The sequence below is a fragment of the Bacillus sp. FSL M7-0003 genome (assembly GCF_038628485.1).
GTDB lineage: Bacteria > Bacillota > Bacilli > Bacillales > Bacillaceae > Bacillus > Bacillus safensis.
The window spans coordinates 3,279,107-3,336,314 of the sequence record NZ_CP152024.1 but is presented as its reverse complement, the minus strand read 5'-3'; the positions used below and the strand labels follow the sequence as shown (position 1 = coordinate 3,336,314).

The window sequence follows — 57,208 nt, the reverse complement described above, 5'->3', positions numbered from 1 at the left end:
AAGTGGTTGCTTTCCCGACAGAGACCGTTTACGGACTCGGGGCAAATGCGAAAGAGACAGAAGCCGTTATGAAAATTTATGAAGCGAAAGGGCGTCCCAGTGATAATCCGTTGATTGTTCACATTGCGGAGGTTCAGCAGCTTCACGAATTTGCACAAATAGAAAGCGAAAAAGCGAAGGCGCTGATGGATGCCTTTTGGCCGGGCGCCTTAACCATCGTTCTTCCGTGTAAGCCAGGCACTTTATCAAAGCAGGTTACAGCAGGTTTATCCACAGTAGGTGTGAGAATGCCTGACCATCCCATTGCGCTTGAGCTCATCCGAGCAGCGGGTCTGCCAATTGCTGCACCAAGTGCCAATCTTTCGGGAAAACCTTCACCAACACAAGCAGACCATGTAGCGAGTGATCTCGAAGGGAGAATCGCTGGGATTGTGGATGGCGGTTCAACTGGTATTGGCGTTGAGTCAACGGTTGTATCCTGTATCGGTGAGACTCCAGTGATTTTAAGACCAGGCGGAATTACAAAAGAAGCATTAGAAGAGGTCGTGGGGACGGTGAGTGTGGACCCAGGGCTGACAAAAAAGGACGAAGCGCCTGTATCGCCGGGAATGAAATACACACATTATGCACCTGAAGCCAAGATGTATATCTTTCATGGAAGTGATGAAGACATGCAGCGTCACATACAGAAATACAAAGCTGAAGGGCTAAAAGTCGGAGTGCTGACAACAGAAGAAAAGAAATCGCTGTTTGCGGCAGATGTTGTGTACAGCTGTGGATATAGAGAAAAACCTGAAACGGTTGCTGCAAACCTCTATCGTGTACTGAGACAATTTGATGAAACGGATGTAGACTTGATTATATCAGAAGCCTTTTCAGAGCAGGGAGTTGGTTCTGCCATTATGAACCGTCTGCAAAAAGCCGCAGGAGGGCGTACACTCCCTTCGTTCCAATAGTTCTAACCTTTCTTGGACAAACATAGGTTAAAGGAGAATGTGTGTCCAAGGGGGATTTACATGAACGAACTAGCTGGCGAATTGCTGACACTCAGCATCATGGCTTTTGCACTTGGTATGGATGCTTTTTCGGTTGGACTTGGTATGGGGATGATTCAGCTGAGGTTCCGCCAGATCATTTATATTGGACTTGTCATTGGGATATTTCATATGTTTATGCCGCTTTTTGGCATGCTGACAGGTCAGCTCTTATCTGGATGGCTCGGTCTTCTTGCCACCTATATCGGCGGGGCGCTGCTTTTGGTGCTGGGACTGCAAATGATCGTTGCTTCTATCCGCAAAGAGGATAAGCCCTTTATCGCACCTGTTGGGGCTGGTCTCGTTCTTTTTGCGACAAGTGTAAGCCTAGACAGCTTCTCCGTTGGTTTAAGTCTCGGGATTTACGGTTCCCAGGTGTGGATGACTATTTTATTGTTTGGTTTTTTTAGTATGCTCCTCACATGGCTCGGATTATTACTCGGTAAACAGGTTCGGTCATGGGTTGGTTCATATAGCGGCGCGCTTGGCGGAATCATTTTACTAGCCTTTGGAATCAAATTATTATTTCCGCTCTAGCCAGTCTCCTTACATAACATGTAGAATGAAATGCTATATAATAGAAGAAAAGGAGGGCGAAAGATGAAAATCTTATTTGTTTGTACGGGAAATACATGCAGAAGTCCAATGGCTCAAGCCCTTTTTGCTTCCATTGCAGATGAAAAAGGTTTAGAGGTCACTGTAAAATCAGCGGGCATTTTTGCCTCCGATGAAGGGAAGGCTTCTCCTCAAGCGATCGAAGCATTATTTGAGAAAAGCATTCCACTGAATCACTCATCATCAAAATTGACAGAGGATCTTCTGCGCGAAGCTCATTACGTCTTCACGATGACGATGCAGCATAAACAGTTGATTGCAGAGCAATATGCGCATGCAAAAGGCAAGGTCTTCACTTTAAAGGAATTTGCGACAGGAACAGAAGGCGATGTATCCGATCCGTTTGGAGGAAGTCTTTCTGTTTATCAGGAAACTCGAGATGAACTAGAAGCCTTGCTGTATCAGCTCGCTGAGAAGCTGAAAAAAGATCATCATAATAGATAACTTGTAAAACCGTTGCCTCAACGGTTTTTCTGCTATTGTTTGCAAATCACTAGGCAGAGGTTAAAATATAACTGTGAATAAAGAATGAATGTAAGACATAACAGAACAACTCACCCTTAGGAGGAATTGCCCGATGAAAGTAGCCATTGCATCCGATCACGGCGGAACGAATATTCGTGAAGAAATCAAACAACTGATGGATGAATTGAAGATTGAATACATTGATATGGGTTGTGAATGCGGATCAGGTTCTGTAGACTACCCAGATTATGCTTTCCCTGTAGCCAATATGGTGGCAAACGGAGAAGTCGACCGCGGCATTTTAATTTGTGGGACAGGCATCGGCATGAGCATCTCAGCAAATAAAGTAAAAGGAATTCGCTGTGCATTGGCTCATGATACATTTAGTGCGAAAGCAACGAGAGAACATAATGATACGAACGTTCTTGCAATGGGAGAGCGAGTGATTGGACCAGGATTAGCACGTGAGATTGCGCACATTTGGCTGACGACAGAGTTTACAGCAGGACGCCATGCTGTGCGGATTGGCAAAATTGCTGATTACGAAGAAAAGCACCTATAAGGAGCGCTTAACATGAACATTGGTCAAGATTGGCTTGAAATGTTAAAAGAGTTTCATCAAACAGTTGAATTGCGTGCCGGGCAAATCTTAGTCATTGGCTGCAGTACGTCAGAAGTGGCTGGTGAGCATATTGGTACTGCAGGAAGTGAGCAAATTGCCGCCTCTATCTATCAAGAATTGGATCAGTTAAGACGAGAGACCGGCATTGAGCTCGCCTTTCAATGCTGTGAACATCTAAATCGTGCCCTTGTTGTTGAAGAAGAAGTGGCTTTCCGTTTTAACCTGGAGATCGTAGCTGCAGTACCTGTCCGTAAAGCGGGTGGTTCGATGGCGGCTCATGCGTATCAGCAAATGGAACATCCTGTATTGGTTGAATGCATTGAGGCACATGCTGGAATTGATATCGGCGATACGTTAATTGGGATGCACTTAAAGAGAGTCGCTGTACCTGTCCGCCTCAGTCGTCATCGATTAGGACATGCACATGTGACTTTTGCGAAAACGCGTCCGAAGCTGATTGGCGGAGAACGAGCCGTTTATACAAGATCATAGCTTCGATATATTTCTAATATAATGTTGAATGATGAAGACGCTTTACTACTTGAACATTCGGGTTTTCATAAAAAAGAAGTCGATTTTCCAAAAAAAACTTTTACATTTTACTCAAAAACCGTGTACAATGAGATGGTGAAAACATCGAATGGAAATAGATTGGAGAGGATTTCGCTGATGAAACATTTACCTGAGCAAGACGCACAAGTATTCAAAGCAATTCAACTAGAGCGGAAACGCCAGCAGGACAAAATCGAATTAATTGCATCAGAAAACTTCGTAAGCGAAGCAGTCATGGAAGCACAGGGCTCTGTATTAACAAACAAATACGCTGAGGGTTATCCTGGTAAACGCTACTATGGCGGCTGTGAACATGTAGACGTTGTGGAAGATATCGCACGTGACCGCGCAAAAGAAATTTTTGGCGCTGAGTATGTGAACGTACAGCCTCACTCAGGTGCTCAAGCGAACATGGCCGTATACTTTACAATTCTTGAGCATGGCGATACAGTACTGGGCATGAACTTATCACATGGCGGGCATTTAACACATGGAAGCCCTGTAAACTTTAGTGGTGTACAGTACAACTTTGTAGAATATGGTGTAGATAAAGAAACTCAGCATATCGACTATCAAGATGTACTTGAAAAAGCACGTGAACATAAGCCGAAACTCATCGTTGCGGGTGCAAGTGCATACCCACGCCAAATTGATTTCAAAAAGTTCCGTGAGATTGCTGATGAAGTCGGTGCTTACTTTATGGTCGACATGGCTCACATTGCTGGTCTTGTTGCAGCAGGTCTTCATCCAAATCCAGTTCCTTACGCAGATTTTGTGACAACAACAACTCACAAAACATTACGCGGACCTCGCGGCGGAATGATCCTATGCCGTGAAGAGTTTGGTAAAAAGATCGACAAATCGATCTTCCCTGGTATTCAAGGTGGACCACTGATGCATGTCATCTCTGCAAAAGCTGTTTCTTTCGGTGAAGTATTGAACGGAGATTTCAAAACATATGCACAAAACGTCATTGATAATGCAAAACAACTAGCTGAAACACTTTTATCTGAAGATATTCAGCTTGTATCTGGCGGAACAGATAACCATCTTGTTCTCATCGACTTGCGTTCTCTTGGCATCACAGGAAAAATTGCAGAAAACGTTCTTGATGAAATCGGTATTACAGTGAACAAAAATGCAATTCCTTATGATCCAGAGAAACCATTTGTCACAAGCGGTGTACGTGTAGGTACAGCAGCAGTAACAAGCCGCGGTTTTGATCAAGAAGCGATGAAAGAAGTCGGTTCCATTATTGCACTTGCGCTAAAACATCATGAAGATGAAGCGAAATTAGAAGAGTCGAAAAAGCGTGTATCTGATCTTACGGCCCGTTTCCCTCTATATAACGAATTAGATTATTAAAAAACAGACCCATTTGCCTATTTTTGGCATGTGGGTTTTTTTTGTAGGATTTGCGAATCATATTGAAAGATGATGTCTTTTTATGTAGAATTGTAGGAAGTGTGCAAAGTTCACCGGAAGATGACAGAAAAGGAGTTGTAGCAAGCAATGGCAAAGGTTTATGTATTTGATCACCCGCTTATTCAGCACAAACTTACATATATTCGTGACGTTCATACAGGAACTAAAGAATTTAGAGAGCTAGTGGATGAAGTCGCAACATTAATGGCATTTGAAATCACAAGAGACTTACCGCTTGAAGAGGTAGATGTAGAAACACCTGTACAAGTAGCGAAATCAAACGTGATCTCAGGGAAGAAACTCGGGGTTGTGCCAATTTTAAGAGCAGGTCTTGGAATGGTAGACGGGATTTTGAAACTCATTCCAGCTGCTAAAGTGGGACATGTCGGTTTATACCGCGATCCGAAAACATTAAAGCCTGTTGAATATTATGTGAAGCTTCCATCAGATGTGGAAGAACGTGAATTTATCGTAGTAGACCCAATGCTTGCAACTGGCGGTTCAGCAGTCGAAGCGTTAAACAGCTTGAAAAAACGTGGTGCGAAAAACATTCGCTTTATGTGTCTGATTGCTGCCCCTGAAGGTGTAGAAGAAATGCAAAAGCATCATCCAGATGTTGATATCTACATTGCAGCATTAGATGAGAAACTAAACGAAAAAGGTTACATCATCCCAGGTCTTGGTGATGCTGGTGACCGTATGTACGGAACGAAATAAGAAAGTCTTAATAAAAGCCCACATGCAAACGTGCATGTGGGCTTTTTGAAATATATGACAAACGGTTGATACCGTTCTTAGAAAAATCAATGTATACTGAACATTGGCTGTTTTTTTCAATGAATGTCACATCTCTCCTAAAGTTTGATGAAATTGTGAACATTTTGTGTGCTCTATCACTATAGAAAAGTTTTTTAACTTTCAACCGATTGACACATCATAGACGCTATTGTATGCTAAACGAGGGTATTATGGTAAGGTTTTCATAGCCTATAGCACTCTACTAATCCTCATTGTGAACCCTTTAATAATCAGGGTTTGTATCAACGAATGAAGCAGCATCCCATAGATCTAAAGATTTCAAGTCTGATTGTGCAATTAGACCGATGGGTGATTGATTTTTTTCGAATAGGACGGCTTATCATCAGCGTCTTCTACGCAGTTTTCATCACCATTTATCACCTTTTTTACAATACTTTTCATCGGGAGTCAGATGAATGAACGATCCAAACGCGATTTTCCGCAGACAGAGTAAATACATGTTCTATCTATTGGCAATTTTTGTGTTTGGCTATGCCATGCCTGGTTTTAAACCACTGTTTCTTGGTTTCATTATCGGCACAATTTTTGCTTTCTTTAATTTATTCCTACTTATACGGAGAATGCACGCTTTTGATCGAGCGGTTAAAAAAGGAAAATCCATTCGTTCAATGGGAAGTACAGCCAGGTGGGCCAACGCGATTCTCGCAGTAGCGATTGCTTGGCGTTACCCTAATGAAGTTCATCTGGCAGGTGTTGTTATAGGATTAATGACAATATATCCTGTCATTATGATAGATTCCTTCATTCAACTTAAACGTTCTACTATGGAAGAGAGGTGAATACTCTTTGGGTCACAGTTCAAAAACTACAGAATTTTTAGGGTTAACGTTCAACTTATCCAATGTTCTCATGATTACGATTGCTAGTATCATCGTTCTTCTCATAGCGGTGCTGACTACTCGTGTTCTGTCTATTCGTCCGACTAAGGCGCAGAACTTCATGGAATGGATCGTTGATTTTGTTCGAAATATCATAGGTAGTTCGATGGACATGAAAACAGGAGCCCCATTTCTAGCGCTTGGCGTTACATTACTCATGTACATATTTGTTTCAAACATGCTTGGACTGCCATTCTCGATTACGGTCGATCACAACTTGTGGTGGAAATCACCAACTGCTGATCCTGCAATCACAATGACACTAGCAATTATGGTCATGGGACTTACACACTTCTACGGTGTCAAGGCAAAAGGAGTCAAGGAATATACGAAAGACTACTTTAGACCAATTCCACTTTTAGTACCATTGAAACTTATTGAAGAATTTGCAAACACGCTAACACTTGGTTTGCGTCTTTACGGAAATATTTTCGCTGGAGAGATTCTTCTTGGGTTACTTGCAGGACTTGCGACCAATTTCTACACGCAAAATATTGCGCTTGGTATCGTTGGTACATTAGGTGCCATCGTGCCGATGATTGTATGGCAGGCATTCAGTTTGTTTGTCGGAACAATCCAGGCATTTATCTTCACCATGCTGACAATGGTGTACATTTCCCATAAAGTCAGCGACGAACACTAAAAAATTGAGAGTCCAAAAAGGACGTTATTTTAAAGGAGGAGCTTTTTAATGAATTTAATAGCAGCAGCAATTGCAATCGGTTTAGGAGCACTAGGAGCAGGTATTGGTAACGGTCTAATCGTATCTAAAACAGTTGAAGGAATCGCTCGTCAGCCAGAAGCTGGTAGAGAACTAAGAACACTTATGTTCATCGGGGTCGCTTTAGTTGAGGCACTTCCAATTATCGCTGTCGTTATCGCATTCTTGGCATTCTTTGGTTAATATGTGAGAAGCGTTCTAATATGAATTTTAATGGCGAAGATCAGATTAGTTCGAAACTTCGCCATTCCTTTATGTTTTGTTTCTTAACATATTATTTAAAGAAGGGAGTTGCCGTACTAAATGTCTCAGTTACCAGTGGTTTTAGGAGCAGGGGGCTTAAGTTTCAACGCCGGTGATATGTTATTCCAGCTTATCGCTATGCTCATCTTGCTTGCACTTTTAAAGAAATTTGCGCTTAAACCTTTATTAGGTATTATGAAGCAGCGTGAAGATTATATAGGAAATGAAATTTCAAGTGCTGAACAAAAGCACGTTCAAGCTGAAAAGCTTCTTGAAGAACAACGTGTCTTATTGAAAGAAGCACGCGAAGAATCACATACACTCATCGAAAATGCGAAAAAGATTGGTGAGAAACAAAAAGAAGAGATCATTCAAGCAGCACGTCAAGAATCAGAACGCTTGAAAGAGTCTGCTAGAACTGAAATCGTGAAAGAAAAAGAACAAGCTGTGGCTGCACTGCGCGAGCAGGTTGCATCACTATCTGTGCTGATTGCATCTAAAGTGATTGAAAAAGAACTTGATGAGCAGGCACAAGAGAAATTGATTCAAGAGTACCTTAAAGAGGCAGGCGAAAGCCGATGAGCGTAACTATTGTCTCTAAGCGTTACGCTTCTGCTCTTTTTGACATCGTTCTTGCTTCTTCGGCAGTAGACGAAACTGAAAAAGAGCTGAATGAGATCAAAAAAGTTCTAAAGGCTGATCAAGAACTCAATGACTTCCTTGTTCATCCAAAGATTACAGCAGACAAAAAGAAACAGTTGATTGCTGAAGCTTTCAAAGGTGTTTCTACTTATGTATTGCACACAATGTATTTACTGATTGACCGCGGACGCACGAATATTTTCTCTGAAATGACGTCTGAGTTTGTGAAACTTGCAAACCGTACGAAACAAATAGACGATGCGGTCGTGTATTCAGTGAAACCGCTGAGCGGTGCTGAAATTCAATCTTTATCTGAAGTATTTGCCAAAAAAGCCGGAGTCACATCACTGCGTGTTGAAAATGTGATTGACAAGGATCTAATAGGCGGAGTGAAAATCCGTATCGGAAACCGCATTTATGACGGCAGTGTCAGCGGAAAGCTTTCCCGCATTGAACGTCAGCTTGCAGGCGAAAATCGTTAGAAGGGGTGAAACCTTAGTGAGTATCAAAGCTGAAGAGATTAGCGCGCTGATAAAGCAGCAAATCCAAAACTATCAATCAGAAATTGAAGTAAAAGATGTCGGTACAGTCATTCAAGTAGGGGACGGTATCGCGCGTGTACATGGCCTTGACAACATTATGGCAGGAGAGCTGGTTGAGTTCTCTAACGGTGTAATGGGTATGGCTCAAAACCTTGAGGAGTCTAACGTAGGTATCGTTATTTTAGGACCTTACAAAGATATCCGCGAAGGTGACGATGTAAAACGTACAGGTCGTATCATGGAGGTTCCAGTAGGTGAAGAGTTAATCGGTCGTATTGTGAACCCGCTTGGTCAGCCTGTTGATGGACTAGGTCCAATCTTAACAAGCAAAACACGTCCAATCGAAAGTGAAGCACCTGGCGTTATGGATCGTAAATCTGTACATGAGCCGCTTCAAACAGGAATTAAAGCAATTGATGCCTTGATTCCAATCGGCCGCGGACAGCGTGAATTGATCATTGGTGACCGTCAAACAGGTAAAACATCTGTTGCAATCGATACGATTCTAAACCAAAAAGATCAAGACATGATCTGTATTTATGTAGCTATCGGACAAAAAGAATCTACGGTTCGTGGTGTTGTTGAAACACTTCGTAAGCATGGTGCGCTTGACTACACAATCGTTGTCACAGCTTCTGCATCACAGCCGGCTCCACTTCTTTACCTTGCTCCTTATGCAGGTGTAACGATGGGTGAGGAATTCATGTATAACGGCAAGCACGTACTTGTTGTCTATGATGACCTTTCTAAACAAGCGGCAGCTTACCGTGAGCTTTCATTATTGCTTCGTCGTCCTCCAGGTCGTGAGGCATTCCCTGGTGATGTTTTCTATCTTCACTCTCGTTTATTAGAACGTGCAGCGAAGCTTAGTGACGAAAAGGGTGGCGGTTCTATCACAGCATTGCCTTTCGTAGAAACGCAGGCTGGCGATATCTCTGCATATATCCCAACAAACGTTATTTCCATCACAGATGGACAGATTTTCTTACAATCTGACCTCTTCTTCTCAGGCGTACGTCCAGCGGTAAACGCAGGATTGTCTGTATCCCGTGTAGGTGGTTCTGCACAAATCAAAGCGATGAAAAAGGTAGCAGGTACACTTCGTCTGGATCTTGCTTCTTATCGTGAGCTTGAAGCATTCGCTCAGTTTGGATCTGATCTAGACCAAGCCACTCAAGCGAAATTAAACCGTGGTGCAAGAACAGTTGAAGTCTTAAAACAAGACTTGAACAAACCGCTTAAAGTTGAAAAACAAGTAGCGATTCTTTACGCACTAACAAGAGGATACTTAGACGATGTAGCCATTGCTGATGTTAAACGTTTTGAAGCTGAGTTATTCTTGTACATTGAAGAAAACCATAAAGGCTTGTTTGACACAATCTCTCAAACAGGAAATATGCCTGCTGATGAAGAGTGGAAGACAGCAATCGAAGGCTTTAAACGTACGTTTGCACCAAGCAACTAATTAGTAATCTTTCCGAGAGAAAAAGATTCTCTTTTTCTCTCTTTTCACGTAAATGAACACGGATTCCTGAAAAAAGGTGGTGAAATCTTTGGCCTCATTACGCGATATAAAGTCAAGGATCACGTCAACGAAAAAATCGAGTCAGATCACAAAAGCGATGCAAATGGTATCAGCTGCGAAACTGAATCGTGCTGAAAACAATGCGAAGTCTTTTGTTCCTTACATGGAGAAAATCCAGGAAGTGGTTGCTGCAATCGCAACTGGAACAAGTGCTAAGCACCCAATGCTTCTTTCAAGACCTGTCAAGAAAACAGGGTATCTCGTCATTACATCTGATCGAGGGCTTGCAGGACCTTTTAACAGCTCGATTTTGCGTGCCGCTTACCAAACCATTCAATCTCGTCATCAATCCGCTGATGAATATGCGGTGATTGTCATTGGTAAAATCGGACGCGACTTCTTCAAAAAGCGTGGTATTCCAGTTATTTCTGAAGTAACAGGGCTTGGAGACGAAGTAGCGTTTGCTGATATTAAAGAATTAGCAAGCAGTACAGTTCAAATGTTCTCTGATGAAGCGTTTGATGAACTTTACATGTTCTACAACCACTTTGTCAGTGCGATTTCACAAGAAGTAACAGAGAAGAAATTATTGCCGCTAACGGACCTTTCGGCCGCAGCGACACCAAATAAACGTTCCGCATCTTATGAGTTTGAGCCTTCTGAAGAAGAAATTCTTGAAGTTCTCCTTCCTCAATATGCAGAGAGTTTGATTTTCGGTGCGCTTCTTGACAGCAAAGCAAGTGAACATGCTGCAAGAATGACAGCAATGAAGAGTGCAACAGACAACGCAAAAGAATTGATCGACAGCCTGACACTCTCTTACAACCGTGCTCGTCAAGCAGCGATTACACAAGAGATTACAGAAATTGTCGGCGGTGCAGCTGCCTTAGAATAGAAATAATTGTCAGGAGGGAATGCAATGAAAACAGGACGCATCAGTCAGATCATGGGACCAGTCGTAGACGTTCGTTTTGAAGACGGTCACTTGCCTGAGATTTATAATGCGATCAAAGTTTCGCATAAAGCGGAAAGCGAAAGTGAAGTTGATATCGACTTAACTTTAGAAGTAGCACTACATTTAGGTGATGATACAGTGAGAACCATCGCGATGGCATCAACAGACGGTGTGAAGCGCGGTATGGAAGCTGTAGACCTTGGAAAACCAATTTCAGTACCAGTTGGTAACGTAACACTTGGACGTGTATTCAACGTACTGGGAGATAACATTGACTTAGATGAGCCACTTGGTGTGGAAGCTCAAAGAGATCCAATCCACAGACAAGCGCCTTCTTTTGATCAACTTTCTACAGAAGTTGAAATTCTTGAAACAGGTATCAAAGTTGTTGACCTGCTTGCTCCTTACATCAAAGGTGGAAAGATCGGTCTATTCGGTGGAGCTGGTGTAGGTAAAACCGTTCTGATTCAAGAATTGATCAACAACATCGCACAAGAACACGGCGGTATTTCTGTATTCGCTGGTGTTGGAGAGCGTACACGTGAAGGAAACGACCTTTACTACGAAATGAAAGATTCTGGCGTTATCGAAAAAACAGCCATGGTCTTCGGTCAAATGAACGAGCCGCCAGGTGCACGTATGCGTGTTGCCCTAACTGGTTTGACAATGGCAGAGCATTTCCGTGATGAACAAGGTCAAGACGTATTGTTCTTCATCGATAATATCTATCGCTTTACACAAGCAGGTTCTGAAGTATCAGCCCTTCTTGGACGTATGCCTTCAGCGGTAGGTTATCAGCCGACACTTGCAACAGAAATGGGTCAGCTGCAAGAACGTATCACGTCTACAAACGTAGGATCGGTTACATCGATTCAAGCGATCTATGTACCTGCGGATGACTATACAGATCCAGCTCCTGCAACGACGTTCGCTCACCTTGATGCAACGACAAACCTTGAGCGTAAGCTGACTGAAATGGGTATTTACCCAGCGGTTGATCCTCTTGCTTCAACATCTCGTGCACTTGCACCTGAGATCGTTGGCGAAGAGCATTATGCGATTGCGCGTGAAGTGCAGCAAACATTACAGCGTTATAAAGAGCTGCAAGATATTATTGCCATTTTAGGTATGGATGAATTATCTGAGGACGATAAGCTTGTGGTACACAGAGCGCGTCGTGTTCAATTCTTCCTATCTCAAAACTTCCACGTAGCAGAGCAGTTCACTGGCCAAAAGGGTTCTTATGTGCCATTGAAAGAAACTGTTAAAGGCTTCAAGGAAATCTTATCTGGTAAATACGATCACCTTCCAGAAGATGCATTCCGCTTAGTTGGACGCATTGAAGAAGTGGTTGAAAAAGCCAAAGAGATGGGTGTAGAGGCCTAATCTGGTCCTTAGGAGGGTAAAAGCATGAAGACCGTTCAAGTCAATATCGTTACTCCCGACGGCCCAGTGTATCAAGCGGATGTGGAAATGGTCAGTGTAAGAGCAGAAAGCGGTGAGCTTGGTATTTTAGCTGGCCACGTTCCAATGGTTGCTCCGCTAAAAATCGGTGCAGTTCGCTTAAAACATAGTGGATCAACTGAATTGGTTGCAGTAAGTGGCGGATTTGTTGAAGTCCGCCCTGAACAAGTAACAATTCTGGCTCAGGCCGCTGAAACATCAGACAAAGTTGATGTCGATCGTGCTAAATCAGCGAAACAGCGTGCTGAAGAGCATTTGAACCACCCGAATGAAAGTGATGTACGCCGGGCGGAACTCGCATTAAAACGGGCGTTAAACCGTTTAAATGTAGCAGGGAAATAAAACAGAAAATCCTTCTTATCACAGTGATAAGAAGGATTTTTTTTAGGATGACATGAGAGATTGATACATCGACACATAAGGATGAGATGCTTGCTTTTCTAGATATAAGTGCTCGCAAAATTGCGTACTACAATGCCATGTTTTATTGTTTCTGCGTAAGCCAAGCGTATATTTGTGCGGAGAATCCATATAAGGCCGCACCACCCAGTCAGCATCTGAATGATGACGGATGACAACCTCTCCTATATACACACTCATCATCGCTTCTAATGCATCTATTGGCATTTTCCACTCAGCGAACAGCTGCTTGGTCAATGCATCAAAGTATAGTGATTCTAACTGATACAGGCTTTCCTCAGAGTAATCCAAAGAAATGTTATGAAAATGACACAATTGTGCTAATTCTTCTAGCTGTGTCTGTCTATAATCAAAGTAGAAAGCAATGGCCTCCCATTCATGATCAAATGAGGGAACCAATTCTCCGTACAAATCAACAAAGTCAGGAAAAGAATCTTTCAATGTGTTCAGCTCCTTCCACACGCAGTATATCATCTCCTTGGCATCAGGATAAGAGGGGATTTACACTAAATGTAGCTCTTTTTTCCAAATGATTCATCTTTCCGATTTTCGAGGATATAATGAAAGGGAGTTTTCCTTTACAGAAATAAATAAAAGGAGGATTCAACTGTATGGAAGACGTAGGACAACAAGCAATCGTGGGCATTGTGATTCACCTATTTTTTATCGCGGTTACATGGTGGGCACTGCTTGCTGTAAATATTGATCCACTCATTAAAAAAGGGAAAATCGTTCAAGCAAGGCTGCTGATGATGCTCATTACTATTGCCATCGCATCTGCGGTCAGCAATTTCTTCCTTGATTACTTAAATTTCTCCAGACAAATTCCTTATATGTTCTAACATAAAAGGTTTGGTCACGGCCTTCTGCGGGAACATAAAATGAAGGGTCAAAAGGTTGGCCTTTTGTTGACTTTTCCACGTATGCATTGACCTCCTTGCGGCAACACTTGTAGCAAGGGGGAATGACAGGTGAGAAAGTATTTGAAAGGTTGGCCATTATTTGCGTTTATTCTTTTTTTTGTTCTAATGATTCAAGGTGTTCGTGCGGAAGAATCTTCTCCGCTCACTCAAATAGCAGAAGGTTTGAAAAATCAGCAAATTGAAGTCGATGGATGGACCCTTCATGCCAAAACAAATGTAGATATTTCATCCGAACAATTTTCAAAAAAAGTGAAACGTTTGAAAGACGAACTACGACAGTATGAGTGGACCGAAAAAAAAGAACAACATGTCACCAAAGTCACAGGAATTTACAAAGATGAAAAAAATGATACAGAATCGAAAATTTTACTCGTAAAGACCGACACAAAATCAAATCAAAAGTCGTATTTATTATATGAGCAAAAAGGTGCTCGCCCACTGAATACCTGGGAGCATACATATGATCAGTTCGTACGTCATGCAAAAAGCATATTACAAGAGAAAATTGTAATTTTTACTTGTCTCGATGGTCATGTAAATGGTATGATGGATGTTGTTTTGCAAAAAAAAGCTGAAACGTTAGCAAATGAATTTCAAGCAAAACCAGTTGAGTATCTCGTTGAGTCTAATTTTGTGTCGCTTTCCGCTTACACAGATAAGTGGGAACAGTTCATTATGACTTCAAATGATAAAATGAATGTTCAAATTGCCATCAGAAGTTCGGAAATGAACGAAAATCATACGATTACGGTTGGCACACCAATCGTAACGACTGAATATTAATATAGAGAATTTGGGACGCGGAGGGGAAGACCTTGGAAAAAATCATCGTCCGCGGCGGTCAAAAGTTAAACGGCACAGTTAAAGTAGAAGGCGCAAAAAATGCCGTTTTACCAGTTATCGCTGCATCTTTGTTAGCAAGTACAGAAAAAAGCGTAATTTGTGATGTACCTACGCTCTCCGATGTATATACAATCAATGAAGTGTTACGTCATTTAGGAGCAGAAGTACATTTTGAAAATAACGAAGTATCAGTTGATGCATCTCATGCACTAGAAACTGAGGCTCCGTTTGAGTATGTCCGTAAAATGAGAGCATCCGTGCTTGTCATGGGACCACTTTTAGCAAGAACAGGTCATGCAAGAGTTGCATTACCTGGAGGCTGTGCAATTGGTTCAAGACCAATTGATCAGCATTTAAAAGGCTTTGAAGCAATGGGAGCTAAAATTCAAGTAGGTAATGGTTTCATCGAGGCTGAAGTAAAAGGCCGTTTAAAAGGTGCAAAAATCTATTTGGATTTCCCAAGTGTAGGGGCAACTGAAAACATCATCATGGCAGCAGCATTAGCGGAAGGAACAACAATTTTAGAAAACGTAGCAAAAGAACCTGAAATTGTTGATTTAGCAAACTACATCAATGCCATGGGCGGTAAGGTTCGCGGTGCTGGTACTGGTACAATCAAAATCGAAGGTGTGGAAACACTTCACGGTGCAAAACACAACATCATCCCTGACAGAATTGAAGCAGGTACTTTCATGGTGGCAGCAGCCATTACAGAAGGAAATGTTCTTGTAAAAGGCGCAGTGCCAGAGCACATGACATCACTTGTTGCAAAAATGGAAGAAATGGGTATTCAGATCATTGAAGAAGAAGAAGGTTTAAGAGTCATTGGACCATCTGAGCTCAAGCCAATCGATCTAAAAACAATGCCGCATCCTGGGTTCCCAACGGATATGCAATCTCAGATGATGGCGCTATTGCTTCGTGCGAACGGAACAAGCATGATCACAGAGACGGTGTTTGAAAACCGCTTTATGCATGCTGAAGAATTCCGCCGCATGAATGGCGATATTAAAATTGAGGGTCGCTCTGTCATTATCAATGGGCCGGTTCAACTTCAAGGTGCTGAAGTGGCAGCGACTGATTTAAGAGCAGGAGCAGCACTTGTACTTGCTGGATTAGTGGCAGAAGGTCATACACGTGTCACAGAGTTGAAGCATATTGACCGTGGTTATGTGAACTTCCACCAAAAGCTTGCAGCAATCGGTGCAGATATCGAAAGAGTAAACGATGAATCAGCAGATGTGACACAAGAACAAGTTGTATCAGATCTGAACGCGTAATCATAAAGAAATCAGTGTGTCCATTGGGCATGCTGATTTTTTTTAGATTCATAGAATGCCTCATTTCACAAAGCTTATCATTAGTGTATCCAACCATCTTAAATTTTATTCATACAGACGAACAGTAAAATCCATTTGAAGAACAGCCTCATACCTTCATAAAAGACTTGTCCACTAAATGAAAGAAGCTGTCATATTAGCTTGTCCCTGCCCATAGGATAAAAGAGATTCAATGACAAATGGGGGCAGCCAAATATGAAACCAATGATATGGACAATCGCAGGAATATGTATCATCATTTTAATGATTCCAACATTACTTGTGTTGCCGACATTCCAAGGGAAGCCGGCGGCCAGCCAGCACGTAGCAGCGGAACCATCAGTTAAAAAAGAAGTGAAGGGTTCAGTCAAATTGAAGCAATCACCCGTCGCTATCCCCGTCTATCGCTCTGCTCATCAGCAGGTAGAAAACATCCCCTTAGAAGAGTATGTGATCGGTGTCGTAGCATCTGAAATGCCAGCTGATTTTGAAATGGAAGCACTCAAGGCACAAGCGCTCGCAGCAAGAACGTATATCGTCAGACAAATGATCAGTGATAAGACAGTCAAATCACCTAAGGGCTCGCTCGTAGATGATACCCAAATGTTCCAGGTGTACAAAAACAAACAAGAACTCAAGAAAATTTGGGGGAAAGCGTACAATTGGAAATTAAAAAAGGTCACGGAAGCTGTCGCCAGCACACAAGGAAAAGTGCTGACTTATGACGAGAAACCAATTGATGCTTCATTCTTTTCAACAAGTAATGGAAAAACGGAAAATGCTGAAGCCTATTGGAAAAACGAAATCCCTTATTTGAAAAGTGTCTCAAGTAAATGGGACGAAAAATCGCCAAAATTTCAAAACAAGAAAACCATCTCGGTAAGTGAATTTCAGCAAAAATTAGGCGTGACACTCACTCAGCAGGCTCAGGTCGGACAGATAGTAGAACGGACACCAGGAAACCAAGTAGCGAAAGTTGTGATCAACGGTAAAACACTGTCAGGCCGAGACATTCGAGAATCACTAGGCCTTCATTCAGCGGACTTCACATGGGAACGCCAGGGCGAGCAGATTGTCATTACAACAAAAGGATATGGTCATGGTGTAGGCATGAGTCAATATGGTGCGCATTATATGGCGCAGGCTGGAAAAAAAGTAGATGCCATCGTGAAACATTATTATAAAGGAATTCAAATCGAATCAGCCGATCGTTTTCTCAACACGTATATGGCTAAAAAATAAAGCAAAGGTGCCTCAGAAATGGGGCATTTTTTTTGTGTGGTCAAAGAGGTTTGAACAGAATGTGACAAATTGCGACTTAAGACGCACCGAAGGAAAACTTAAACATTTATGTCCCGATAAGAACTGATGGCCGATACAAAGCCCCTCAAAAGGAGGAGAAATCGAGAGGATAAAGGGTCTGTTAGGTGAAAATATCTAGACATCTGACAGAATTTTAGTGATTTTGATGAAAGAGAAAAAGGGACCGAGTCCTATACCATTCCAAGACAGAATATTTTACGATTAAGATGTTTCAATTAAATACATAAGGAGGAAGGAAAATTATGTTGAAAAAAGTATTCTCACTCGTAACCTTAGCTGTATTGACATTATCTATGTCAATCTCTTCACCAGTATTTGCAGAAGCATCTACAGTCAAAAAACATAATAAAGATGTAAGAGTCACAATCTTGCTTGATGCAAGTGGAAGCATGGCAAGAAAAGTTGAGGGAGAGCGCAAATTTGATCTCGCCAAACAAGAGGTATTTAAATTTGCTCAATCACTTCCAAAAGACGCTAAAATTCGTATGAGCTTGTTTGGTTCTGAAGGAAACAACAAAAATTCAGGTAAAGCTCAATCATGTGAAGTCATTAGAGGCGTTTACGGCGTACAGCCTTATGAAAAAGACAGCTTTGAAAACTCTTTAAACGGACTTGGGCCAAATGGCTGGACACCGATTGCACGTGCACTTGAAAATGCAAAGCAAGCGGATGAGCAGCTTACTGAAGGAACAAAGCATATTGTGTACTTAATCACTGATGGTGAAGAAACTTGTGGCGGAGATCCAGTAAAAGTAGCAAAAGAATTGCATAACTCAAAAGGATCAACTGTTGTAAATGTGATCGGGTTAGACTTTAACGATGGCTATGAAGGTCAATTGAAGCAAGTAGCCAAAGCTGGTAAAGGCCATTACTACCAAGCAAGCACAGGTAAAGAAATGGGATCTATCTTTTCAGCAGAATCATTAAAACTACACGAATAACTTGCTGAACAAAAGGGAAACGATTGATTCATGCTTTCGTTTCTCTTTTTCTGTACAAAAGTAAAAAAGGAGGTCTTTATTGATGAAAAGAAATATCGTATTAACCATTTTGGCTAGTCTTGTCCTGCTTCTTTCTTCACCAGCTCATGCTGTAACAAAACAGGAGCCGCCTGCTCATGTGGTGATATTACTCGATTTAAGCGGCAGCATGGCACAGTCAGTTGAAGGTGAAAAGAAAATTGAAATCGCCAAACGGTCTATTCAAAGCTTTGCGAGTATTTTATCAGAAGATACACAAGTTCTGCTTCGAGTGTTTGGTCATGAAGGAACCAATAAAAATGCAGGGAAAGCCGTTTCTTGTTCAAGCTCTGAAGCCGTTTACGGATTTGGATCATATGAGCCATCAACATTTCAACAAGCACTGAATGTGTATAAGCCAACTGGCTGGACACCACTTGCAAAAGCATTAACGGATACGAAACAAGATTTTGAAGATCACCAAGCTGAAGGGAAAAATATTGTCTATGTTGTCAGTGATGGTGAAGAAACTTGTGGTGGAAGCCCTTCACAAGCAGCAAAGGAATTACATGAAGACGGAATAGATACAATCGTCAATATCATTGGCTTCGATGTGAATGAAAAGGAAGCAAAAAGTCTTAAATCTGTTGCAAAAGCGGGTGGAGGACAATATCAACCGGCTGCAAATGCCGAAGAATTGAACCATATTCTTCAACAGGAAGCGAGCGCTTTTGGTCGGTAGAGAGTGAATGGCAGCTGGGGAAAACAACCCCAGCTGTTTTTAAGTTGACGATTAATTCAAAGTCGTTTCTAATTCATCAATTCGTTTCTCTACATAATGCTGATCCTTTCTTGCATGGAAGGTTTCGGCTTTTTCTAATATGGCAGCTGTATTATACTCGGGAATCTGTGAGTAGCTCTCATACACACCTTTAGGAATTAAAACGTTCCCTTCCGGCCAATAAACTGCGATATTGCCGCGTCTCAACTCTCCGAATTGAGCCACTCCTTGATAGGATCCATATTGATTAAAGAGAACCACTGGATCACCTTCTTGGACGTAAAGCTCTTTTGCATCTTCTTCATTCATTAGGATAGAATGACGTTTTCCACCATTAAAGGCATCCTTTTCACTGTAGATCATGGAGTTGAATTGCTTTCCTCTTCTTGTCGTGATATTGAAATGTCCTTCGGTTTTTCGATATTGAGGCAGCTGGGCAGGAAGAAGATGTCCCTTGCCGTCTGGTGTTGGACACACGCCATCTTCACAAAGCCATGCGCCTCCCCATTGAAAAACGTCTCCCTTGTGACGTAAATGCTGGATGCCATCATAATTTCGGTTGGCGACCGCAATCTCACGACGAATGTCTTCAGCTGTTTCAAAATGTATCAGCTCGGCATCTTCTGGCCGGACTCTTTTCGCAAGATCAACATAAATGTCCCATTCCGCTCTGGCTTCCTCAATACGAGGTCCTTCAATTTCTGGACTGAAATATACCATGCGTTCCGTACTGGTTGATGTGCCGCCGCCTGGTTGTTCATACCTTGTCATAGCAGGCAGCACAATCACCGCCTCTTCAGCGTCTACCAGCGTAGAGGTATTCAAAATGATATCTTGGTGAACACGGAGTTCAAGTTCAGATAATGCTTTTTCGATCGCTTCCGGATTTGGCATCGTTTCTAAAAAGTTTCCGCCACTCGTAAACAGCATTTTGAGTTTTTGTGGATGGTCTTTTGGGAGAGCCATCTTCTCAAAGGATTGCCCAATGGTGTCACCATGCCATTTAGGAATGTCAAACCCCCATATACGTTCGATTCTTTCAATATTCTCTTCATCAAAATCACTACCCGGCAAAACGAATGGATCAGCACCCATTTCACCAGAACCTTGGACGCCGCTATGTCCCCGAATTGGCATGACACCACAATGTTTTCTGCCGATAAATCCGCGCAGCATGGCAAGGTTGGCAACCTGTGATATATTATCAGTTGCAAAGCGGTGCTGAGTAAGGCCCATACTCCAAATAAAAACGCCTGAATTAGCATTGGCAAGCAGTGTCGCAAATTCCTTCATTCTTTCTTTTGATAAACCTGATGATGCTTCTAGGTCTTCCCACTTCAATTGTGTGACATGCTGCTTTAAATCCTGTATGCCCGTTGTATGTTTTTGAATAAATTCGTGATCAAGAGCCGAATGGGGAGCATGCTGCTCCATGTCAAACCAATGCTTGATGACGCCGTTCATAAATGCAATATCTCCGCCTATATTGACTTGGTAAAAATCATCTGCAATTTTTGTACCGAATAAAGCACTCTCTGGAATAGAAGGAACCCAATACTTTTCCATAGCAGGCTCTTTATACGGATTGATGACGATAATTTTTGTTCCCTTCTTTTTAGCAGCGTACATATATTTAGTGGAAACAGGCTGATTGTTTGCTGCAACAGATCCCCAAAATATTAATACATCCGTTCCAATCCAATCACTGTAATTACAGCTGGAAGCACCGATGCCAAGGGACCGTTTAAGAGCAGTTTTACTTGGTGAATGGCAAATGCGAGAAGCATTATCAATATGATTCGTCCCTATAAATCGAGCAGCCTTTGCAGCCGTATAATAAACTTCATTTGTAATTCCTCTGGCGGTTAAATAGAAAGCAAGCTGCCGTTTATCAATTGATTGGATTTTAGCTGCGATTTGATCTAGTGCATCATCCCAAGAAATACGTGTAAAGGCATTGTCACCTTTTTTTCGGATCAATGGATAAGGAATCCGCCCAAGCTTGCGAAGAGAGGTGCTGTCCATTTGCTTTAGCTGCTGAATATCTTCAAACCATTTTGGATCAATAGCTGGCATTGTGTTAAGACGAAGCACATTTAGTCTTGTGGTGCATATATGAGGTCCTGCGAGCGTTTGATCATACAGTCCTGAGACGCCAAGGGCACAGCCGTCACAAACACCCTGTGTTAAAATACGGTACGCGTAGGGAAGGTTATCTTTGTTCTCCCATGCCACTTTCATCGTATCTCGAATGTGTTTCGGTTTCACTTTGCCAAGCCCCATTGGTACAAAAGAGGCCCATAGCTTTGGTGAGGGTTTTTTATTGAGTTTAACAGGCCCCTTATGTTTTGTTTTCCCCATGAGATCATCACCCTCCTATTACTTTGTAAAGCGTTTTCATATCTAAAAATTACCTTTAGATTGTGATTCTGTCAAATTCAAATTAAGATCGGGCTGAGACAGAGGAAGCAGCAGATAGGTTTTTTTCTCTTAGCTGCTGAATATCCTTTCGAATGAGAAGTGATATGATAAAAGCAATGAAAAATAAGCCAGAGAACACCATAAGGCTTTGTGTGTAATTACCTGTTATATCTCGGATGAAGGATGAAAATAGTGGTCCTGCCAATCCCGCAGCGGCCCAAGCAGTCAAAATATAACCGTGTATGGCACCAAGCTGCTTTGTACCAAACAAATCCCCAATATAGGCTGGAATTGAAGCAAATCCTCCTCCATAGCACGTATAAATGATCGCCATAACGATTGAAAAGATGAGCGGTTCTTTTAAATAGGGGAGTAAAGGAAAAGCAATGAGCTGGATACTAAAAAAAATCGTATACGTATTCGGTCTTCCTATATAATCTGAAAACGATGCCCAGCCAATGCGTCCTAAACCATTAAAAGCACCTAAAATGCCCACAAGAGTAGCTGCAGCACCTGCAGTGAACCCAACACTTTCTTGAGCAAGAGGTGACGCTACTGAAATAATAGCGATTCCGCATGTGATATTAATAAAAAGCATAAGCCACAAATAATAAAAACGTCTTGTTTTGATCGCTTCATTTGCTGTAAGCTGTGATAAATCTTGAGGGATTTTTCTTTTCTTTGTTTTGAATACGTCAAATTGTTTGACGTCATCAGGCGTTGGTGGTGATAAATAAAGAGATGAGATCACCATGATGATAAAATAGGAGATTCCAAGAATATAAAAAGTATTTGCGATATTCACTTTTTCAATGAGATATTGAATAATTGGGCTGCAAATAAGAGAAGCAAACCCAAACCCCATAATGGCTAAGCCGGTTGCAAGACCTCTTCGATCCGGAAACCATTTGACTAGAGTTGATACAGGTGCAATGTAGCCTACCCCTAAACCAATTCCAGCGAGTACACCATAAAATAAATAGAGGAGAGGCAGTGAGGACATGTGGACAGCGAATCCTGACCCAGTCATTCCGATGCCGAAGAAAATAGCTGAGAAGAGCCCCGATGCCCTTGGACCATACCTTTCAACGAAATGTCCCATAAAAGCAGCAGATAAACCTAAAAATAAAATAGCAATACTGAAGGTGAGACTTATTTCTGTTAATGACCACTGAAAGGCTTCATGTAAAGGATTCGTAAAAACACTCCAAGCATAAACAGACCCAATAGATAAATGAATTCCTACAGCACTTGCTGCGATGAGCCAGCGATTTTTCGATTTGTTCATTTTGTTCCCCCCATATAAAGCAATCAAGAAGTTTGATAAGATAGAAATATGTTACATTTTTATGACTTTTTAAAATAATATCACAATTTGATTGGATCATATAACTAAATTTGCATTGAAAGGAAGATCATACAATGAATTCATCTGTTAAAAAGAAACGAGTCATACACCAATACCGTGAAGGCCAGTTTACCTGCAAAACTGATGAAATTGTAGAAGAATATCCTTTAACTGTGATGGTGAATGGAGAAGAATTTGTGACACTTGTTTGTTCCCCAGAGCACCTGAAAGAATTGGTTATCGGCTTTTTGGCTTCAGAAGGGGTCATTCGATTTGAAAATGAGATTAAAAGGTTTACAATAGATGAAAGTATGGGTTTTGCCTATGTTGATTTAGTTCACTCAAGTGGATTTGATTCATCAGATTTTACAAAACGAGTGATTGGTTCATGCTGCGGGAAAGGGAGACACTTTTATTTCCTTCAAGATGTGAAGACGGCAAAAACAGCCATTGATCGAATCAGTATTTCTGCTGAAACCTGTATGCATCTCATGAAGAGTTTGCAAGAAGAAAGCCAATTATTTCAACATACTGGTGGAGTGCATAATGCTGGACTGTGTGACACAGAGAAGCTATTCATCACTAGAACTGATATAGGAAGACATAATGCTTTAGATAAAATTTATGGATATTGTTTACTTCAGCGAATTCCACTTAGAGATAAAATCCTTGTTTTCAGCGGCCGGATATCGTCAGAAGTTCTATTGAAGGCAGCAAAACTAGGAGTGTCTATCGTCATTTCAAAATCAGCACCAACTGAGCTGGCGCTTAAAATGGCAGAAGAATTAAATATTACGACAGTTGGATTCGTCAGAGGGAAATCCTTTAACATGTACACACATCCTCAGCGTATTACAGAATAGGAGGCAAAGTATGGTCAGTATTTTAGATAAAAGACATCGACCACTGCGCGATTTAAGAATATCAGTAACTGATCGTTGTAACTTTAGATGTACGTACTGTATGCCTGCTGAAATTTTTGGACCGGATTATCCTTTCTTGAAAAAAGAAGAACTGCTTAGTTTCGAAGAAATTGAACGACTTGCTACCCTTTTTGTAAAGAACCTAGGTGTGGTAAAAATACGTATCACGGGCGGAGAACCTTTAATGCGGAAGGATCTGCCTGTCTTAATAGAAAAGCTCGCAAACATTCCAGGGATTGAAGACATTGCGATGACAACCAATGGAACGCTTTTACCTTTATATGCTGATCAGTTGAAGAGAGCTGGTCTTAATAGAGTCACCATTAGTTTAGATTCATTAAATCCCGACCGTTTTAAGCAAATGAACGGAAGGCATATTTCTATCCAAAAAGTGTTTGATGGTATTGAGGCTGCAAAAAAGGCTGGACTTGCTATCAAGATTAATATGGTTGTTCAAAAAGGTGTGAATGATCAGGATGTCTTACCAATGGCAGCTTACTTCAAAAAAGAAGGACACGTTCTCAGATTTATTGAATTTATGGATGTCGGTAATACGAATAAATGGAATCTAGAACATGTCATGACAAAGAAAGAAATAATTGAATTAATTGATTCAACATATCCTATCAAACCAGAACCTCCTCAATATACAGGTGAAGTAGCCAAACGATTTTTTTACAAAGATGGTTCAGGAGAGATAGGCATTATTTCTTCCGTTTCAGATGCTTTTTGTGGAACATGTAACAGAGCAAGGCTGTCTGCACGGGGGGAATTATTTACATGTCTGTTTGCATCATCGGGTTTTGATCTGAAACAGATGATTCGTACGACAAAAGATAATGAAGAATTAACGAACAGGTTAAAGGAATTATGGTCGAATAGACATGACCAATATTCAGCCGAGAGAGAGCAGAAAAAAGATCAGAAAAAGGTTGAGATGTCATACATCGGTGGGTAATGACAATAAAGTATCATGATCATGTATTTTTGAAAAGAAGAGAAAATGTCATAATCGTGGTTGAAAATCCTTTTTTGAAAACAGGTCTTTTTATCTTATGAACTCAGTCACTATAAAAAACCAGCAGAATCTCTGCTGGTTTTTAAATTGCTATTTTGCACCTCAAAAAGATTGAGATAAGATTGGAAAATAGATTTTCCCTCATTGTGTGCGGCTTTACTTTTACGAGTGCTGTGATAAGATCAAATCATTCTTTACCAGCTCGATTTTTTCACTCCAGGGATATGACCCTTATAGGCAAGCTCACGAAAAGCAATCCTAGACATTTTGAATTTTCGTAAATAACCTCTGGGACGGCCCGTTAATTCACAGCGGTTTTTTAAGCGGGTAGGGGAAGAGTCTCTAGGTAATTTTCGTAAAGCTTCATAGTCACCTTTTTCTTTTAACTCTTTCCTTAATTCTGCATATTTCAATACAAGCTGCTGTCGTTTTTTTTCTTTAGCAATCTTAGATTTCTTTGCCAATTAAAACCCTCCTGGCCTAATTTTGTATTTTCCATTGAAAGGGGTCCTCAAATGTAGTCCAATCTTGATCAAATTCCTCAGGTGTGAGCAAGCATTGATCAAGAGTACGAATGATTTCTGCTTTAGGCAAATCTACACCGATAAACACAAGTTTTGTATGGCGATCACCAAACTCTGCGTCCCACTCATCTAGAAGCTCTGGTTCTTGATTTAATATCCGTGCTTTTTCTTGTTCAGGCAAAGCAGCAATCCAGTATGCAATTGGTTCAATCGCAACAGATTTCCCAGCTTGTGAAATTAAAATGGTTAAATCATGATGTGTGGCAAGCCAAGTAAAACCTTTCGCACGAACGATCTGCTCAGGCATTTGATCTAACCAAGCATTCAGTCTGCCGGTATGAAAAGGGAGTCTTCTTTCGTAAACAAAAGATGAAATTTGGTATTCCTCTGTTTCCGGTGTATGCTGACCATGTCCTGCGTTGATTTCTCTGATCCACCCAGCAGAGGCACTTGATTTTTCAAAGTCGAATAAACCAGTATTCAAAATGTCATGTGGCTGTACTATACCTTTTGAGGTTTTGATGATAGATGCTTCTGGTTGTAGTTTGTTCAGCACATGCTCAAGTCGATCTAATTCAGAGGGAGATACTAGATCACATTTATTGATAATAAGCACGTCACAAAATTCAATTTGATCAATGAGTAAATCGGAAATTTCTCGCTCGTCGTCATCGGAAACCGCTTCTTTACGATCTAATAAAATATCTCCTGACTGGAAATCAGTCCAGAAACGATTTGCATCTACTACTGTGACCATCGTATCTAGACGGCAAAAGCGGGTCAAATCTATACCCATTTCTTCATCAATATAAGAAAACGTTTGAGCGACGGGAATTGGTTCACTAATTCCGGTCGATTCAATGACAATATAATCAATATTACCCGCTTTACAAAGGCGTTCTACTTCGATTAACAAGTCTTCTCTCAAAGTGCAGCAAATACAGCCGTTAGATAATTCAACGAGTTTCTCATCTGATCGAGAAAGCTCGCCGCCTTGTTTGACTAGTTCTGCATCAATATTAATTTCGCTCATGTCATTGACGATCACAGCCACTTTTAATCCTTTGCGATTTTGAAGAACATGATTTAATATCGTTGTTTTTCCTGCTCCTAAAAAGCCGCTTAATACTGTAACAGGTATACGCTTATTCATTTGTTTTTGTCCTTTTGAAAACGATCATTTTGTTTTCCGCCTCGCTTAAAAAGTAATCATTACGATTTATAATCTAAAAAATTTATTTTGTTTCTCTATGAAGGGTATATTTCTTTAATCGAGGAGAATATTTTTTTAACTCCAATCGGTCAGGATTCGTTCTTTTATTTTTTGTTGTGATGTAGTTTCTGTCACCTGTTTCAGTACAGGCCAACGTAATTTTCACGCGCATAAGTAATAGGATCCTCCTTTAATTCCTTTAATTCGTAATAGTTACGATTTGTATTTTAAAATGATCAAGACTGAATGTCAAGCATAGGAGAATGATCCAAGTCAAATGATAAAAACAAAAGGGGTATCGAATGACTATTGATACCCCTCTCCATTAATAAAAGTCACCGAGTTCTTGTTCGTAATCACCTTCATACTGCTGGACATCATAAGGAATTTCTTGGAGGAAAGCTAACCCGCCTAGTATAAGTATCAAAACGATAGCAATGAATGAAAGAATAACTGCGGCAATACTTGAAATGGCAAACAGTGTTTGCATTTTCATCATCTTAGCGTACTGTTCTAATAATTCTTCGTAAGAAGTATCTGGAGCCTGAATCAAGTGTTCAGCTGCTTTTACAGATTTTTGTACATGAATTCCCATCATAATGAGGAAGACGCCAAGGGCTGCAGGAAGAACAAGCCAAAAACCAATAAGAATAGCCAGACCGCCTGAAATATAGAGAAAGATACTACCAACCTTTCCCCACTTTACGATTGAATGAAGAGATTGAATGATTTTCTCAGTTTGTTGCAATGGTGTTCACTCCTTTATGTATTCACTCTTTATCATACTTGAGTAAGTAGTGCTTTAGGAAGAGTGAATGTTGTTTAATTAAAATGTTTCTATCTTCACTTCATCATTTACAGATAAATAAATTATTTTCAAATAAGAAAAAAGTAACATTTACTATAAAAATTATCAACAAATTATGTCATAAATAAGATTTGTAGTAAAAAATAATTAGTAAATTTATCAAAATATGTTGTTAGTTGTCTAGTAATTGGTTATTATTGTGTTGTGTTACCATAAAAATTGGAAGGTGGAATTCATATGTTAGATCGTTTCTTAAACAAGATGACCAATGTTCAACCGGCAGCTGCAAGATGTATTTTGCAAAAATTAGTCACTTCATGTAAATCAGCACCGACTTGTTTCCTTCAAGGTGTTGGAACTTTCCGTTACTACGTGGATCGTGACACAGGTGAGATTTGTACTAGTCAAGAACGCGTTAGATGTGGCTGCTAATCTAAGGATCATATTTAATAGGATGTGAACGCATGAGCATATCTTCAATTTCATTCTTAACAAATGCTATGCAGACGTCAAATAGACGTCAAGCGGGTCAAACATCAAATTCTTTTTTAACCCAAGCGGCTCAAATTGTTCAAGGTGACCATTCTCCAGAAGAGAGAAAGGCATTATTTCAACAACTTACTCTAGTTCAGCAAGGAAAAGATTTAGAACTTCATGTTTCTAAATTAAAGGAACTAGAGAAAGAGGCTCAAAAAGAGACGTCTTCTTCGTCTGTTACTGTGAATGAGCATGGTGACCAAGTAGACATTTCAAATGAGGCTCGGAGTGAGTTTGAACAAGCTGAGGAACAGGCTTCAGGTGAAGCGAGTGAAGCTGCTGCAGGAGAAAAAGATCAAGATGTTCAGTCAGATCCACAATAAAAAAATGAGGCATGTGTTTGATAGTCTTCACATGCCTCATTTATCTTTATTTTGCAGATATCCTTGAATAAAGACCATCCGGAAAAGGTGCTGCGTATGAGATGATTTCATCTTCTACCATAATGTAATAAGGAAATTCTTCAATTTGGAATGCGTCTATCATTTGCTCGTCCACAGGGATAATTCGCATGTTGGTTTTATTATCACGATATAATTCTTGATCCTCTTTTTGCCCATTCTTTAGCAAAATACTAAATGAAACGTCCAATTTACGCTGCTTTTTCGTTTCTAGGAATTGTTCAAGTGATGGGATGCAATGCGGACATGATGTATCAGTGAAAATAAGTAGCTGCTGCTTGTTGTTGGTTTGCAGTAAATCATTCACTGGAATAGGTGATGGTTTTTCAAGCAGCGGATGCACAAGTTTTTGTCCAACATGCTGTATCGGTAAGATGATCAGTTCCATTTGTTGTTTTAAATAGATGATGACTCCGATCGTTAATAATAGGCTGCAAAGAATAAGAGTGAGCTGTAAAAGTAGGATTGAATTCATCGTATATCGTCCTCTCAGAGTAAAGTTACGCAAAGCTATCATAATATAAATATCAAAAATATGTCAATTATACTAAATGGTGTAAGGTGGAGCGTTTGATGAGTACAGTGAACCATTGTTTATATGCAATTTCCTATACTTGGAAAAGAAGCCGATCGTATCTTCTTTTAACCTTGTTGATCCAAGTGATCGTTGGTTTTATGCCTTTGGCTAGTGTCTGGATTATTCAAACTTTGATTAATGAAATTATTTTATTCATGACGTCTTCAGGAGACATTCAAAAGGTTTTGTGGTTATTTGGGCTGCAAATGGTCATTGTGGTTTTAGGATATGGGCTTCAATTCATTCTTCAGCTTAGCCAGCAGAAAGCGACAAATTTGATTGGTCTGCATTTGAAGGGTGAATTGCTTCAAAAGGCGATCAGGCTGCCGTTTATTACATTTGAACACCCGTCTTTTTACAATGAAAGTCAACGTGTGATGAACAGTCATCAGCATGTTCTGAGCATGGTTAGAAGTATCTTTACCATCATGAGCGCATTGATTACTGTTGTATCACTTCTTATCTATATGATCGGTATCCATTGGGGCTTGGCGGTCATTCTGATCGTGTTTACCCTGCCTATCTTGTGGATTGAGCTTTTCTTTGGAGGAGCGCGTTATCAATTAAACCGTATGTTAACAGCCAATGACAGAAGAGAAATGTATGTGTCCGATCTTGTCGCACAACGGGATTCATTGAAGGAAATCCGTTTATATGGAATCGGGAATTATCTTCTTCAGAAATGGAAAGATCATTATGTAAAAAGTGCAGATGAAAAATATAAACTGCTTAAGCGGCAAGTCCGCTGGGAGATGGCGGGCGGATTGCTTATGACATTTGCCTATGTATGCTGCGGCCTTTTTATTGTTTTTCTTATTTTTCAAAAAAAATTAGCTGCCGGGACATTTGTCGCTGTGCTGCAAGCGGTGCAAAACATCCAAAGTGGTTTTCAAGACTTAACAAGAGAATGTTCTAGTTTATATGAAACAAGTCTTTATGTTGATGAAATGAGAGCTTTTCAAAAGAGAGAAGAAGAAATTCATGAGCAGACAGAAGAAGGAGCATCGCTTCGAAAAATCGAGTGTATTCAGTCCATTACACTTGAAAATCTCTCTTTTACTTATCCGAATATGAAAACACCTGCCATTGAGCATATACATTTTCATATCAATAAAGGTGAACGTATTGCATTGGTGGGGGATAACGGATCAGGTAAAACCACCTTGATCAAATGTTTGACCGGTTTATATGATCCAGATCAGTCGAACATGCAAAAAGTCAACGGTGAGTCCATTTCTACTATTCATAAAAAGTCATATCATGCGAGAATGGCTGTTCTTTTTCAAGATTTTATGAAGTACGAGTTCACTGTGAAAGAAAACATCGGGTTTGGCCGTATTGATCATATGGACGAGGGAGAGCGGATGATCTCAGCTGCCCGGCAAGCAGGCATAGAAAAAAGAATTCATCAAATGGAAGAAATGTATGATGCGCAGCTTGGCCGATTTTTTGAAGAAGGCCATGAACTGTCTGGCGGGCAATGGCAAAAGCTCGCGATGGCTAGAACCTTCTTTAGAGAGAGTGATTTTATCATTTTAGATGAACCAACTTCTGCTCTTGATCCACTATCGGAAATTTCACTTATTCGAAAGCTATTCGATCACACGCAGGATCAGGGTGTCTTGTTTATCACACATCGAATGGGAGCAGCCCGTTTAGCAGACCGTATAATCGTAATGAAAGATGGTGCTTTCGTTGAAGAGGGGAACCATGATGAACTGATGGTGTTAAACGGAGAGTACAAAAGGCTTTACGAGGCACAATCTCAATTATTTCAACAAAAGGAGATGGCGTAAGGTGAGTGTCTTTTATTACATAGGTGTCTATTTATTAGGTATCATTTTTGCTGGTGCTTGGCTTGATAAAGTAAAAAAACAGACGGCACATATGCAGCAGATGAATGCTTATCGGCTGCTGCCTTCTTCTTTCACGGGACCCATGTTTTATTTGTTTTTAACTGCAGAATTGGTTTGTACTGTTTTTTTATTCGTATGGCATATGACTCTTGTACCTGCGATTGGTCTTACAGCACTTTTAAGTATTTATACTGGAGCGGTGACCTTCAATTTATTGAGAGGACATCGTGATATTTCTTGCGGCTGTGGTGGACTGCTTGATAATGAACGCCTTCACTGGGGAATTGTGATTCGCAATGTGTCGATGCTGGCTCTTGTGATCGGATTGTTTTATGTGCATCCCTATGCAGAAACCATTCCATGGCAATATAACATCATTTGTTTTCTCATTGCCGTGGCTGTCTCTTTCATAATAGCGGTGGGTCAAGAAGTCTTAATGTTTAAAAGAAAATGGATCAATCAATTTGAATTATTTATAGAAGGAGACGATGTGAAATGACAGATATTCTATTGATTATTGTGTTATTCATTGTCATTGCTCAGCTGGCTGTGATATTTTTGCTCGCTCGTTTTATCGGAAAATTTATGAATAAGATCAAAACCCTTGATGGAATTGAATTAAAGGAAGCGGATGTGGGGGATCCTGCACCGTTATTTCGAAGCTATTCTCATTTAGGCGAGAAGGTCATTTTGAAGGAATATGTTCAAAGCGGGAGTGCTGTGATGCTGTTATTTGTGAACTCTACTTGTATGACGTGCAAAAGCATTTTAGCAGACTTGCAGCAGCAAATCGCTGTTGATGATACTCAATTCATTTTTATTAATGGGGATGAACAGGCGGATGATACGCAGATCCTTGAATTGCTGCCGTCCCAGGCTGTGTATACTCGTTCTTCACAAATCATGGAGCTATACGGGGTAACAGTTGTTCCACAAGCGATTCTCATTGATGAACATGGTATCATTCTGCAAAGAAAATCTCTTCAAAATGCGAAACAGTTTGAACAGCTGTTACATGCGTCATAAAAAAGCGTCTCTTTTTCAGGGAGACGCTCGTTTTATAATTCTTTTCCTAGGATATCTAAATCGTATCTGCTGCCGTCCATTTCTGCGATGCGTGGCAGGTGGCCCCATGTCTCAAAGCCGTGCTTTTTAAATAGTCGAATACTGGCTTCGTTGTGCCCGAAAATAAAGGCAAGTAACGTTCTAATGCCTAATGAGGGTGCTAAATCAATGGCTTCTTGCAAGAAAAGTGATCCTAAGCCTTTTCCTCGATAGTCTTGGTTTAAATAGATACTCATTTCAACGGTCCCGTTGTATGCAGGTCTTCCATAAAAGGTTTCAAAGCTGAGCCAGCCGTATATATTTCCATCCTCATCTGTTTTCACATAGAGAGGTCTTTTCTCGGAATGATTCAAAAACCATTGCCGGCGGTCCTCGACAGAAACTGGTTCTGTATCAGCGGTCACTTCTCTTGAAGCAATGGTTGAATTGTAGATATCAACGATCGCTTTGAGGTCATCTTCTGTTGCTATACGGTTGAAAGTTTTCACAATTAAGTCTCCCATCTTTTTTTCATTTATCATACATATTATTGATGCGATTGCGCAAAATAAAAAGAAAAATGATTTCGTGTGTATATATTTTTTGAAAAGTGTTCAGAATGTTGCTGAGGTGATGAAAAATGAGAGAGGAAGAAAAGAAACGTACTTCCAAAATCACAAAAGTTCAGCAATTTTTCCGTAAGCGCTGGGTATTCCCTGCTATTTACTTGGTCAGCGCAGCGGTCGTGTTAACAGCCGTTCTTTGGTATCAAGCTGTATCAAAAGATGTGAAAGACCAACTATCTGATGGAAATCAAACAGGGCAAGAACAGCGCGATGATGCCGTTGAAGTTGGAAAGCCAATTGAAAATGTCGCAATGCCAGTCCAGAATTCTGATAATGTTTCTGTCGTGAAAAAGTTCTATGAAGCAGATGCTGACCAAAAAGAAAAAGAAGCAGCACTTGTAAACTATAATAACACCTATACCTTGAGCAAAGGTATTGATCTTGCAGATAAAGATGGCAAAGTGTTTGATGTCACAGCTGCTCTTAGTGGAACAGTGGTTCAAGCGAAAAAAGATCCAGTTCTTGGTCACGTTGTTGAAATTGAACATGAAGATGGATTATCGACTGTTTATCAATCGTTGTCACAAGTGAGTGTCAAAGAAGGCGATGAAGTAAAGCAGAATGATGTCATTGGTGCTTCTGGTAAAAATCTATATGGTGCTGAAAGCGGCAACCATGTGCATTTTGAAATTCGTATGGAAGGTTTAGCGCTTAATCCGCTTAGCTTCATTGACAAGCCTGTTTCTACAATTGAAAAAGCAGCGCAAGAAGTGACGGAACAAGCAAAAGAACCTGCTCAGCCAAAGACTGAGGAAAAAACGAAAGAACCTGCTGCTGAAGATAAAGCCAAAGAGCCAGCTGGAGAAAAATCTGAAGAAAAGTCTGATGAGAAGGGGAAATCCTCTGATCAAGAAAAGTCTTCTGATTCCTCTAAAGACAGCAGTCAGTCAGAAGAAACAAAACAATCTTAATGTCTTACAAGGTCCTCTGTGTATATGAATATGCAGAGGTTTTTTCTGCTTAAAAAGATCCTCCGCCACTCGGCGGAGGATACACTATAGGGCGGCAGGTCCTTCTTCACCTGTCCGGATGTTGATTGTATTCGCTACCTCATATATAAAAATTTTCCCATCCCCTGGTTCGCCTGTACGAAGTACCTTTTGAGCTGTTTCAACGACCTGTTCGACAGGTACTTTGCTTAGGACGATTTCGATCTTTAATCGTTCGTACACGTTGCTTTCCTTTTTGACGCCGCGGTATAGCTCTGTATGTCCCTTTTGTAAGCCGCAGCCGTGTACATTTGAAAAGGTAATCGAGGTGACACCAATCTTTCCAAGCTCCACCTTTAATGTTTCAAAATTAGCTGGACGTGTGACAATCTCCACTTTATACATTTTGCTCATAGAGACACCCCTTTTTCTTTAATCTTGATAAGCTTTTTCACCGTGCATGGTTAAATCAAGACCCACTGATTCTTCTTCTTCGGTTGCACGAATTTTGAAGAAGACATTGACCACTTTGATGATTACGTATGTCACAACGGCAACAAAAGCGTACGTGGCAACAATCGCGACCACTTGCTTCCAAAGTAAGCTGGGATCTCCGTAAAATAAGCCATTGGCTCCGCCGTCATTGACAGAAGTTGTGGCGAAAAGTCCTGTTGCAATTCCTCCCCAAGTACCGCCAATTCCGTGAAGGCCGAATGCATCTAGTGCGTCATCATAGCCAAATTTGGCTTTGAGTGAAAAGACTCCCCAGAAACAGACGATCCCGCCAATGATTCCTATTATAATAGAAGCAAACGGTGTAACAAAACCTGCGGCAGGTGTAATGGCGACAAGACCTGCGATGGCTCCAGAGATCGCGCCGAGCATGGTTGGTTTTTTGTTGATCATCCACTCTACTAACAGCCAGCCGATGATTCCTGCAGCAGCAGCTGTATTGGTGTTAATAAAGGCAAACATGGCCACGCTGTCTAATGTAAGAGCACTACCCACGTTAAAACCAAACCAGCCAAACCAGATGACTGCTCCGCCAAGAAGGGTGTAGATCAAGTTATGCGGAGAAGAGCTTGCCGCTTCTTTACGCTTCCCGAGCACAATCGCCACGACAAGACCCGCAACACCGGATGAGATGTGAACCACGTTTCCGCCTGCGAAGTCAAGTGCACCCATCTCGCCAATCCAACCGCCGCCCCATACCCAGTGTGCGACTGGAGCGTATACAAATGTGACCCAAAGGAGTGTAAATACAACGACTGCTGAGTAGCGGATCCGTTCAGCAAAGGCCCCTGAGATGATGGCTGTTGTTAAGACGGCAAAGGTCATTTGAAACATCATGAACAATGAATGTGGAATGGTCTCACTATAGGAACCAGGCTCAAAACCTACGCCTTTCAGGCCCACCCAGTCTAATCCTCCGATCCATGCATTGCCTGGTGCAAAAGCTAAGGAATAACCGAATACGATCCATACGATTGAAACGATCGCTAGTGACGTTAAGCTGTGCATGGTTGTGCTTAACACGTTTTTACTTCTCACGAGTCCTCCGTAGAATAAAGCTAAACCCGGTGTCATTAACCACACGAGTAGTGCGCAGAAGAACATAAATACTGTATCACCCATTTGCATGCTGCATTCCCCCGAATCATTCAGAATTATTGTTTTCTTAATTCTTCATTATAGAGAGAAAAGTCATATATAACATATACATGTAAGTTTATCTGACATGGTTTTTTGGTTAAGTTCAATATAAATGGATGAAAAATTCGTAAAAAATGAGCAAAAACGTAAGTTAAGCACTAAAAATGAAGGGCGTTTGACCTATAAAATGGAGCTAAGAAACAGTTTTGTACGTTCCTCCCTAGGAGAATCAAACAATTCCGAAGGGACGCCTTCTTCGACGATACGGCCTTCGTGCATGTAGACGACACGATCGGCAACTTCTTTCGCAAAGCCCATTTCATGTGTGACAATGACCATGGTCATGCCTTCTTTTGCAAGGCTTTTCATCGTTTGCAGCACTTCGCCTACAAGCTCTGGATCAAGGGCAGATGTAGGTTCGTCAAATAACATGACATCAGGCTTCATGGCGAGAGATCTGGCTATGGCTACACGCTGTTTTTGGCCGCCTGATAGTTTAGAAGGATATACGTTGGCTTTATCCGCAAGTCCGACTTTTTCTAGCAAGGCGCTGGCTTCAGCGATGGCTTGTGCTTTCTTTGTTTTTTTCACCATAACAGGCGCTTCGATGATATTTTCAAGAACAGTTTTGTGCGGAAAAAGATTAAAATGCTGAAACACCATTCCTATTTTTTGTCTCATTTCGTTTAATTGATCGCGCTTTGGATGAACAGGACTGCCATCAATGATAATATCTCCATCATTTTTTATTTCTAAAAAGTTCATACAGCGGAGCAAGGTGCTTTTTCCAGAACCGCTTGCGCCAATTAAGACGACCACATCATTTTCATAAACAGTGAGATCGATATCTTTTAAAACATGAAGCTCTCCAAAGTATTTATTGAGTTTTTCAACACGAATGATTTCCTTTGATTCTGTCATGCTTCTCCTCCTATTGGTCACTGGCTGATAGTTTCTTCTCAAAGGTTTGGACAGCGAATGTTAACAGCAGGACAAGAACTAAGTAATAGACGGCGACAACAAGTAAATACGTCATATTATCAAAACTGTTGGAGCCTTGCGTGGTGGCGACGTTAAATAGTTCATTGACACTGATAAAGGCGGCGAGTGATGAATCTTTTAAGCCGATAATGAACTGGTTGCCAAGAGGGGGGAGGGCACGCCGCATCGCTTGCGGGAGAATGATGCGCCTCATTGTTAAAAAACGACCCATGCCAAGAGAGCGTCCTGCCTCTTTTTGCCCCTGATCGATGGATTGGATAGCACCTCTAAATATTTCGGCTATATAGGCCCCATTATGAAAGGCGAGCGCAATGGAAGCAGCCCAGAAGTCGGGTATATTCAATTCTGTGAGGCCGAAGTATAGGATGAAAATTTGAACAATAAGTGGTGTTCCGCGTACAAGAAAGATATAGGCATTGGCGATATAACCGAAAACGGCTATGCGGGATATTTTCAATAAAGCAAAGAAAAGCCCGATGAACATACCGATGAAGATGCTGATCACCGTCAGCTGTAAGGTGATCAGCATTCCTTCTAAGAAAATACCTCTAGAATCAATCAGCGTCTGAAAAAAGTGTGATAGGGTAGGCAAAACAATCATCTCCATTTGAAGAAAGTGCGCCTATAAAAAGGGCGCACAATCGTGGTTTTAATCTTGTTTGACCGTGATGTCTTCATCAAAGTACTTTTCACTAATTTGTTTTAATGTTCCGTCTTTTTTTAGTGCGTCAATCGCATCGTTGATCTCTTTTATGAGCTGTTCATTTTCTTTTGATACAGCAATTGCCTGCTCACTTTGTCCGAGTCTTTCCTGTGCTGTGATGTTCAATTTTTTCTTCATCGCTTCTGCACCTGTGGCGAAATCTGTTACGACTGCATCGTGTTTTCCGTTGGCCAGTGCTTCTAAGGCGACGACATCACTATCATAATATTTTGGTTCTTGCCCGCTATGTTCCTTAGCAATATCAGCGTAGGACGATCCTTTGGATACAGCAATTTCTTTGTCTTTTAAGTCATCAGCATGCTGAATGTCTGCTCCAGGTCTTGTGAAAATTTGCGGACCAGAGTAGTAATAGGGCTTAGAAAAAAGGACGTGTTTTTTTCGTTCCTCATTGATGGTATGACTTGCAACTGCCGCATCAAATTTACCTGCTTTCACGCCTTCGACGATGCCTGCGAATTTATATTTTTTCTGTATAGGTTCGAGACCTAGTTTGTCACTAATCGCATTGCCTACATCGATATCAAAGCCGGACATCTGATTTCCATCCATGTAACTAAACGGATGAAATTCACCTGATGCTGCAAAAATAAATTTTCCATCCTCCAAAATTGGCGACCCTTTCGCTGTAGAATTACGTTTATCTCCGTTCCCATTTGTTTCATTTGAACCACACGAAGACAGAAGTAATACTGCAACCGAGAAAAGGGCTGGGACCCAAAACCGTCTTTTTTTAATAATAAGCTTCTCCTCCTTTTCAGCCGTTCTCCATATAAGGAGAAAGTAGGCTTTTCAATATGTGTAGCATCTTACCATTTGTTCCTCATATTCTCAATTTTATATGTGTTATTCCAATAATCGTCCTTTTTAGAATGTATGTCTTGCTTTTCTAAGAGAGAACTTGAATTGATTAGGGTAAAAAAGGGAAATGAATCTCATAATAACGAAAGGGTTGCAAAAAGGAGGTCAGTGTATGCACAAGTGGAAAGACAATCGAAAAGTTTTTTTAACCGCTGTTGCCTTTGGAACGATGTTGAATCCACTGAATTCATCAATGATTTCTTTGGCCTTGCATCAAATTCAGCATGAATTCGGTTTGTCGTTTACGACAGTATCTTGGCTTATTTCTTCTTTTTATTTAGCTAGTGCAGTGACGCAGCCGGTGAGCGGCCGGATTGGGGATCATGTCATGAGCCGGAGAACCTTATTTTTATTCGGTCTCGTTCTTGTCGCAGTCTCTGCCATCTGTGCGCCGTTTGCCCCAACGTTTGTGGTGCTGATTGTGATCCGTCTGTTACAGGCGATTGGAAGCAGTGCCATTTATCCCTCTGGGGTCGGACTCATTCGGGATCATATTCAAGAAAGACAGGCTTCTGCGTTAGCGGTATTATCCATTTTTGCTTCAGCGATGACGGCACTTGGGCCGACGCTTGGCGGATTTCTAATGACCATTGGCGGCTGGCCGGCTATCTTTTTAGTGAATCTGCCGTTTATTTTGATCAGTTTCTTTCTCGGTCTATTTTTGTTTCCGAAGGAGCAGAAGAAGAGAAAGCTGAGCATAGGCGAAACCGTGCGAACACTCGATTTGCCAGGGATGCTTCTTTTTACTGTCTGCATTGTTCTCCTGCTTTCATTTTTATTATCACTCGGTGATGGCATTCAATATGTTCAAGGCATTCTTTGTCTCCTGAGTGCAGGCGCTTTTATTTGGTGGGAGTATCAGGTGGATGAACCGTTTATTCAAATTCGGATGTTCAGAGAAGAGCAGCGGCTGTCACTTGTGTATGTGCAATTTATCATCTTAAATATCTTTTTCTATTGTCTCTTTTTTGGTTTGCCCAGTTATTTTCAAGATGAGTTAGGCTGGCGTGTGGAGATGACGGGTCTTTTTATGCTGTGTATGTCAGGGGTGAGCATTATTGTGTCGCCTCTGACAGGAAAGTGGGTAGATCGCGGGGATGAACGCCATCCAGTTTTAGCGAGTGCAGTATTGATGCTGGCTGGAGCGTCTGCAATGACTTTCTTTTTTATTCCTGCGCCATTATGGGGGAAAGGATTGGTTCTAGCGCTGCTTGGACTCAGTTATGGAATTGGGAATGTTGCGCTTCAAGCTGCGATGCTCAAAGCAAGTCCTCAGCAAATGATTGGCACGTCCTCTGGACTTTTTCAAACATGCCGCTACCTTGGTTCCATTCTGTCATCTGCTGTGCTTGGCATGCTCTTTGGGGATGAAATTGCTGGTTCTCATTTTGCGCAATTAGGCTGGACGCTTATCATCATTTCTCTTATTGGCATTGGTGTCAGTCTTTATTTTTCAAGTATGGTTAGAGGGAGACAGCCAATAAAAAAAGCGGCACGATAAGTGAGAGAAGAATCTTCATCACGTTATCGCAAAACCGCTTAAGAATTGGACAGGTCTGAGCCCTGATCCTTTGTCTTCCTTCTGAAAATTTTCCCCACAATTGTCTCGTAAAATGTCACGATACGATCAATAGGTGAGTCAAAGAACTTCCATAATTTATTCATGATAAAGACAACCACAATCGATACGACTAAGCTGCCTAAAACATCAAATGGATAATGGTGACCAACCCAGATGCGGGAGAATCCTGTGAGTAATCCAAAGACGAGCAAGATGTTGCCGAGCTTTTTATTACGGGATCGAATGGCTAATGAAAGAGCCAGTGCACCTGTTGTATGGTCACTTGGGAAGGAAGCGTCTGCTGAGTGCGGGATGAGTGTGTCGACTTTATGCGCCACAAACGGCCGCTCTTCATAATGAAACAATGTAATGGCAAAGTTGACGATAAGTGCTGCAATGCCTGTTACACCGGAAAAGAAGACATGCTTCTTAAATTTATGATTCCCTAAAAACCAGCAAATCAATAAGACAAGGGCATACACAAGTATGGCCTTTTTTGTAATGAAAATCATGGCCTGATCTAAAAACTCAGAATGGTGAGCCATCCCGTGTATGACTTTAAACAATTCGTAATTCAAAACATCACCTATACTTTCGCTTAATACCAACTATTTTTCAAAAAAGCCTGTATGCTCTATTTGAAATATCCTATATTTTAGCATGTTTCCGGTGAAGTTTAAAATAGTATCCTTTTATTCTGAAAGGGAGACCTTTTGTGCTTTTGCTTCCTGGGGTTTTCGTTCGCTCCAATAAAAAACGCCCATACTCAGTAAGACCACAATACCCGCAATGAGGTACACATTTGAAAAGTCTGTGAAGCTGACAAGGAGTCCAAAGACAAATGAGCCAGCAGCAATGCCCGTATCATACAGGGTGAAGAAAGTGGCCGTCGCATATCCTGTACGGTGGGCTGGTGAGTGCTGAATCGCAAGTGTTTGTAAACATGGCACGAGTGATCCGTAGCCAAGCCCAATCACAGCGCCTGATAGAAGAAGCATTGTGGCTGAATGTGTCGCTGTCAGCATCCATAAACCAATGGCAAAAAGAGCAATCGAAGGATAGATCACAACGTGAGCTCCAACTCGGTCAAAAAGTCTGCCTGTAAATGGACGTGATCCAAGCATTGCAGCCGCAAACACAATAAAGAAATAACTGCTTGCACCCATTAAATGGAGTGAATTTGCATAAACTGAAATAAATGAAATAATCGGCGAATAACAGAAGGAAATAATGATGCCGACGGCCGCTGTTTTTAATGCGCCTTTTTCAAACAGGTGAGAAAACGTGAATCGGAAGACGATGCTTCCTCCGTTTTCCGGCTCTGGCTGTCTAATCAGCATCGTAAAAGCGGCTCCGATCGTTACGATAATGGAAAAGAGAAGAAATAAGGAATGAAATCCTATTTTTCCTACTTGATTCAGTGCGATAAATGGACCGATGACAACAGCGAGGTTCATGGACATCACAAAGTATCCGAGTCCTTCCCCGCGTTTATGTTTCGGGATCATATCAGCCGCAATGGCACTGGCTACTGTCGTCAAAATACTAAAAAAGATTCCTTGTACGAAACGCAGTATAAGAAGCGTTTGGAATTGATCAATCGGGATGTATAAATAAGTGAGTAAGGCAAAGGCCGTAGAAGAGAAAATCGCCATCTGTTTTTTGCCGAATTTCTCAATAATGGCGCCCGAGAAAGGTCTTGTCACAATTGCAGACAATAAGAAGACCGTCACAAGGAGGCCGCCCTGTGATTCTGTTCCATTTAGTTCATCCATTGTGTAAATGGGCAGTAATGTCAAAAGGGCATAAAAAGAGGTGAACGTAAATAAATTCACCAGGACAATCATAATAAAGTCTTTTGTCCAAATACGTTCGTTCATGATGTATGTCACTTCCTATTCAGTTGATAATTTGTGTAAAAGTGTATGGAGGAGTTGTTTTTCTTCGTAGGTAAAATCTGAAAGACATTCTTCTTCAAATTGTTCCATCGTGCGTTTGATTTCTTCAAATCGGGCTTTTGTATCATCTGTCATCACGATCAGATTCTCACGTTTGTCTTTTCCTTGTACACGTTTCACCCAGCCGTTTGCTTCTAAACGGGTGACGGTTCTGGTGATCGTCGGTGCTTCGACGTTCAAATATGTCCAGATATCTTTTTGGGTTTTCGGGCCGAATGTATCCAAACAAAAAAGCACAGTCCACTGGGACATGTACAAGTCATAAGCAGCAAGCGCTTCGTTCGCCTTTTTAGACAGCAGTCGTGCGCCTTGATGTATTTGATGTAAACACTCTCTATTTAACGTATCCATATGCTCACCTTTTTTAAATATTTAGCTAGGTAAATAAATTCACCTTTTCTATTTTACGTGCTGAATCCTTTCTTGTAAAGTGAAAATTTTCGCGCCCCGAAATGATTTTTTGTTTTGCCTTTTCTGATAAATCCCTTGTCCCATCTTCATTTTTAGCATATTCCCTATTCAATGCTAATACACTGTTACAAACCTGACAAAGAGAGTGTTTGAGGTGAGGGATCGTGTTTGGCATTTACTACCTATTGGATGAGAAATTACGACGAACAAGCGCCGCTGAAAATGGATAATCTTCATACGGATCTCATTTCACACTTCTCACATCCATTTTAGGGAGGTCGAGTGGTGTGCACGATTACATCAAAGAGCGAACAATCAAGATAGGAAAGTATATCGTGGAGACAAAGAAAACCGTTCGTGTTATTGCGAAAGAATTTGGAGTCTCTAAAAGTACTGTACACAAGGATCTAACAGAAAGGCTGCCAGAAATTAATCCAGATCTGGCTAATGAAGTGAAGGAGATACTGGATTATCATAAATCAATCCGCCACTTGCGAGGAGGAGAAGCCACCAAGTTAAAGTATAAAAAAGAAGAAATTTTAGAAGGCGAGCCTGTGAAACAGTAAGCTTAGTTCTTTGTTCATAAACATGATATATATATCTTCCTCATATCGGTAGTTTCTAACCACAAATTTTGTAAAGACTTTTGTAAAGAAATATCTTTTTTTCTGCAAATTATGATAGAATATATAATTAGGGCAGAATGTGGTATTTGCTATGGAAACAGATTTTCAAGGAGGATATATATAGATGTTTGCTAGGGATATTGGAATTGATCTTGGTACTGCCAATGTACTGATTCATGTCAAAGGAAAAGGAATTGTGTTAAATGAACCATCTGTGGTAGCTCTTGACAAAAACAGCGGGAAAGTTTTGGCTGTTGGAGAAGAGGCTAGACGTATGGTTGGACGTACGCCTGGGAATATTGTTGCGATTCGTCCATTAAAAGATGGCGTAATTGCTGATTTTGAAGTAACTGAAGCGATGCTCAAGCATTTTATTAACAAATTAAATGTGAAAGGGCTATTCTCTAAGCCGCGTATGCTCATCTGCTGCCCGACAAACATTACATCTGTTGAGCAGAAGGCGATCAAAGAAGCTGCTGAAAAAAGCGGTGGTAAGCATGTATTTCTTGAAGAAGAGCCAAAAGTAGCAGCCATTGGTGCTGGTATGGATATTTTTCAGCCAAGTGGAAACATGGTCGTAGATATTGGAGGCGGAACGACAGATATCGCTGTCATCTCAATGGGTGACATTGTAACCGCCTCTTCTATTAAAATGGCTGGAGACAAATTTGATCTGGAAATTCTAAACTACATTAAAAAAGAGTACAAGCTGTTGATCGGTGAGCGCACGGCTGAGGATATTAAGATCCAAGTTGCAACGGTATTCCCAGACGCACGTCACGAAGAGATTTCAATTCGTGGACGAGACATGGTGACAGGATTACCAAGAACGATTACCGTCACAAGCAAAGAGGTAGAAGAAGCATTGCGTGAATCTGTATCTGCGATTGTTCAGGCTGCGAAACAAGTTCTTGAGAGAACACCGCCTGAATTATCAGCTGATATTATCGATCGCGGCGTCATCATTACAGGTGGCGGAGCTCTTCTAAATGGGCTTGATCAATTGCTTGCAGAAGAGCTGAAAGTACCGGTTTTCGTTGCTGAAAATCCAATGGACTGTGTAGCAGTTGGTACTGGCGTGATGCTTGATAATATGGACAAGCTGCCAAAGCGTAAACTCAGCTAATGATTTCCCTCATTCTTTTTAGAAAGAATGGGGGATTTTTATTAAAGAACCCTGCTAATTAGCCGATATATTTCATAGAAGATTGTGTTTAGGTCATGTGAAAGAATTTGAATGAGGTGAGCACGTGTTAAAAGGACTATACACCGCAACATCTGCCATGATTGCTCAAGAGCGGCGGACAGAAATGCTTTCAAATAATATCGCAAATGCGAATACGCCAGGTTATAAAGCAGATGAAGGGGCAATGCGTGCATTTCCAGAAATGCTGCTGAGCCGAATGGAATCAGGACGTTTCCAAACATCCTCAGGCAAAGGCTTTAGTGTTCCACTGCAATCGCCGATTGGTGGAATCAATACTGGGACATATATGCAGGAATTAATCCCTCAATTTACACAGGGAACTTTAAAAACAACAGATCAAACAACAGACGTAGCACTAGTTGAAAATAATGTGCCGATCAATCCGGAGACCAATCAGAAATCAGCGCTATTTTATGCGGTCAACACACCAGAAGGCGTTCGTTATACAAAAAGCAGCTCCATTACATTGAACGCACAAAATCAGTTGACCATTAATGGACGTGCTCTTCTTTCCGTGACCGGCCAGCCGATTACGGTTCAGAGTGAGAATTTCAAAGTGAATGCAGATGGTACTGTCACTGAAAATGGCCAAAATCTTGGTCAAATCGATGTACGAGTTGCGATGGATACAAGAAACCTAGCGCGTGAAGGAAATGATTTATACCGTACAGCTGATAATCAGCCCCTTCCAAGTGCAGTCAATAACGGTCAAATGTCCTATACGTTAAGCCAAGGCGTATCGGAGCTGTCGAACGTCGATGTGACGAAATCATATACAGATATGACAACAGCCTACCGAGCATTTGAAACAAACCAAAAAGTGGTTCAGGCATATGATAAAAGCTTAGAAAAAGCAGTGAATGAAATTGGAAGAGTGTACTAATCAAGAAATAAAAAGAAAGGAGGATACTTATGCTTAGAACGATGATAAACGCAGCTGTCTCGATGAATGAAGTGCAAAAGCAGCTTGACATCATCAGCAACAACATCGCGAACAGTGAGACAACAGGGTACCGCGCGAAAAACACCCGTTTCTCAGAGCTGATCAGACAGCAGTTTAACCAGGTAGATGAAAAAAATGAGCAGGTGGCAAACAGTCGTCTGACACCTGCTGGGTTAAGGCTTGGTACGGGGACAATGGTCAATGCGTCCATTAACTCGCTGCAAGGCTCAATTAAAGAAACTGGACGTGATCTTGATGTTGCATTCGGAGCGCCGTCGCAGTATTTGCAGGTCAACGCCGGCGGTAATATCCGTTATACAAGAGATGGTTCACTTTACTTACAGCCGGGCAATAACCGTAACCAAGTACAGCTTGTCACGAGCGAAGGCTATCCAATTCTTGATGAAAATGGGAATGCGATCGTCTTAAATGCGAATTTCCGTGATATTTCAATCGATAAAAATGGACGGCTTACGGCGATTTCAAGAGATAATCAACCGAATCAGCAAGTGAATCTAGGCGTTGTACAAGTCAATAATTCATCAGCACTTGTCTCTGAAGGAGATAATTTGTTCTCAGTCGACGGAACCTATCAAGGCGCACTAACAGCACTAAATGGAGCAAACCGAGAGGCGATTCAGCTTCAGCAAGGTGCGCTGGAAACGTCAAATGTGGACATGTCGAAAGAATTAACAGACCTCATGACAACGCAGCGTTCCTATCAGTTGAACTCAAGAACGATTACGATGGGCGATCAGATGCTGGGATTAATTAATACAATTCGATAATCAGCAGGCTCGTATCAGCCTCTCATGATAAAAAAGGCGGCTCGCTCAAAGTCGCCCTTTTTTTTATAAAAATCTGAGACATCAGCAAGCAGATCCTCAAGATCAATCCAGGCTTCTTTTCGTTCAAGACATGTGACGAGCGTGGCGATCTGCTCATCTGCCTTTGGCGTTTGGCTATAGAGAAGAGATAAGATTTGAAACTTCATTCTTAATATATCAAACTGCGAAGCAACGGCTTCTTTCAGCCCTTTTTGAATATACTTCATCCCTTCATCGGTTAAATTTTCTTTAAAACAGGAACGCACAGTTTCGTATAGGCACGATACATAGGAGTGTGCTGACTTTCGGTATGCTGGGAGACGAAGCGCCTTTTTAAAGTAGTCCAGCGCTTCCTTGTGACGGTTTTGTCTCGATTGAATAAAGCCAGCGTCATAATAAACGATACCGAGCAGCTCTTGATCATCAATCTTTTTCACGTAATCAATGATCTCGATGAAAATAGCTTCTGCTTCCTCATATTTTTTTTGGTCGCTATAGTTAAGAGCGAGTACAATTTTACACCGATAGATGCTGTGGATGTCTTCGTGCTTTGCAAAAATATCCATGGCTTTTTGAACATGGCGAATCGATAACAACGAGTAACGGTTGTTATAATAAACACCGCTTGTACGGAAATGGAATTCTGCTTCCTCTAGTTCATCGTTAAGTAATGGCAGTCGTTCCTCTGCCTTTTCGAGATAATGAATCGCATCATTTTGATCACTTTTTAAAGATTCATATAATCCGAGAAAGAAGTAAAAATAATATTGCAGTTCTTCGTTCATTTCATCTTTGTGTGGCAGCAGTTCGTGTTTGAGTTTTTCTAAGTCCTCTGTCTGATTCATCCAGAGCTGATGACGAAAAAGCATCAGCTGATAATGGAAATAGAGCTCCTGTTTTTTTGATAATTTACGTTTATATTTTAGTAGTGTTTTTTTGATTTCTTCAGCCTTCGAAAAATGTCGATGCTTCAGCATTGTATACCAGGAATGGAGAAGTTTTTTTATGGATTTATCGCTTATAAAGTTCATTTTTACCCTCTTATTTATTCAATGATGTAATATATATTACCATATTTGTGAAAAAACAATGAGTGTAGTGTGGATTATATTTGATGACAATTGGTAATGGTAGATTCTATTTTTTACCATATACGTAAGGCGAATATTGAAAAATGCCAGCATTCATAATATACTTCTATAGGAATCAAATGAAGATCAGCGATATAGAAAAGAAGGAGAGATCAAGATATGCTTGATGCTCAGCAAATTCAAGACATTATTCCACACCGTTATCCATTCTTATTGGTCGACCGTATTTTAGAGGTTGATGGAGAAAAAAGAGCGGTTGGGATTAAAAATGTCACAGTAAATGAAGAATTTTTTAATGGCCATTTCCCAGGATACCCAGTCATGCCGGGTGTGCTTATTGTAGAAGCACTCGCACAGGTTTTTGGTGTGATTATGTTAGGCAAGGAAGAAAACAAAGGGAAAATTGGTTTGTTTGCAGGGATTGACGCCTGCCGCTTTAAAAGACAGGTCAAGCCTGGAGACCAGCTTCGTTTAGAGGTTGAAGTGACGCGCCTTCGCGGACCGGTTGCAAAAGGAAAAGCAGTAGCGACAGTAGATGGCGAAGTTGCATGTGAAGCAGAACTGACATTTTCTATCGGTCCTAAAGTATCATGATTTTCCTGGCGGTTCATCAAGCATGAATCGCTTTTTTATTTAGAAACGTTCAGTTAGAACGGATAAGGACTTGCAATTTAGACAAAAAAACGTCATATTAGACAAAAAAAGATGAAGGTGATAAAGGATGCTGAAAGAATTTAGAGAGTTTGCCGTCAAGGGCAATGTCATTGACTTGGCTGTAGGTGTCATCATTGGGGGAGCATTTGGCAAAATTGTCACTTCTCTTGTGAATGATTTAATCATGCCGCTTGTCGGTATTATTATTGGAGGGCATGATTTTAGCGGTTTATCCATTAAAATCGGAGCTGCTCAAATTTTATATGGAAACTTTATTCAAACAGTGGTTGATTTCTTAATTATCTCGTTTTCCATTTTTATCTTTATTCGTTATTTGAATAAGTTAAAACGGAAAAAGGTCGAGGAAGAAGAGGTTGTGGAAACGCCGGATCAAACGGAAGTTTTACTAACTGAAATTAGAGATCTATTGAAAAATCAAAGCCAGTCTAAAGATGTGCAATAAAAAAGAGCGGCTGATCCCGCTCTCAGCGTGTAGACAAACCCTTGCATTCGGTGTCAGGTCTGCGCTCCGGTACTCACGAATGTTAAATTCGCTCCGTTCCAGTACTCGCCCTTCCTAGACTTCAAAGGTTTTCAAACACGCTGAAAAGAAGACAAAGGGCTAAAATCAAGTTCATTTTAGCCCTTTGTCAACAATCTAAGAGCGGCTGATCCCGCTCTTTTTTATGTGTTTTGTTTAAAAGCATCTAGTAGTTTTTCTCCTGAAAGCCCCTCTTTGACGAGGTCTTTTAATACTTCTTCAGTTTCTGTTCTGTAACGATTTGTAATCATTTTACCATCGAGTAATACAGAAATGTTTTCTTCTAAGGCAACGATGTTTTTGACTTGGACAGATAGGTGAACAGGGCGGTTGTTTTCTTTAGTGATCGTTACAAGAATCTTCACTTCTGTGTGCTGCTGAAAGAGTACCTCAAACACCTGTCTATGTTTCTTTGGAATGAGTGCCTCGATCATCCAGTGATTTTCACCGTCTTCTTTATTAATGATTAAACCGTCACAAAGGGGAATGCTGGACATTTTATCTTGCTGTGGGTCAAGTTCAATTTTTAAATCAATCAGCCTAAAGGTTTTCATATTTATCACCTCACAAGCGTTCATTATTCGTAAGTATTATTATAGCATACAACATCTGTATAAATGAAACCGCTGCCTGCTTAGAACTAGCTGCACATGAGTGAAAGGAGATGTTTTATGGAGTCCTATCAATTGAGAAATATTCATATTGGCGAGGAGAAGGCAAAGAGTGATATACGTGTTTATTCGTGGGGAGACATTCTTTCATTTTGTGATGTCTATATGGAAGAAGGAGAGTCACTCACGTTTCAATATGTCACTGAGGATCAAATGGACTGCTTTGAGTTTCAGCTGTCGGTTCATGATGGACGGCTTTGTTTTTATTGGTTTGCGTGGGACGGGTCTGATTATATTCACATGCCTTCTAGTAATTGGATTCATTCAGATATTTTTTATCAATTTATGAAAAATAAGTATTTCATCAAACAAAACAAGATGATGTTTTATACGCAAGCGGTAAAAAACAGAAATTAATGAGGATATAAAGAATTTGAAGGCCTATTTTGCTATTTTCAAGTTTTGTCACATCAGGCCTTTCTCCGTAGACTAGGGGTAGCTGAAAGGAAAGGAGGCAAGTCCTGATCAAAAGGTAACGTCTATCATCTGACAGCCCCCCTCTAGCTAAAGCTGATAGATGCTGCCTTGTGCATATGAACACTGCGTAATAGAACCAATGCTTCTTTGTATAGGTCATGTGTCCCCTTATGAATCCCCTTTGTGTGTATCCGGTCATAATGCGTGGCCGGATACCCTTTTATTCACTGTTTAACCGATCAGCTCTTGCAAATAGTGGATACTCATTACATAATGATGATGGATTTTGTTAACGGGATATCGGTTGAAAATAAAGACAAAAAGGAGAGAACGATGACAAACATTCAATTAATCGCAACGGATTTAGATGGCACTTTATTGAATAGTGAACACAAAGTAAGTCAGGAAAACGAGCAGGCATTAAAGGAAGCAGCTGCGAATGGAATTGAGGTTGTCGTTTCAACAGGGAGAGCGTATTTTGATGTGAGGTCTATTTTTGACCAGCTTGGTATGAATACATGGGTGATTAGTGCCAATGGAGCTGTGATTCATGATCCAACTGGACAAGTGTACCATTCAGCTACTTTACTAGAAGAAAAGGCTAAAAACATATTGTCATGGCTGGAAGAACGTGATTATTATTATGAAGTCTTTACAAACGAAGCCATTTTCACACCAAATCGCGGCAGAGAGCTTCTTGCGATTGAAATGGACCGTTTAAAAAGTGCAAATCCAGAAACGGATCAAAATGTCTTAAAGCAAGCGGCAGAAGTTCAATACAGCCAGTCAGGTTTTTCTTATATTGATACATATAAAGAATTGTTTCGTGAGGATCGAAAGCTTTCATTTTACAACATCTTAGGTTTTTCTTTTTTTCAGGACAGATTGAAAGCCGGATGGGATATGTTTGGTGATGATTCAGATTTAACATTGGTTAGTTCGGCTGATCATAACTTTGAAATTGGTTCAAAGCACGCGTCTAAAGGGCAGGCATTAACAAGGCTGGCAGAAAGACTAGGTATTCCTTTAAGTAGGGCAGCGGCTGTAGGAGACAGTTTAAATGATGAATCGATGCTTCAAGCTGCTGGTGTTGGGGTTGCGATGGGGAATGCGAGGCAGGATATAAAAGAAATCGCTGATCACGTCACGTTATCAAACGATGAACATGGTGTGGCGCATATGATTCGGCACCTTTTGAAATAGATGAATCAGATGTCGCGGTATAAATCACATAGGATGAAGCGCATTCTACAAAAGAGGAATTCAGAACCACTTCTATTTACACATGATGTGGAACATCATATAATTTAATTAAGAATATAACCCGCTTGTAAGGAAACTAAGGAGAGTAAACGAATGGCGCTGGAATCTTATAAGTCCGAAAATCTGCATTTAATCAAGGAAGCCTTGGACTATACTCAGGTTGGCCTGACGGTGACGGACCCGTCTTTACCTGATAATCCTTTAATATATGTGAACAAGGGCTTTTTAGATATGACAGGCTATCAAGAAACCGAAGTATTGGGGAGGAATTGTCGTTTCCTTCAGGGAGATGAAACTGAACAAATCGCTCTCAAACAAATTAGAACAGCCATTGAGAACAAAGAGGCTGTCACTGTTCAGCTGAAAAATTATAAAAAATCTGGACAAATGTTTTGGAACGAGTTAAGTGTTGCTCCTCTTTGGATTGACGAAAATGAAGGGAAACGTCTTTATTTCGTTGGTCTGCAAAAGGATGTCACGAAAGAGAAGGAACAGCAAGAGCTTCTTGAGCAATCAATTGATGAAGTGCTGAATATTTCTGTCCCAATCGTTCCGGTGAAAGATGGTATCTCTGTGTTACCGATCATTGGTACATTAACAGCGCCAAGATTTGATAAGATTATTTCAACGGTTTCCACCTATATCTCTCAATCCAAGGATGATTATTTTATTGTCGATCTGTCCGGATTATTAGAAGTGGATTCATTTGTGGCAGATGCGATCTTTAAGCTGAACGATTTGATTTTAATGACAGGTACTGAACTCATTGTGACAGGAATTAAACCGAATCTTGCAATGAAAATGGGAGAAATGAGAGAGGACTTCCGTGAATTAAATACGTATATGAATGTGAAATCTGCATTGAAAAAACTAAACATTTAGCGTACGTTATATGAAATGAAAAAGAGGACTTTTCTCAAGATTAATGAAAAGTCCTCTTTTTGCTGTGATTAAGATGATTGAGCGGCGGCACTTAAGGTAAATAAGTCTTCTAGTTCGTTTGTCGATAGCTCTGTAATCCAGCTTTCGCTTTGGATAATTTGATCATTTAATGTTTGTTTTGTTTCGAGCATTTGATCGATTTTTTCCTCGATTGTGCCCGTTGTGATCATCTTATGGACGTGAACAAATCGTTTTTGTCCAATCCGATAAGCTCGGTCTGTTGCTTGGTTTTCCACAGCAGGATTCCACCATCTATCGTAGTGAATGACATGGTTTGCGGCGGTTAGATTGAGTCCTGTTCCTCCTGCCTTTAAAGAGAGAATTAAGATGTTGAATTCTTTCTTCTGGAAGCGGTCCACCATTTTGTCCCGCTCTTGTTTTGAGAGACTGCCATTTAAAAATTGGACTGGTTCTCCAAACATCTTTTCTGCCAGCTGCTTGATCATGTTGCCCATTTCAATATATTGCGTAAAGATGAGACAGCTTTCTCCTTGCTCATGTATCACTTTTAACAGCTCTGCGAGTTTATCCATTTTTAACGAACGTTTCAGCAGTTTCACATCTGTTCCGCTCTCTTTTAAATAGAGCGCAGGGTGATCACAAATCTGTTTGAGTCTGCCAAGCATACTTAAAATAATGGCTTTTCGCTGCATCCCTGTTAATGATGCCATGTGTTCAAATGTATCCTTCACGAGCTGTTCATATAAAGACGCCTGCTCAGCGGAGAGCGGAATGAATTCTTTTTCTTCGAGTTTCTCAGGCAGGTTCAGGGCAACCTCTTCATCTTGTTTTGTTCGTCTTAATAAAAATGGTTTGATCAGCTGCTGGAGCTGTTCAATTCTTTTTTCTTCACGGTCTTTTTCAATCGGAAGGACGAACTTTTTATGGAAGCTGGTCAGGCTGCCGAGATATCCTTTGTTGACGAAGTCGAATATGGACCAAAGCTCTGTCAAACGGTTTTCCATTGGTGTCCCGCTGAGGGCAATGTGATGCTGTCCTTTGAGCTGTCTAATCGCTCTCGATTGTTTCGTATGGGCGTTCTTGATGTTTTGGGCTTCGTCTAAGCAAATGGTATTCCACTTTGCTGCCGTTAATTCATCACGATCAGAATGTGAGAGTCCATAAGACGTCAAAACAATATCTGTTGACTCATATGTTTTTGTGAAGTCCTCTCCCTGTGGACGCGATGGGCCATAATGCAGGGCAACCTTCAAATGTGGTGCGAATGTTTCGAGCTCTCGCTGCCAGTTTCCTAAAACAGAGGTCGGCGCAATGATGAGAGAGGGAGCGGCATTTTGCTCCTGCTCCTTCAAATACGTGAAATACGCGATCATTTGAATCGTTTTTCCAAGACCCATATCATCTGCTAAACAAGCCCCAAATCCATGAGATCTTAAAAATAAAAGCCAATTTACGCCATGCTGCTGATACGGACGCAGTTTGCCTTTGAAGGACTCACTCATTTCGTAAGAAGGCAGCTCGTGCGAATCATTTAATTGGTGGACAAGCCCTCTTAATTGCGATGAAAGTTCAAATTGAATATGGGCAAATGCTGAACTGTCTAGTAGTTCTGGAATCGATTCAGAGGAAGCTTCTTGATCTGCCAGTTCGCGTGACAAAATATCAGACATGTGAAGCCCTTCATTTTCGGCACGCTCCATCCACTTTTTCATTTGCTGAATGAAGGTCGGGTCTATTTTGATCCATTGTCCTCGAATGTTGACAAGGCGTCGTTTGCTTTGGACAAGCTCGTTGAACTCATCTTCTGTCAGTTCAATGCCGTTTGTAGCAAAGCGCCAATTAAAGTCCATTAATGCGTCCATTCCGACATGCGATTCGCCTCGCGGTGTAGAAGAAATCCTTGCTTTTAACATCATCGTGCTGTCTTTAACAATTTGCCACCACGATGGGAGCAGAATCTCAATGCCCATATTGACAAGTGTTTCACTTGCTTCAGATAGGAAGAGCCATGCTTCTTCTTCTGACATAAGTGTGGTGCCAGATGTGAAAGAAAGCCAAGGGACAATTTGACTGAATCGTTCCAGCTCTCTTGAAATTTTATCTTGATACGGATGCCAAGACCTTTTCAATGAACGAATGCCTTCAAAAAAGTGAAGGTCACTGTTTTTCTTGTCCCGCAAAAACAATTCGATTTTCCAATCATCTCCGTCAAAATCCGGTTCATTTAAGCGCAAGCCGACAGTGAACGGCGTCTCATCATCTATCCAGCCAATCGTCTCTAAGAAATCCTGCTCATCTAGAAAATGTCCTTGGAAGGTTGAGAGCGCAGGCGATTGTGCGTTCATGAGTTCCCATTTGTGCTGCAAGGCATCATCATACTGAATGTAATCCTGTACAGCAAAGGAGAACCAATCAGCCGTATAACCATCTAATAGGCCTTCTTTATCTTTAAACCGAAGCTCGCCTTTTGTCCACGCCTCATAATCGGGAGCGAAATCTTCGTCCTCGATGAATTCGTAAATGGTGGAGGCTGTCTTCATCAGTGGTTCCGTTTCATCCGATAATGTCACATGACTAAACGTATTAAATGAATTTTTTCCTAGCAATTCAACGGTCATCCAAGGGCTTAACAGAAAGGCAGGAGTGCCAATAAAGCTGACATCTTCTAAAAATGTTCCGTAGAAAGAAGATTCGTGCCATTGGAAAAGCTGCCTCTTCATTTCATTAAGCGGAACAGGGTGTCCGTCCTCTGCTTGCGCTGAAATGGTGAAAGAGAAATCTTCAGTTTGTTCTGCATGAATGACAATTTGTTTATGGCGTGTCATCAATCAATTTTCCTTTCTTCATTTCCTCTTGGAACGCACGCAGCCGTTTTGTTGAATCTTGCAGCTGCTTTACATACCTTTCCCAGATCACGGTTTTTTTCGTTTTATGATAAAGCGTGCGCAGTTTCTTCAGCATTTTCACAGACTCTCGATAAGCACTTCGATTCTTTTGATCGAGAAGAAGTGAGATTTCACGGTGGTACGATGGAATGAGGGCTTCCGGCTCCTCTTTTGCAATCTGTTTGATCAAATCCTTCTCCAGTTCACTAATGGAGAAACCAACAAGGCTGTGAATCTCAATCCATTCCGCATAACGCTGCTGTGCATACAAGAGCTGACTGTATTCTGTAAACGCATAGGGCATACAGATTTGGAGATAACGTTCATATAAATGATGATCCTTCGTCTGCTTAAAGTATGCATCTAAATAAAAGAAGAAATCACTGACGGCTCCCCGCAGTTCTCTGTAGGAAAGGTCGAGCTGGCAATATTCCTCTAATATATAGGTGATTTCATGATACCAGAGCTTGAGCCGCTTCCAGTCCTTTCGGTTTGTGAGATCCTTCAGCCAATTGAGCACATTTGGCAGCATATCCGCATTGAGCAGCTGTAATTGCTGAAAGAGGCTTTCGTCTTCTTTCAGTAAATAATCCATGTGCATCAGCCCGATGGTACGTTCAACCGTTTGTTCTTTCTTCTGGGCGCTCTTTAGTAATTCTGTTTCTTTTTTGACCCATTTCCCTCTATTTAATATGGTGCCCCAAATCTCCATAAAGACCGCTACTCGTTCATGCTGGAAAGGTCCATTGATTTGAAGAAGTGTGCGAACGGCAGTTGGTGTGTTTTCAAGAAACGGATCGAGGGAAAAGGAAAGGGCGTATGTCTTCAAATGATCCACTGAATCGAAAATGGTGTTCATGAGCTGTTCTACATAGGGATTCATGGAATAAAAGTCTTTTTCGGCATCAAGCCGGCCGAGGTCGACGAGTTCATGAAGCCTCAGCCATACATCGATCGACGTATGAATCGCATACAAGCTCTTGAATTCAGGTGAAGCAGGTGCGTGTTTTTTTAGGATCGATAAATAGCCGTAATATAAATGCTGCGGTGTTTGCTGGTGCTTCGGTGTCCGTTTCAGCCAGAGGTTAAATTCCTCTTGAAAAAAAGTCAGCCAGCTTTGGAGTGATTGTTCGTCTGGGCGCTTCACTTGGAAGTGCTGGCGAATCAGTTCTTTGCTGCGCTGTAATTCATCCTTTTCTGACCAATGTTCTGTAAACCCGGTCACACTCTCTACTTGAGCGTATAGCGAAAAGAAGACAGCAAGAATGTGTTTACAAAGTCCATCTGCTGGACATGAGCAGCTGCTTCTCACAGGAAACAGCACATGAAGGTGGACTCTTGCTGCCACGACATCATGTACATAAGCTGACCATTCGGTATCAGACTCTTGCTTGAGCCGATATACGCTGTCCTGTCTATAAGTAATCAATGCTTTTTTGATGAGTTGTTTGTTTTCATCTGTTGCAGGAAGAAGTTCTTTGATCTGTTCGGCTGTTTGTTTGATTTCTTCTTCGTTGATGTTGTGCTGAAGCATTTGATCCGCTCCTAACCAAGTAAAAGATTCCAATTCTTTTATTATAGCTCAATGGGGATTTATAAAAAAGTTTTTCATGAAAATGGTCATAAATTTCAAAAGCTGTCGAATGATGTAATAGAGTATTGCATAAACCAACCTTACAGCATATAATAATGAAATTAGTGGAATCGAAAGGATACAGACATGGATAATAAGGGTTTAAATCAAGAAGAGTTTTTAAAGATTTTGATGTACGCTCATGATATTGGTGAAAATTCAAATGATGTCACAACAAAAGAAATGCTTGAAAATCTGATTGCTCATATTCGAAATGGTCTTGTTTCATAAAAGTGACCCCCTGCTAGTGATGGCAGGGGGTTTTTGTATGCTTTTAAGAATGGAATGAACGCTCCCGGCATACGATGTCATTACAAGCATAAGGAGTATGGGGAGCTGATGGAGTCATGAATATTGCGATTGCAGGCTGTGGGTATGTGGGGCTTGTGACAGGTGTGTGTTTAGCGGAGGCAGGTCATGATGTGGCGTGTATTGATATTGACCGCCGAAAGGTCATGCAGCTGAAACAGGGAACCCCCCCAATGTATGAGCCAGGGTTAAAAGAGCTATTGAAGCGCAACCTTGAGCAGGGACGAATTCATTTTCACATAAATGGAGCGGAAGCCTACCCGCGGGCAGATGTGTTAATGATTGCAGTCGGCACCCCGCAGCAGGCAGATGGCCAAGCTGACTTACAGTATGTGTTTCAGGCTGCAAAAGAGATGGGCTTAAAAGCAAAGTCAGGGGCGATTCTTGTGGTGAAAAGTACGGTGCCTGTCGGAACGGGTGATCAAATCGATCAGTTGATCCATCAAGAATTAGGACGGAAGGAGCCACTAGCGATTGCATCTAACCCAGAATTTTTACGGGAAGGCTCTGCCATTTCAGATACATTGAGGGCGGATCGGCTAGTGATTGGAGCTGAAACAAAAGCCGTATTAGACAAGTTAGAGGACATGTATGCTGATTTCCACCTTCCGTTGGTGAAAACAGACCGTAAAAGTGCTGAAATGATCAAGTATGCATCAAATGCATTTCTTGCGACAAAAATCAGCTTTATGAATGAGATTGCCTCCATTTGTGAAAAAACAGGGGCTGATGTTGAATGGGTGGCGCAGGGAATGGGGCTAGATCAGCGGATCGGTTCTTCCTTTCTCAGAGCGGGCATTGGCTACGGAGGTTCTTGTTTTCCAAAGGATACAAATGCCCTTGTCCAAATTGCAGGGCATGTGTCCCATGATTTTGAGCTGTTAAAGGCTGTCATCAAAGTAAATAATGAGCAGCGGGCAGGTTTTATCCGCAATATTCAGGAGCGGCTGGGGGCAGCTCTTGAAGGGAAGCGAATTGCGCTTCTTGGTCTGTCCTTTAAACCGAATACAGATGATATGAGGGAGGCGCCATCTATTCCGATCGCTCATGAGCTCCATCAATTAGGTGCGGAGCTTGTGGCATATGATCCTGTTGCTGCCCGGCATGCAGCTCGCGAGCTGCCGGATCAAGTCTTATTTGCTCAAACGATTGAGGAAGCGATCAAGGATGCCGATGCGGTCTGTCTATTAACAGAATGGGCGGATATTCAGTCGTTTCCACTCGCTTCCTATAAGAAATGGATGAAGCGGCCGCTTATTTTCGATGGACGAAACTGTCATACACTTGAAGAGGCAGAACAAGCAGGGGTCGAGTATCATTCGATTGGGCGCAGATCAGTTTCTCCAATTTATATGTAAAAGAAAACCGATAACAGTGAATGTTATCGGTTTTTATGAATGCGGCAGAATGAATCCGCCATATAAAAATGCAGCCACAATCAGAAAAGCAGGGTGCAGCTTGAATTTGGTCATCAAGAAAAAGGAGATCGCAGCAATGGCGAGCGATTGCGTCCAGCCGATGGCTTTCACAGCATCTCCGCCGATTTCCCATGTTAATAAAAGCATCATCATCGCAATGACAGGCTGAACGGATAAGGTCATGCCTTTTACGACGGGAGATTGACGAAAGCGGTCAATCAGCTTGAGCAATAAAATCAGCCCAACAGCGGATGGCAGGACAGTTGCAAGCAGTGCCACGATAAAGCCTGGCCAGCCCATGACGTCATAGCCGACATATGCTGCAATCTTCGTAGCGATTGGCCCCGGCAGTGCATTG

63 protein-coding genes (2 of these 63 cut by a window edge) are annotated in these 57,208 nt (G+C 41.2%); 41 read left to right on the top strand and 22 right to left on the bottom strand.

Annotated elements, in window-relative coordinates; translation table 11 throughout:
- From MHI23_RS17130 to MHI23_RS17055, 16 genes are all read left to right on the top strand, one after another.
- Window positions 1-956: the 3' portion of an L-threonylcarbamoyladenylate synthase gene (locus tag MHI23_RS17130; protein ID WP_125585861.1), read on the top strand. Its footprint begins 97 nt before the window's first position; the window shows 956 of its 1,053 coding nt (coding positions 98-1,053); its start codon lies off the left edge, out of view; its stop codon occupies window positions 954-956.
- Between the two features lie 60 nt (window positions 957-1,016).
- Entirely contained in the window at window positions 1,017-1,571 is a 555-nt protein-coding gene (locus MHI23_RS17125) for a manganese efflux pump (protein WP_024423735.1), read from the top strand.
- A gap of 63 nt (window positions 1,572-1,634) precedes the next feature.
- A complete protein-coding gene (locus MHI23_RS17120; RefSeq protein ID WP_024423734.1) occupies window positions 1,635-2,093 on the top strand; it encodes a low molecular weight protein arginine phosphatase in 459 nt (152 codons plus the stop codon).
- Between the two features lie 133 nt (window positions 2,094-2,226).
- A complete protein-coding gene (gene rpiB / locus MHI23_RS17115; protein WP_003214714.1) occupies window positions 2,227-2,676 on the top strand; it encodes a ribose 5-phosphate isomerase B in 450 nt (149 codons plus the stop codon).
- 12 nt (window positions 2,677-2,688) lie between these two features.
- Window positions 2,689-3,228, top strand: a complete 540-nt coding sequence (locus tag MHI23_RS17110; protein WP_024423733.1) for a TIGR01440 family protein — start codon at window positions 2,689-2,691, stop codon at window positions 3,226-3,228.
- Window positions 3,229-3,405: 177 nt separating this feature from the next.
- Window positions 3,406-4,653, top strand: coding sequence for a serine hydroxymethyltransferase (gene glyA, locus MHI23_RS17105; protein ID WP_342492118.1), 1,248 nt, complete (start codon window positions 3,406-3,408; stop codon window positions 4,651-4,653).
- A 147-nt stretch (window positions 4,654-4,800) separates the two neighbouring features.
- A complete protein-coding gene (gene upp, locus MHI23_RS17100) occupies window positions 4,801-5,430 on the top strand; it encodes a uracil phosphoribosyltransferase (RefSeq protein WP_003214553.1) in 630 nt (209 codons plus the stop codon).
- Between the two features lie 497 nt (window positions 5,431-5,927).
- Window positions 5,928-6,311 (top strand): ATP synthase subunit I, encoded by a 384-nt coding sequence (locus tag MHI23_RS17095; RefSeq protein ID WP_024423731.1) that lies wholly within the window; start codon window positions 5,928-5,930, stop codon window positions 6,309-6,311.
- A gap of 7 nt (window positions 6,312-6,318) precedes the next feature.
- Window positions 6,319-7,053 carry a F0F1 ATP synthase subunit A gene (gene atpB, locus MHI23_RS17090; protein WP_024426341.1) on the top strand — a complete coding sequence of 245 codons (735 nt, stop codon included), beginning with the start codon at window positions 6,319-6,321 and terminating at the stop codon, window positions 7,051-7,053.
- A gap of 48 nt (window positions 7,054-7,101) precedes the next feature.
- Window positions 7,102-7,314 (top strand): F0F1 ATP synthase subunit C, encoded by a 213-nt coding sequence (gene atpE / locus MHI23_RS17085; protein ID WP_003214968.1) that lies wholly within the window; start codon window positions 7,102-7,104, stop codon window positions 7,312-7,314.
- A 120-nt stretch (window positions 7,315-7,434) separates the two neighbouring features.
- Complete coding sequence (gene atpF / locus MHI23_RS17080) at window positions 7,435-7,956, top strand: F0F1 ATP synthase subunit B (RefSeq protein ID WP_008354935.1); 522 nt, start codon at window positions 7,435-7,437, stop codon at window positions 7,954-7,956.
- Complete coding sequence (locus MHI23_RS17075) at window positions 7,953-8,498, top strand: F0F1 ATP synthase subunit delta (protein WP_024426340.1); 546 nt, start codon at window positions 7,953-7,955, stop codon at window positions 8,496-8,498. The genes atpF and MHI23_RS17075 overlap by 4 nt, the downstream gene beginning before the upstream one ends.
- Window positions 8,499-8,514: 16 nt before the next feature.
- On the top strand, window positions 8,515-10,023 hold the full coding sequence (atpA, locus tag MHI23_RS17070; RefSeq protein ID WP_024423728.1) for a F0F1 ATP synthase subunit alpha: 1,509 nt from the start codon (window positions 8,515-8,517) through the stop codon (window positions 10,021-10,023).
- 88 nt (window positions 10,024-10,111) lie between these two features.
- Window positions 10,112-10,978 (top strand): F0F1 ATP synthase subunit gamma, encoded by an 867-nt coding sequence (locus MHI23_RS17065; RefSeq protein ID WP_024423727.1) that lies wholly within the window; start codon window positions 10,112-10,114, stop codon window positions 10,976-10,978.
- Between the two features lie 24 nt (window positions 10,979-11,002).
- Complete coding sequence (gene atpD / locus MHI23_RS17060; protein WP_008354929.1) at window positions 11,003-12,424, top strand: F0F1 ATP synthase subunit beta; 1,422 nt, start codon at window positions 11,003-11,005, stop codon at window positions 12,422-12,424.
- Between the two features lie 24 nt (window positions 12,425-12,448).
- The gene (locus MHI23_RS17055) at window positions 12,449-12,844 is read left to right on the top strand and encodes a F0F1 ATP synthase subunit epsilon (protein WP_003214592.1); all 396 of its coding nucleotides are present in this window, start codon (window positions 12,449-12,451) and stop codon (window positions 12,842-12,844) included.
- Window positions 12,845-12,886: 42 nt separating this feature from the next.
- On the opposite strand, the gene MHI23_RS17050 is transcribed toward MHI23_RS17055, so the two are convergent.
- Window positions 12,887-13,363: a hypothetical protein gene (locus MHI23_RS17050; protein ID WP_024426339.1), complete on the bottom strand. Its 477-nt coding sequence runs from the start codon at window positions 13,361-13,363 to the stop codon at window positions 12,887-12,889.
- Window positions 13,364-13,533: 170 nt separating this feature from the next.
- On the opposite strand from MHI23_RS17050, the gene MHI23_RS17045 reads away from it, so the two are divergent.
- The 6 genes from MHI23_RS17045 (at window position 13,534) to MHI23_RS17020 (ending at window position 19,031) form a co-directional block, all read left to right on the top strand.
- Complete coding sequence (locus tag MHI23_RS17045) at window positions 13,534-13,764, top strand: DUF1146 family protein (protein WP_024423724.1); 231 nt, start codon at window positions 13,534-13,536, stop codon at window positions 13,762-13,764.
- Between the two features lie 129 nt (window positions 13,765-13,893).
- Window positions 13,894-14,628, top strand: coding sequence for a YwmB family TATA-box binding protein (locus MHI23_RS17040; RefSeq protein WP_047202548.1), 735 nt, complete (start codon window positions 13,894-13,896; stop codon window positions 14,626-14,628).
- A gap of 32 nt (window positions 14,629-14,660) precedes the next feature.
- A complete protein-coding gene (murA, locus tag MHI23_RS17035; RefSeq protein WP_024423722.1) occupies window positions 14,661-15,968 on the top strand; it encodes a UDP-N-acetylglucosamine 1-carboxyvinyltransferase in 1,308 nt (435 codons plus the stop codon).
- Window positions 15,969-16,223: 255 nt separating this feature from the next.
- Window positions 16,224-17,249 (top strand): stage II sporulation protein D, encoded by a 1,026-nt coding sequence (gene spoIID / locus MHI23_RS17030; protein ID WP_125585865.1) that lies wholly within the window; start codon window positions 16,224-16,226, stop codon window positions 17,247-17,249.
- A 323-nt stretch (window positions 17,250-17,572) separates the two neighbouring features.
- Complete coding sequence (locus tag MHI23_RS17025) at window positions 17,573-18,271, top strand: VWA domain-containing protein (protein WP_125585867.1); 699 nt, start codon at window positions 17,573-17,575, stop codon at window positions 18,269-18,271.
- Window positions 18,272-18,353: 82 nt separating this feature from the next.
- Window positions 18,354-19,031: a VWA domain-containing protein gene (locus tag MHI23_RS17020; protein WP_024423719.1), complete on the top strand. Its 678-nt coding sequence runs from the start codon at window positions 18,354-18,356 to the stop codon at window positions 19,029-19,031.
- A 51-nt stretch (window positions 19,032-19,082) separates the two neighbouring features.
- On the opposite strand, the gene MHI23_RS17015 is transcribed toward MHI23_RS17020, so the two are convergent.
- Together MHI23_RS17015 and MHI23_RS17010 are read right to left on the bottom strand one after the other, a co-directional pair.
- On the bottom strand, window positions 19,083-21,431 hold the full coding sequence (locus tag MHI23_RS17015; RefSeq protein ID WP_125585869.1) for an FdhF/YdeP family oxidoreductase: 2,349 nt from the start codon (window positions 21,429-21,431) through the stop codon (window positions 19,083-19,085).
- An 82-nt stretch (window positions 21,432-21,513) separates the two neighbouring features.
- Entirely contained in the window at window positions 21,514-22,779 is a 1,266-nt protein-coding gene (locus MHI23_RS17010; protein WP_024423718.1) for an OFA family MFS transporter, read from the bottom strand.
- A 134-nt stretch (window positions 22,780-22,913) separates the two neighbouring features.
- Here MHI23_RS17010 and fdhD point away from each other — a divergent pair, with 134 nt between their 5' ends.
- A complete protein-coding gene (fdhD, locus tag MHI23_RS17005) occupies window positions 22,914-23,702 on the top strand; it encodes a formate dehydrogenase accessory sulfurtransferase FdhD (RefSeq protein WP_125585871.1) in 789 nt (262 codons plus the stop codon).
- A 10-nt stretch (window positions 23,703-23,712) separates the two neighbouring features.
- Window positions 23,713-24,720, top strand: coding sequence for a GTP 3',8-cyclase MoaA (gene moaA, locus MHI23_RS17000; RefSeq protein ID WP_029707486.1), 1,008 nt, complete (start codon window positions 23,713-23,715; stop codon window positions 24,718-24,720).
- A gap of 254 nt (window positions 24,721-24,974) precedes the next feature.
- Here the strand turns inward: moaA and rpsN are convergent, their stop codons facing one another.
- The 4 genes from rpsN to MHI23_RS16980 form a co-directional block, all read right to left on the bottom strand.
- Complete coding sequence (gene rpsN, locus MHI23_RS16995; RefSeq protein WP_025093900.1) at window positions 24,975-25,244, bottom strand: 30S ribosomal protein S14; 270 nt, start codon at window positions 25,242-25,244, stop codon at window positions 24,975-24,977.
- A 16-nt stretch (window positions 25,245-25,260) separates the two neighbouring features.
- Window positions 25,261-26,457, bottom strand: coding sequence for a GTP-binding protein (locus MHI23_RS16990; RefSeq protein WP_125585873.1), 1,197 nt, complete (start codon window positions 26,455-26,457; stop codon window positions 25,261-25,263).
- Between the two features lie 82 nt (window positions 26,458-26,539).
- A complete protein-coding gene (rpmG, locus tag MHI23_RS16985) occupies window positions 26,540-26,689 on the bottom strand; it encodes a 50S ribosomal protein L33 (RefSeq protein ID WP_003214771.1) in 150 nt (49 codons plus the stop codon).
- Between the two features lie 153 nt (window positions 26,690-26,842).
- Window positions 26,843-27,265, bottom strand: a complete 423-nt coding sequence (locus MHI23_RS16980; RefSeq protein ID WP_024426331.1) for a DUF5362 family protein — start codon at window positions 27,263-27,265, stop codon at window positions 26,843-26,845.
- 524 nt (window positions 27,266-27,789) lie between these two features.
- Here MHI23_RS16980 and MHI23_RS16975 point away from each other — a divergent pair.
- Window positions 27,790-28,185, top strand: a complete 396-nt coding sequence (locus MHI23_RS16975) for a hypothetical protein (protein ID WP_024423711.1) — start codon at window positions 27,790-27,792, stop codon at window positions 28,183-28,185.
- A 46-nt stretch (window positions 28,186-28,231) separates the two neighbouring features.
- Here the strand turns inward: MHI23_RS16975 and MHI23_RS16970 are convergent, their stop codons facing one another.
- A complete protein-coding gene (locus tag MHI23_RS16970) occupies window positions 28,232-28,738 on the bottom strand; it encodes a hypothetical protein (RefSeq protein ID WP_025093903.1) in 507 nt (168 codons plus the stop codon).
- A 98-nt stretch (window positions 28,739-28,836) separates the two neighbouring features.
- Here MHI23_RS16970 and MHI23_RS16965 point away from each other — a divergent pair, with 98 nt between their 5' ends.
- Genes MHI23_RS16965 through MHI23_RS16955 form a run of 3 tightly spaced genes read left to right on the top strand, consistent with a single transcriptional unit; the run spans window position 28,837 to window position 31,722 of the window.
- Window positions 28,837-30,636, top strand: coding sequence for an ABC transporter ATP-binding protein (locus MHI23_RS16965; RefSeq protein WP_125585875.1), 1,800 nt, complete (start codon window positions 28,837-28,839; stop codon window positions 30,634-30,636).
- Between the two features lies 1 nt (window position 30,637).
- The gene (locus tag MHI23_RS16960) at window positions 30,638-31,195 is read left to right on the top strand and encodes a MauE/DoxX family redox-associated membrane protein (RefSeq protein ID WP_044333378.1); all 558 of its coding nucleotides are present in this window, start codon (window positions 30,638-30,640) and stop codon (window positions 31,193-31,195) included.
- Window positions 31,192-31,722: a thioredoxin fold domain-containing protein gene (locus MHI23_RS16955; RefSeq protein WP_125585877.1), complete on the top strand. Its 531-nt coding sequence runs from the start codon at window positions 31,192-31,194 to the stop codon at window positions 31,720-31,722. Before MHI23_RS16960 ends, MHI23_RS16955 begins: the two co-directional genes overlap by 4 nt.
- A gap of 32 nt (window positions 31,723-31,754) precedes the next feature.
- On the opposite strand, the gene MHI23_RS16950 is transcribed toward MHI23_RS16955, so the two are convergent.
- Complete coding sequence (locus tag MHI23_RS16950) at window positions 31,755-32,264, bottom strand: GNAT family N-acetyltransferase (RefSeq protein ID WP_029706351.1); 510 nt, start codon at window positions 32,262-32,264, stop codon at window positions 31,755-31,757.
- A 116-nt stretch (window positions 32,265-32,380) separates the two neighbouring features.
- Here MHI23_RS16950 and MHI23_RS16945 point away from each other — a divergent pair, with 116 nt between their 5' ends.
- Window positions 32,381-33,277, top strand: a complete 897-nt coding sequence (locus MHI23_RS16945; protein WP_034281210.1) for a peptidoglycan DD-metalloendopeptidase family protein — start codon at window positions 32,381-32,383, stop codon at window positions 33,275-33,277.
- A gap of 84 nt (window positions 33,278-33,361) precedes the next feature.
- Here the strand turns inward: MHI23_RS16945 and MHI23_RS16940 are convergent, their stop codons facing one another.
- From MHI23_RS16940 to MHI23_RS16920, 5 genes are all read right to left on the bottom strand, one after another.
- On the bottom strand, window positions 33,362-33,709 hold the full coding sequence (locus MHI23_RS16940) for a P-II family nitrogen regulator (RefSeq protein WP_024423704.1): 348 nt from the start codon (window positions 33,707-33,709) through the stop codon (window positions 33,362-33,364).
- An 18-nt stretch (window positions 33,710-33,727) separates the two neighbouring features.
- Window positions 33,728-34,936, bottom strand: coding sequence for an ammonium transporter (locus MHI23_RS16935; RefSeq protein WP_024426325.1), 1,209 nt, complete (start codon window positions 34,934-34,936; stop codon window positions 33,728-33,730).
- 192 nt (window positions 34,937-35,128) lie between these two features.
- Window positions 35,129-35,869, bottom strand: a complete 741-nt coding sequence (locus tag MHI23_RS16930) for an amino acid ABC transporter ATP-binding protein (protein WP_034622553.1) — start codon at window positions 35,867-35,869, stop codon at window positions 35,129-35,131.
- 10 nt (window positions 35,870-35,879) lie between these two features.
- Window positions 35,880-36,557, bottom strand: coding sequence for an amino acid ABC transporter permease (locus tag MHI23_RS16925; RefSeq protein WP_080652918.1), 678 nt, complete (start codon window positions 36,555-36,557; stop codon window positions 35,880-35,882).
- A gap of 42 nt (window positions 36,558-36,599) precedes the next feature.
- On the bottom strand, window positions 36,600-37,445 hold the full coding sequence (locus MHI23_RS16920) for a transporter substrate-binding domain-containing protein (RefSeq protein WP_224426795.1): 846 nt from the start codon (window positions 37,443-37,445) through the stop codon (window positions 36,600-36,602).
- A 199-nt stretch (window positions 37,446-37,644) separates the two neighbouring features.
- On the opposite strand from MHI23_RS16920, the gene MHI23_RS16915 reads away from it, so the two are divergent.
- Window positions 37,645-39,033: an MFS transporter gene (locus MHI23_RS16915; RefSeq protein ID WP_224929676.1), complete on the top strand. Its 1,389-nt coding sequence runs from the start codon at window positions 37,645-37,647 to the stop codon at window positions 39,031-39,033.
- A 38-nt stretch (window positions 39,034-39,071) separates the two neighbouring features.
- Here the strand turns inward: MHI23_RS16915 and MHI23_RS16910 are convergent, their stop codons facing one another.
- The 3 genes from MHI23_RS16910 to MHI23_RS16900 form a co-directional block, all read right to left on the bottom strand.
- Window positions 39,072-39,671: an undecaprenyl-diphosphatase gene (locus MHI23_RS16910; RefSeq protein WP_024423699.1), complete on the bottom strand. Its 600-nt coding sequence runs from the start codon at window positions 39,669-39,671 to the stop codon at window positions 39,072-39,074.
- A 114-nt stretch (window positions 39,672-39,785) separates the two neighbouring features.
- Window positions 39,786-40,973 carry an MFS transporter gene (locus tag MHI23_RS16905; RefSeq protein WP_039182032.1) on the bottom strand — a complete coding sequence of 396 codons (1,188 nt, stop codon included), beginning with the start codon at window positions 40,971-40,973 and terminating at the stop codon, window positions 39,786-39,788.
- 15 nt (window positions 40,974-40,988) lie between these two features.
- Window positions 40,989-41,402 (bottom strand): MarR family transcriptional regulator, encoded by a 414-nt coding sequence (locus MHI23_RS16900; protein WP_327842085.1) that lies wholly within the window; start codon window positions 41,400-41,402, stop codon window positions 40,989-40,991.
- 347 nt (window positions 41,403-41,749) lie between these two features.
- Here MHI23_RS16900 and spoIIID point away from each other — a divergent pair, with 347 nt between their 5' ends.
- The 4 genes from spoIIID to MHI23_RS16880 all read left to right on the top strand — a co-directional run bounded on the left by spoIIID (window position 41,750) and on the right by MHI23_RS16880 (window position 45,026).
- The gene (gene spoIIID / locus MHI23_RS16895) at window positions 41,750-42,028 is read left to right on the top strand and encodes a sporulation transcriptional regulator SpoIIID (protein WP_008343327.1); all 279 of its coding nucleotides are present in this window, start codon (window positions 41,750-41,752) and stop codon (window positions 42,026-42,028) included.
- A gap of 184 nt (window positions 42,029-42,212) precedes the next feature.
- Window positions 42,213-43,214, top strand: coding sequence for a cell shape-determining protein Mbl (gene mbl / locus MHI23_RS16890; RefSeq protein WP_007497573.1), 1,002 nt, complete (start codon window positions 42,213-42,215; stop codon window positions 43,212-43,214).
- Window positions 43,215-43,338: 124 nt separating this feature from the next.
- The gene (locus MHI23_RS16885; protein WP_039182029.1) at window positions 43,339-44,178 is read left to right on the top strand and encodes a flagellar hook-basal body protein; all 840 of its coding nucleotides are present in this window, start codon (window positions 43,339-43,341) and stop codon (window positions 44,176-44,178) included.
- A 29-nt stretch (window positions 44,179-44,207) separates the two neighbouring features.
- The gene (locus MHI23_RS16880; protein WP_342492117.1) at window positions 44,208-45,026 is read left to right on the top strand and encodes a flagellar hook-basal body protein; all 819 of its coding nucleotides are present in this window, start codon (window positions 44,208-44,210) and stop codon (window positions 45,024-45,026) included.
- Between the two features lie 14 nt (window positions 45,027-45,040).
- Here MHI23_RS16880 and MHI23_RS16875 read toward each other — a convergent pair whose 3' ends face one another.
- Window positions 45,041-46,096, bottom strand: a complete 1,056-nt coding sequence (locus MHI23_RS16875; RefSeq protein WP_047202526.1) for a tetratricopeptide repeat protein — start codon at window positions 46,094-46,096, stop codon at window positions 45,041-45,043.
- A gap of 219 nt (window positions 46,097-46,315) precedes the next feature.
- Between MHI23_RS16875 and fabZ the strand changes: the two genes are divergently transcribed.
- Both fabZ and mscL read left to right on the top strand, forming a co-directional pair.
- Entirely contained in the window at window positions 46,316-46,750 is a 435-nt protein-coding gene (gene fabZ / locus MHI23_RS16870) for a 3-hydroxyacyl-ACP dehydratase FabZ (protein WP_047202525.1), read from the top strand.
- A 127-nt stretch (window positions 46,751-46,877) separates the two neighbouring features.
- Window positions 46,878-47,273 (top strand): large conductance mechanosensitive channel protein MscL, encoded by a 396-nt coding sequence (gene mscL, locus MHI23_RS16865; protein ID WP_024423693.1) that lies wholly within the window; start codon window positions 46,878-46,880, stop codon window positions 47,271-47,273.
- 221 nt (window positions 47,274-47,494) lie between these two features.
- Here mscL and MHI23_RS16860 read toward each other — a convergent pair whose 3' ends face one another.
- Window positions 47,495-47,905: a YwpF-like family protein gene (locus tag MHI23_RS16860; protein ID WP_047202524.1), complete on the bottom strand. Its 411-nt coding sequence runs from the start codon at window positions 47,903-47,905 to the stop codon at window positions 47,495-47,497.
- Window positions 47,906-48,022: 117 nt separating this feature from the next.
- Here MHI23_RS16860 and MHI23_RS16855 point away from each other — a divergent pair, with 117 nt between their 5' ends.
- From MHI23_RS16855 to MHI23_RS16845, 3 genes are all read left to right on the top strand, one after another.
- The gene (locus MHI23_RS16855) at window positions 48,023-48,379 is read left to right on the top strand and encodes a hypothetical protein (protein ID WP_041087904.1); all 357 of its coding nucleotides are present in this window, start codon (window positions 48,023-48,025) and stop codon (window positions 48,377-48,379) included.
- 402 nt (window positions 48,380-48,781) lie between these two features.
- Entirely contained in the window at window positions 48,782-49,642 is an 861-nt protein-coding gene (locus MHI23_RS16850) for a Cof-type HAD-IIB family hydrolase (protein ID WP_219909111.1), read from the top strand.
- A gap of 153 nt (window positions 49,643-49,795) precedes the next feature.
- Window positions 49,796-50,584, top strand: coding sequence for an STAS domain-containing protein (locus tag MHI23_RS16845; protein ID WP_041087908.1), 789 nt, complete (start codon window positions 49,796-49,798; stop codon window positions 50,582-50,584).
- A gap of 68 nt (window positions 50,585-50,652) precedes the next feature.
- Here the strand turns inward: MHI23_RS16845 and MHI23_RS16840 are convergent, their stop codons facing one another.
- On the bottom strand, window positions 50,653-53,430 hold the full coding sequence (locus tag MHI23_RS16840) for a DEAD/DEAH box helicase (RefSeq protein ID WP_342492116.1): 2,778 nt from the start codon (window positions 53,428-53,430) through the stop codon (window positions 50,653-50,655).
- Window positions 53,417-55,024, bottom strand: coding sequence for an SWIM zinc finger family protein (locus MHI23_RS16835; RefSeq protein WP_024426314.1), 1,608 nt, complete (start codon window positions 55,022-55,024; stop codon window positions 53,417-53,419). The genes MHI23_RS16840 and MHI23_RS16835 overlap by 14 nt, the downstream gene beginning before the upstream one ends.
- Before the next feature lie 186 nt (window positions 55,025-55,210).
- Here MHI23_RS16835 and MHI23_RS16830 point away from each other — a divergent pair, with 186 nt between their 5' ends.
- Together MHI23_RS16830 and MHI23_RS16825 are read left to right on the top strand one after the other, a co-directional pair.
- On the top strand, window positions 55,211-55,354 hold the full coding sequence (locus tag MHI23_RS16830; RefSeq protein WP_003214884.1) for a hypothetical protein: 144 nt from the start codon (window positions 55,211-55,213) through the stop codon (window positions 55,352-55,354).
- A 116-nt stretch (window positions 55,355-55,470) separates the two neighbouring features.
- On the top strand, window positions 55,471-56,790 hold the full coding sequence (locus tag MHI23_RS16825; RefSeq protein ID WP_342492115.1) for a UDP-glucose/GDP-mannose dehydrogenase family protein: 1,320 nt from the start codon (window positions 55,471-55,473) through the stop codon (window positions 56,788-56,790).
- A 33-nt stretch (window positions 56,791-56,823) separates the two neighbouring features.
- Here MHI23_RS16825 and MHI23_RS16820 read toward each other — a convergent pair whose 3' ends face one another.
- A protein-coding gene (locus tag MHI23_RS16820; protein ID WP_024423686.1) for a chromate transporter crosses the window boundary here: on the bottom strand, window positions 56,824-57,208 show its 3' portion. 152 nt of this gene lie beyond the right edge of the window; only the last 385 of its 537 coding nucleotides appear in the window; the start codon falls outside the window, past its right edge; the stop codon is at window positions 56,824-56,826.

Bases quoted from the DNA above. Each gene is read 5' to 3' on its own strand.
- MHI23_RS17125 (WP_024423735.1), top strand. From the start codon at position 1,017: ATGAACGAACTAGCTGGCGAATTGCTGACACTCAGCATCATGGCTTTT.
- MHI23_RS17120 (WP_024423734.1), top strand. From the start codon at position 1,635: ATGAAAATCTTATTTGTTTGTACGGGAAATACATGCAGAAGTCCAATG.
- rpiB (WP_003214714.1), top strand. From the start codon at position 2,227: ATGAAAGTAGCCATTGCATCCGATCACGGCGGAACGAATATTCGTGAA.
- MHI23_RS17110 (WP_024423733.1), top strand. From the start codon at position 2,689: ATGAACATTGGTCAAGATTGGCTTGAAATGTTAAAAGAGTTTCATCAA.
- glyA (WP_342492118.1), top strand. From the start codon at position 3,406: ATGAAACATTTACCTGAGCAAGACGCACAAGTATTCAAAGCAATTCAA.
- upp (WP_003214553.1), top strand. From the start codon at position 4,801: ATGGCAAAGGTTTATGTATTTGATCACCCGCTTATTCAGCACAAACTT.
- MHI23_RS17095 (WP_024423731.1), top strand. From the start codon at position 5,928: ATGAACGATCCAAACGCGATTTTCCGCAGACAGAGTAAATACATGTTC.
- atpE (WP_003214968.1), top strand. From the start codon at position 7,102: ATGAATTTAATAGCAGCAGCAATTGCAATCGGTTTAGGAGCACTAGGA.
- atpF (WP_008354935.1), top strand. From the start codon at position 7,435: ATGTCTCAGTTACCAGTGGTTTTAGGAGCAGGGGGCTTAAGTTTCAAC.
- MHI23_RS17075 (WP_024426340.1), top strand. From the start codon at position 7,953: ATGAGCGTAACTATTGTCTCTAAGCGTTACGCTTCTGCTCTTTTTGAC.
- atpD (WP_008354929.1), top strand. From the start codon at position 11,003: ATGAAAACAGGACGCATCAGTCAGATCATGGGACCAGTCGTAGACGTT.
- MHI23_RS17055 (WP_003214592.1), top strand. From the start codon at position 12,449: ATGAAGACCGTTCAAGTCAATATCGTTACTCCCGACGGCCCAGTGTAT.
- MHI23_RS17045 (WP_024423724.1), top strand. From the start codon at position 13,534: ATGGAAGACGTAGGACAACAAGCAATCGTGGGCATTGTGATTCACCTA.
- spoIID (WP_125585865.1), top strand. From the start codon at position 16,224: ATGAAACCAATGATATGGACAATCGCAGGAATATGTATCATCATTTTA.
- MHI23_RS17025 (WP_125585867.1), top strand. From the start codon at position 17,573: ATGTTGAAAAAAGTATTCTCACTCGTAACCTTAGCTGTATTGACATTA.
- MHI23_RS17020 (WP_024423719.1), top strand. From the start codon at position 18,354: ATGAAAAGAAATATCGTATTAACCATTTTGGCTAGTCTTGTCCTGCTT.
- MHI23_RS17015 (WP_125585869.1), bottom strand. From the start codon at position 21,431: ATGGGGAAAACAAAACATAAGGGGCCTGTTAAACTCAATAAAAAACCC.
- MHI23_RS17010 (WP_024423718.1), bottom strand. From the start codon at position 22,779: ATGAACAAATCGAAAAATCGCTGGCTCATCGCAGCAAGTGCTGTAGGA.
- fdhD (WP_125585871.1), top strand. From the start codon at position 22,914: ATGAATTCATCTGTTAAAAAGAAACGAGTCATACACCAATACCGTGAA.
- moaA (WP_029707486.1), top strand. From the start codon at position 23,713: ATGGTCAGTATTTTAGATAAAAGACATCGACCACTGCGCGATTTAAGA.
- MHI23_RS16990 (WP_125585873.1), bottom strand. From the start codon at position 26,457: ATGAATAAGCGTATACCTGTTACAGTATTAAGCGGCTTTTTAGGAGCA.
- rpmG (WP_003214771.1), bottom strand. From the start codon at position 26,689: ATGCGCGTGAAAATTACGTTGGCCTGTACTGAAACAGGTGACAGAAAC.
- MHI23_RS16975 (WP_024423711.1), top strand. From the start codon at position 27,790: ATGAGCATATCTTCAATTTCATTCTTAACAAATGCTATGCAGACGTCA.
- MHI23_RS16970 (WP_025093903.1), bottom strand. From the start codon at position 28,738: ATGAATTCAATCCTACTTTTACAGCTCACTCTTATTCTTTGCAGCCTA.
- MHI23_RS16965 (WP_125585875.1), top strand. From the start codon at position 28,837: ATGAGTACAGTGAACCATTGTTTATATGCAATTTCCTATACTTGGAAA.
- MHI23_RS16955 (WP_125585877.1), top strand. From the start codon at position 31,192: ATGACAGATATTCTATTGATTATTGTGTTATTCATTGTCATTGCTCAG.
- MHI23_RS16950 (WP_029706351.1), bottom strand. From the start codon at position 32,264: ATGGGAGACTTAATTGTGAAAACTTTCAACCGTATAGCAACAGAAGAT.
- MHI23_RS16945 (WP_034281210.1), top strand. From the start codon at position 32,381: ATGAGAGAGGAAGAAAAGAAACGTACTTCCAAAATCACAAAAGTTCAG.
- MHI23_RS16940 (WP_024423704.1), bottom strand. From the start codon at position 33,709: ATGAGCAAAATGTATAAAGTGGAGATTGTCACACGTCCAGCTAATTTT.
- MHI23_RS16935 (WP_024426325.1), bottom strand. From the start codon at position 34,936: ATGCAAATGGGTGATACAGTATTTATGTTCTTCTGCGCACTACTCGTG.
- MHI23_RS16930 (WP_034622553.1), bottom strand. From the start codon at position 35,869: ATGACAGAATCAAAGGAAATCATTCGTGTTGAAAAACTCAATAAATAC.
- MHI23_RS16925 (WP_080652918.1), bottom strand. From the start codon at position 36,557: ATGGAGATGATTGTTTTGCCTACCCTATCACACTTTTTTCAGACGCTG.
- MHI23_RS16915 (WP_224929676.1), top strand. From the start codon at position 37,645: ATGCACAAGTGGAAAGACAATCGAAAAGTTTTTTTAACCGCTGTTGCC.
- MHI23_RS16905 (WP_039182032.1), bottom strand. From the start codon at position 40,973: ATGAACGAACGTATTTGGACAAAAGACTTTATTATGATTGTCCTGGTG.
- MHI23_RS16900 (WP_327842085.1), bottom strand. From the start codon at position 41,402: ATGGATACGTTAAATAGAGAGTGTTTACATCAAATACATCAAGGCGCA.
- mbl (WP_007497573.1), top strand. From the start codon at position 42,213: ATGTTTGCTAGGGATATTGGAATTGATCTTGGTACTGCCAATGTACTG.
- MHI23_RS16880 (WP_342492117.1), top strand. From the start codon at position 44,208: ATGCTTAGAACGATGATAAACGCAGCTGTCTCGATGAATGAAGTGCAA.
- MHI23_RS16875 (WP_047202526.1), bottom strand. From the start codon at position 46,096: ATGAACTTTATAAGCGATAAATCCATAAAAAAACTTCTCCATTCCTGG.
- fabZ (WP_047202525.1), top strand. From the start codon at position 46,316: ATGCTTGATGCTCAGCAAATTCAAGACATTATTCCACACCGTTATCCA.
- mscL (WP_024423693.1), top strand. From the start codon at position 46,878: ATGCTGAAAGAATTTAGAGAGTTTGCCGTCAAGGGCAATGTCATTGAC.
- MHI23_RS16860 (WP_047202524.1), bottom strand. From the start codon at position 47,905: ATGAAAACCTTTAGGCTGATTGATTTAAAAATTGAACTTGACCCACAG.
- MHI23_RS16855 (WP_041087904.1), top strand. From the start codon at position 48,023: ATGGAGTCCTATCAATTGAGAAATATTCATATTGGCGAGGAGAAGGCA.
- MHI23_RS16845 (WP_041087908.1), top strand. From the start codon at position 49,796: ATGGCGCTGGAATCTTATAAGTCCGAAAATCTGCATTTAATCAAGGAA.
- MHI23_RS16840 (WP_342492116.1), bottom strand. From the start codon at position 53,430: ATGACACGCCATAAACAAATTGTCATTCATGCAGAACAAACTGAAGAT.
- MHI23_RS16835 (WP_024426314.1), bottom strand. From the start codon at position 55,024: ATGCTTCAGCACAACATCAACGAAGAAGAAATCAAACAAACAGCCGAA.
- MHI23_RS16830 (WP_003214884.1), top strand. From the start codon at position 55,211: ATGGATAATAAGGGTTTAAATCAAGAAGAGTTTTTAAAGATTTTGATG.
- MHI23_RS16825 (WP_342492115.1), top strand. From the start codon at position 55,471: ATGAATATTGCGATTGCAGGCTGTGGGTATGTGGGGCTTGTGACAGGT.